Here is a 55,524-nt window from a genome sequence, read left to right as displayed (position 1 = left end):
GTCGGCGGGGCGGCGGCGAATTGCAAAACGCCGCGATCCTTCGCGCCCCCCTCAGTCCTGCCGGACATCCCCCTCAAGGGGGGAGATTGGCAGATTGGTGGCTTCGCCCATTCCTGCGTCGTTGGAGATTGGCGAAAGCCGGCGTGACGTCCGATCTCCCCCCAAGAGGGGGGATGCCCGGCAGGGCAGAGGGGGGCGCTGTCCCGCCGACGGTGAAGGTTGTTGGAGAAGGCCTCTTAAACCACAAAAAAATCTTCAATCCGCTGCCTGGCCTCCAGCAACACCGGCAGAATCTCCCGTTCCATCTCCGCGACCGAAAACCGCGCCGACTGCGTCGAGACGTTGATGGCCGCGACCGTGCGTTCTGCGCGGTCGCGGATCGGCACGGCGATCGAGCGCAGGCCGAGTTCCAGTTCCTCGTCGACGATGGCAAAGCCGTCCGCTTTCGCCTTGCCGATGGCGTTGGCTAACAAACGCCTGTCGGTGATCGTCTTCGGCGTCCGTCTCTCGATCGTCGCCTGGCCGAGGAATGCGTCCAATTCCTGAGGCGTCAGACCGGCAAGCAGGATGCGTCCCATCGAGGTGCAATAGGCCGGCAGCCTGGTGCCGACATCGAGCGACACGCTGAGGATGCGGCGGCCGGGAATACGGGCGACATAGACGACATCGGCACCCGACAGGATCGCCGCCGAACAGGCCTCGTTCAGCTGTGCGGCGACAGCGCGCATGATGGGTGCGGCGAAGGCCCAGAGCGAGGCGCCGCCGAGCCAGGTGCGGGCGATCGTCAGCAAGCGTGGCGACAGCGAGAACACGCGGCCGGCTTGCGTTGCATAGCCGGTGGCGGTGAGCGTCAGCAGAAAGCGGCGGGCGCCGGCGCGGGTCAGGCCCGCTTCCTCGGCCATTTCGGTCAGCGTCATGCCCGAGGGATGCCGAGCCAGGATCTCCATGACGGCAAGGCCGCGCTCGAGCGAGCCGACATGATCACGGGAAGCGGCTTCTTCGTCCATCTCAACTCCGCGGGAACGGCATCGACGCCAGGATTGACTCCTCGCCCTCCCCCAGCGTAGAAAGTATCGCATATAAAACATATGTTCGCAATACGAACTTTTTGAACCCGGAGCCGATGCGATGGTCAAGTTCCTGCCGCTCAAACAGGCCGTTGCGGAGAATTTGAACGATGATGACACGGTCGCCTTCGAGGGTTTCACCCATCTGATCCCGACGGCGGCGGCGCATGAGGCGATCCGTCAGGGTTTTCGCGACCTGACCCTGGTCCGCATGACGCCGGACCTGATCTACGACCAGATGATCGGTATGGGCATGGCGAAGAAAATTGTCTTCTCCTATGTCGGCAATCCCGGCGTCGGCCTGCTGCGGCGCGCCCGCGACGCCATCGAGAACGGTTTCCCCAGATCGATCGAGATCGAGGAGCACAGCCATGCCGGCATGGCCAATGCCTATGAGGCGGGCGCGGCCGGTCTGCCCTGCGCGGTGTTTCGCGGCTATCGCGGTGCTGGCCTCGCGGCGGTCAATCCGAACATCAAGTCTGTCACCTGTCCGTTCACCGGCGAGGTGCTGGCGGCTGTTCCTTCGATCAGGCCTGACGTCACCTTCATCCATGCGCAGAAGGCCGACAGACAAGGCAATGTGCTGGTCGAAGGCATCATCGGCATCCAGAAGGAAGCGGTGCTGGCGGCCAAGCGAGCGGTGGTGACGGTGGAGGAAGTGGTCGATAATTTCGACGATCTGCACCCCAATCTGACCGTGCTGCCGCGCTGGACGATCGCGGCGATATCCGTCGTGCCAGGCGGCTCGCACCCGTCCTACGCACATGGCTATTATGCGCGTGACAATGCGGCCTATCTGGAATGGGACGAGATCGCCGCCGACCGTGACAAATTCCAGGCGTGGATGCAGGCCAATGTCTTGGAGAAGAGCGCCGGCGATTTCGCGGCCCGGGTCGAGCATTTGAGGAAAGCGGCATGAGCGACAATCCATTGGGTTTCACCCCCAACGAGATGATGACGATCGCTGCCAGCAGGGCGCTCAGGAATGACGATGTCTGCTTCGTCGGCATCGGCGCACCGTCCGCGGCCTGCAATGTGGCGCGGCTGACGCATGCGCCTGACATCACGCTGATCTACGAGAGCGGCACGATCGGCACCGCGCCCGACGTGCTGCCGCTGTCGATCGGCGATGGCGAATTGTGCGAGACCGCCGTCACCACCGTCGCGGTGCCGGAGATGTTCCGCTACTGGCTGCAGGGCGGCCGCATCTCGATCGGTTTTTTGGGGGCGGCGCAGCTCGACAAGTTCGGCAACATCAACACCACGGTCATCGGCGACTATTTCCATCCCAAGACCAGGCTGCCCGGCGGCGGCGGCGCGCCGGAGATCGCGACCTCGTCGAAGCAGATCTACATCACAATGGCGCAGACCAAGCGCGGCATGGTCGAGAAGATCGACTTCTTCACCTCCTTCGGCCATGGCGAGGGTGGCGATCATCGCAAGCGGCTTGGCATCGACACATCAGGTCCGACCTTGCTGATCACCGATCTCGCCATCTGGAAGCCGGATCCGGTGACCAAGGAATTCACCGTCGTGTCGTTGCATCCGGGCGTCACCCGCCAGCAGGTGCAGGAGAGCTGTGGCTGGGTGGTAAAGTTCGCGGAGGCGCTTGACGAAACACCGGCGCCAAGCGAACTCGAATTGAAGACATTGCGCGACCTGCAGGCCCGCACCAAGGCGGCGCATGAGGGAACCGGAAAAGCAAAGGCTGCATGACATGGCCGAGGCCTATATCTGCGACTACATCCGCACGCCGATCGGCCGCTTCGGTGGCTCGCTGTCTTCGGTGCGATCGGACGATCTTGGCGCGATACCGCTGAGGGCGCTGGCCGAGCGCAATCCGGGCATCGACTGGCAGGCGATCGACGATGTCGTCTATGGCTGCGCCAACCAGGCCGGCGAGGACAATCGCAACGTAGCGCGCATGGCGCTGCTGCTGGCCGGGCTGCCAAAGGAGGTCCCGGGCTCGACCGTCAATCGCCTGTGCGGCTCCGGCATGGATGCGCTGACCATTGCCGCCCGAGCCATCAAGGCCGGCGAGGCGGAGCTGATGATCGCGGGCGGCGTCGAATCGATGAGCCGGGCACCCTTCGTCATGCCCAAGGCCGACACGGCGTTCTCGCGCAATGCCGAGATTTACGACACCACCATCGGCTGGCGCTTCGTCAACCCGCTGATGAAGAAGCAGTATGGCGTCGATTCCATGCCGGAAACCGGCGAGAACGTCGCCGAGGATTTTTCGGTGTCGCGGGCCGACCAGGACGCCTTCGCAGTGCGCAGCCAGAACAAGGCCGTCGCCGCACAAGCCAATGGAAGATTGGCGAAGGAGATCACCCCAGTGACCATCCTGCAGCGCAAGGGCGATGCGCTCATTGTCAGCAAGGATGAACACCCCCGCGCAGGCTCAACGGTCGAGGCGCTGGCCAAGCTGCCGACGCCGTTCCGGCAGGGCGGCACGGTGACGGCCGGCAATGCTTCCGGCGTCAATGACGGCGCGGCGGCGCTGATCGTTGCCTCCGAGGCGGCGGTGAAAAAGTATGGGCTGACGCCGATCGCCCGCATCCTCGGCGTGGCTGCCGCCGGCGTGGCGCCGCGCATCATGGGCATCGGCCCGCTGCCGGCGACGCAAAAACTCTGCGCGCGGCTTGGCCTGACGCCAAAACAGTTCGACGTCATCGAGCTCAACGAGGCCTTTGCCTCGCAAGGCATCGCCGTGCTGCGCCAGCTCGGCATTGCCGAGGACGCCGAACACGTCAACCCGAATGGCGGCGCCATCGCGCTCGGCCATCCCCTGGGCATGTCGGGCGCCCGCATATCCGGCACGGCGGCGCTGGAGCTTCGCGAGCGCGGCGGCCGGTATGCGCTTGCCACCATGTGCATCGGCGTCGGCCAGGGCATCGCGATCGCACTGGAACGGGTCTGATCGGCAAGTCTCTCCGGCTGACTTCGAGAATCCGGTGCGGTCAAATTTGACCACGTGGACAAAAGTCCGGACCCGTTCCATAGTTCCTCGTCTGATTTTTAGAACAGCCGGCTCGACACGGCTGTCGAACAGAGGGGAATGCAATGGAAAACCGAAAGAACAGATTTCAATCCGCACGCGAAGGGCTTTCGCGACGCAATGTGCTGGAGTTGGGCGCGCTTGGCCTGGCTGCGGCAGTGCTGCCGGGTGCAGCCTTCGGCAAGGACAAGAAACTGAAGGTGGCGGCGATCTTCGCCACGCCGATCGAGGAGCCATGGGACAACCAGATCCATGTCGCCCTGCAGAAGGCCGAGAAGGAACTCGGCATCGAATACAAATGGTCGGAGAAGGTGCAGACCGCCGATTTCAGCCGCGTCATGCGCGAATACGCGCAAGGCGGCTACCAGCTGGTGCTGGGTGATGCCTTCGCCGCCGAGCGTGAATCGCGCCGCACCGCCAAGCAGTTCCCGAAGACCGCCTGGCTGTTCGGCTCCGGTGCTGGGCCCGCAGAACCGAATTTCGGCGTGTTCGACAACTGGATCCACGAGCCCGCCTATCTCTCCGGCATGATCGCCGGCAAGATGTCGAAGTCGGGCACGATCGGCGCCGTCGCGGCGATGGGCATTCCGGAAGTGAACCGGCTGGTCAACGCCTTCTTCGCCGGCGCCAAGGAGGTCAACCCGAACATCAAGAAGAAGGTCGCCTTCATCGGCTCGTTCTTCGATCCGCCCAAGGCCAAGGAAGCGGCGGTCGCGCAGATCGACGCCGGTGTCGACGTCATCTATGCCGAGCGCTTCGGTGTCATCGAAGCGGCGGTCGACAAGAAGATCCTTGCCATCTCCAACATGTCCGACCAATCGAGTCTCGGCCCGGATACGGTCATCACCGGCCCGGTCTGGGACATGTATCCGACGGTCGAACAGGCGATCAAGCTGGTCAAGGCCGGCGTCTTCACCGCGCAGGACTATGGCGACTTCTCGCGCATGGCCAAGGGCGGCTCGCATCTGGCGCCTTACCACAAGTTCGACAAGACGCTGCCGGCTGATGTGAAGGAGCTGGTCGAAAAGAAGAAAGCCGAGATCCTCGAAGGCAATTTCCGCGTCGACGTGGACGAGAACACGCCGGTTTCGGATTGAGTTCTGGTTTGAGGGGCTGGCGCTAGGCGCCCCCCTCTGTCCTGCCGGACATCTCCCCCTCAAGGAGGGAGATTAGCAGTTTCGGCGACGCGCTGTTCTTTCAAGAAAATTGGCGAAAGCCGATATGACATCCAATCTCCCCCTTGAGGGGGAGATGGCCGGCAGGCCAGAGGGGGGTGCAGCGTATTCCTCTCAATCAAAGCTGAATCGCAAAGCCCGTCCGTTCAGGAGCCCCCTTGTCCGCCCCCCTCATCGAAATGCGCGGCATCACCAAGAGCTTCGGCGCCGTCAAGGCGAACGAGGCCGTTGATCTCAGCGTCGCGCCCGGCGAAATCCTCGGGTTGCTGGGCGAGAACGGCGCCGGCAAGACGACGCTGATGAATGTGCTGTTCGGCGCCTATGCGCCCGACGCCGGCGAGATTCTCATCCAGGGCAGGCCGGTGCGGATCACAAGTTCCGCCGATGCGCTAGCCGCCGGCATCGGCATGGTGCACCAGCATTTTCATCTGGCGCCAAGGCTGACGGTGCTGGAGAACCTGCTGATAGGCATTCCCGGCAAGACAGGGCGGATCGACCGCGCCGGCGGGCTGGCGCGGCTGGCCGAGATCGGCCGCCAGCATGGGCTGACGCTTGATCCCGATCTTCCGGTCTCGGCGCTGTCGGTCGGCGAGCAGCAGCGGCTCGAAATCGTCAAGGCACTGTTTCGCGGCGCCAGGCTCTTGATCCTCGACGAGCCGACGGCGGTGCTGGCGCCGAGCGAGGTCGACGGGCTGTTTTCGGCGTTGCGGTCGATGGCGGCGCAAGGGCTCGGCATCATCTTCATCTCGCACAAGCTCAACGAGGTGCGGGCACTGACGCATCGCTGCACCGTGCTGCGGCATGGGCGCGTCGCCGGCCGCGTCGACGATCCCGCCAACACGACATCGTCCGCAATGGCGCAACTGATGTGCGGCCATGAGATCGTGCCGCCGGCGCGGGGACCATCGACGCCGGGTGCCGCTGTGCTCACCCTCAATGGCATTTCCACCTCGCGTCATTCGGGTACGGCGCTGCGCGACGTGTCGCTTGCCGTGCGTGCAGGCGAAATCCTCGGCATTGCCGGCGTGTCGGGCAATGGCCAGCGCGCGCTGGCGGAGGTCATCTCCGGCGTGCGCGTACCTGACGCCGGCCGGATGACGATCGCCGGCCAGAAAGTCTCACGCTTTTCGCCCCGCGAGGTGCAGGCGCTCGGTCTCGGCCGTATCCCGGAAGACCGTATGACGACGGGGCTGGTTACCAACCTGCCGCTCGCGGATTCGATGGTGTTGCCGCGCATCGGCACCGCCGCGTTCAGCAGCAGAGGCCTGCTCAAGCCGGATGCGATCCGCGCCTTCGCGGAAGAGCAGATCAAGGCCTATGATATCAGGTGCCCTGGGCCGATGACCCGCGCGGGAGCGCTGTCCGGCGGCAATCTGCAGAAGGCCCTTCTGGCGCGCGAACTCGCTTTCGACCCGAAGGTTCTGATCGTCTCGCAACCGACGCGCGGGCTCGATATCGGCGCGGCGCGTTTCATCCACGAAAAGTTCCTCGACATGCGGGCCAAGGGCTGCGGCATCATCGTCATCGGCGAGGATCTGGAAGAGCTGCTGGTGCTCTGCGATCGCATCGCGGTGATGTATGAGGGCCGCATTGTCGGCACGCTCGACAGCGCCGATGCAACGATCGCACAGCTCGGCCTGATGATGACCGGGGCGGAGGGGCACAGCTGATGTTTCGCCTGGAAGTCCGCACCTCTACGCCGGCCTGGTTCAACCTCGCTTTGCCGCTGCTGGCTATCGGCGCGACGCTTGTCCTGTGCAGTGGCCTGATCGCGCTGGCCGGCGCCGGCGTGCTCGATGCGTATGGCGTGATGTTCACGGCCTCGCTGGGCGACAGCTATGCGATCACCGAAACGATGGTGCGCGCCGCGCCGATGATCTTCACCGGACTGGCGGTGGCGGTCGCCTTCCGGGCAAAATTCTGGAACATCGGCGCCGAGGGTCAATTGCTGGCCGGCGCGGTGGCCAGCTGCTTTGTCGGCGCCATCCCGATGCCGGGACCGCTCGCCATGGTGTTGATGGCGGTCGCAGGCGCTGCGGCCGGGGCCGCGGTCGCGCTGGTGCCGGCGACCCTCAGGGTAAAATTCAAGGTCGACGATGTCGTCAGTTCGCTGCTGCTCAACTCGGTCATCTACTACGCGCTGATGGCGCTGATCGAAGGACCGTGGAAGGACTCCTTCAGCGGCTATCCGATCTCGCCGCCGATAGAGGATTCGGCCAATTTCCCTGTGCTGATCGAAGGTACAAGGCTGCATCTCGGCGTTATCGTGGCGCTGCTGGCGGCACCGCTGATCTGGTTCCTGATCGTGCGCACCACGCTCGGCTTCAGGATAAGGGTCACCGGCGAAAACCCGGAAGCGGCCAGATATGGCGGCATCCATGTCGAGCGCGTGCTGATCTCGACAGCGCTGCTGTCCGGCGCGCTGGCCGGACTGGCCGGCGTCGGCGAGGTCGGCGGCGTGCATTTCCAGGTGATGAGCGACATCTCGCCGGGCTACGGCTATTCCGGCATCGTCGTTGCCATGCTGGCGCGGCTCAACCCGCTTGGCGTCGTGCCGGCGGCGATCTTCCTTGCCGCCGTGATGACCGGCGCCGAGGCGATGTCGCGGGCGACCGGCGTGCCGGCCTTCCTCAGCGATGTCATCCAGGGCACTGCACTGCTCGCCATGCTGGTGGCGCTGCTGTTCACCGCCTATCGCATCCGCCGCGTCGGGGTTGCCCGATGAGCGCGGTGTTCGAACAGATCTTGCAGGTCGGTTTTCTGGCCGCGATCATTCGTATCGCCACGCCGCTGGCTTTTGCAACGCTGGGCGAAATGTTCTCGGAACGGGCCGGCGTGCTCAATCTCGGCATCGAAGGCATCATGCTTTTGTCGGCGATGACAGGCTTCACCGCTGCCAGCCTCAGCGGCAGCCTGTGGCTCGGCGTGCTGGCGGCGGTGCTGACCGGCATGCTGATGGGTGCGCTGCATGCGTTGTTCACGGTGGTGCTCGGCCTCAGCCAGCATGTCTGCGGCATCGGCGTGACGCTGTTCTCGTCGGGCCTTGCCTATTTCCTCTACCGGCTGATCTTCGGCCAGCAGTCTGTGCCGCCCAACATCAATGGTTTTCAGACGCTGCCGATCCCGATCCTGTCCGACATTCCGGTGCTCGGGCCGGCGGTGTTCAACCAGTTCGCGCTGGTCTACATGGCGATCCTGGCCATTCCCTTGGCCGCTTTCATACTCTACCGCACGCCATGGGGCCTGTCGGTGCGCATGGTCGGTGAAAATCCGCGTGCCGCGGATTCGGCCGGTGTCAGTGTCATCGCCACACGCTTCCAGGCGGTTGTCCTCGGCGGCGCGCTGATGGGGCTGGCCGGCGCCTTCCTGTCGATGGCGCAGTTCAACGCCTTCACCTTCGGCGTCGTCTCCGGGCGCGGCTGGGTGGCCATCGCGCTGGTCGTCTTCGGCCGCTGGGATCCATGGCGCTCGGCGGGTGCGGCACTTCTGTTCGCCTTCGTCGATGCCTTGCAGCTGCGCATGCAGGCGAGCGGGCTCGGACACATCCCCTACGAGGCGTTCCTGATGCTGCCGTTCATCTTCACCATCGTCGCCATGGCTGTGATGTCGCGCAACGCGGTGGCGCCGTCGGCGCTGCTCAAGCCATTTCGCAGGGAGGAGCGTTAGCAAGCAGGGCTTGGTGCCATTTCCTCTCCCTCCGGAGGGGGGAGAGGTGGCGCTGCGAAGCCGCGACGGAGTGGGGGAACCACCCGGCAACCGTCGCGACGGACATAGGAAGGCCACTAGGCGCAAGAATCTTCCTGCACCGCGCCCAAGGGTCGCCCCCACTCCGTCGACCCCCACTCCGTCGAGCTGCGCTCGACACCTCTCACCCGATCGACGGGGGAGAGGAAGGGCGCCAGGCGTCGCCTCACATCGCGGTAAAACCGTTGTCGACGAACAGATGCGTGCCGTTGACGAAGCTCGACTCGTCGCTGGCCAGGTAAAGCGCCGCCCTCGCCACCTCTTCCGGCTCGCCGATGCGGCCCTGCTGCGCGGCCAGCGCTGCGTCCGAGACATCGACGCCGAGCCTGCCGAGGTCGGCAACCTCGCGCAGGCCGTGCGGCGTGCGGATGAAGCCCGGGCAGACGGCGTTGCAGCGGATGTTGCGGTCGCGGAACTCGACGGCGATGGCGCGGGCGAACATGTGGCAAGCGCCCTTGGTGGTGTCGTAGAGCACTTCGTTGGGAGTAGCCGCCACCGCCGAGATCGACGAGGTGCAGACGATCGAGCCGCCGCCCGCCGCAATCATGCCGGGCAAAACGGCGCGCGTCATCAGGAACATCGAGCGCACATTGACGGCATGCAGCCAATCCCATTCCTGCACCGTGGTCTCCAGGAAGGGCTTTATCACGATGGTGCCGGCGTGGTTGAACAGCACGGTGATGGGCCCGAGTTTTTCGATAGCACCCTTCACGGCGGCTTCGACCTGTGCCTCGTCGGAGACGTCGGCGACAAAATGCTCGGCGACATGGCCGCGTGCCCTGATTGTCGCTGCGGTTGCGGCGGCCGCCTCGCCGTTGCGGTCGATGATCGCCACCTTGGCGCCTTCGGCGGCGAACAACTCCGAGGCTGCTCCACCCATTCCCGTCGCGCCGCCCGAAATGATGGCGACCTTGCCGGCCAGTCTTGTGCCCATTTTTTTTGCCCCTTATGTGACGATTTCGCTTTGCTGGTTGGGTGATGCTACCGCGCCGGCGCCGGGCGGCCAATCCACGAATTGAGTGCCGCGAGGGCAAGGCCATAGGTCCATTCGGACGCAGACCCGAAAACGGACGCGCCATACGGATCGGCCGCCCGAGTGCCCCTGTAAGCAAGTGGCTACCAACTTCCCGTCACCTAAGAGAAAATTATTCTAGATTTGACCGAAAAATAGCAATCGACAAAGTCTACAAGTTTTATAGATTAACCGACGAGACGGAGGTCGATATGTCCTATATCCAGAACGCCCAGACGGATCGCAGTGGTCAGCGGGCGGCCAATGCCCAGACCTTCCGCCCGGCCTATGCCGGGGCTTTCGCCTATCTCGTCTTTGCCCTTGCGTTCGTGTTCACCGGGGCCGTTGTTCTGGGTCTTATTCCCTGAGTCGTCAGATCGACCGGGGTTAGCTGCCCCACCACTTACAGGCAATTGGAGTTGAATGAACCGAATCCTCGGCGTGCTTTCGCGCGCCCGACACCACGGAGGACATGGCAATGCCGATCGAGTTCACGCATATTCCCGGCAAGACCGCCGATGCCGCAGTTCCCTTTTTCTACGACTTTGCCGAGACCGCGACCAAGCTCGGGCTGATCGAGGACGGCGGCTTCCGCAAGATCGTCGTCGACGATTCGGCCGGACTGCTGACCAACATGGATCTTGCGGCCCAGGTGCTCGATCGCACCTCGTCGCTGGAAGTCGTGCTCACCCATTGGGCGGGCGTGGTCGAACCGACCGTGGCGGCCCGCCAACTGGCGTCGATCGACAGGCAAAGCGGCGGACGCCTGGCGCTGAGAATGATCAGCGAGCCGCTGAGCGATGCCGACGCCGAAACACGGCCGGTCGGGCACACCGTCATCTGGCAGCGAATAGACGAATATCTGGTGCTGCTGAAGCGGCTGTGGTCGAACGACCGGCCCTTCGACCACGAAGGAACGTTCTACAGCATCAAGGGCGCCTACGTGCCGCGCAAGGGACCGCATGGCGCCGACCTGGTCATCCGCATGGGCGGGCAGTCCGGAACGGCGCTCAAGGTGGCCGGCCGGCATGCCGATGTCTTTGAACTGGCGCCGGGCTCGATCGACGAGATCCGGCAATTGATGGAGCGGGTGCGTCGCTCCGCCGCCGAACATGGCCGGGCCGGCAAGCTGCGCTTCGCGCTTCCGGTCGGGATTCACCAGGGTGCTTCCGCCTCCGGCCACAAGGCGGTCGATGTTGCCGGGCCGCCAGCCCAGGCCGCCCTGTCGCTGCTTGCCTATGCAGCCCTCGGGATCGATGAATTCATGATTGTCGGCGTCGACACGCCACGCGAGATCGCAACGCTCGGCCGGGAAACGATCGCCCTGCTGCGCAATTCGCTGGCGCTTCGCGAACACGAGGCATTCCAGCCTGGAGCATATGCGTCTCGTGCAGGATTGGAGACGCGCGCAACGGGCTGAAGTCCTTCAGCCTTTTGTTGCCTCGGACCTGTCGCCAAGCCGCGACAGGCCTTCAATGACAGCGCCCGAATCCGCCAGCGCGCCGAAGACGCCATCTTCGACCGTCACCATATGAAGCGCGGCCTCGTGGGCTTGTTTGTCGCCGCTGGCGCAGGCGTCGGAAATCGTCAGGCATTGAAAGTTGCGGTCGCAGGCTTCGCGCAGCGTGGTGTGGACGCAGACATCCGTCGTGCATCCGGAAAACATGAGATGCGTGATGCCTTGCGCGCGGAGCACAAGCTCGAAATCCGTATAAATGAAGGCGCTGTTGCAGGTCTTGTCGACGATGATGTCGTGCGGTGCCACGTCGATCTCCGGAACGATCTGGAACCCCGTGCCCGAGCGCAGCAGGATATCGGTGCCGTCGAGACCGGAGCGCTTGCGGCGCCATTTTTCGTAAGGCGTCATATCGGCCATGTCGGCCCTATAGCCCTGCCTGGTATGGATGACCCTGACGCCGGCCTTGCGCGCGGCCGCGATCAGCCGGCTCACCGTCGGCAGGATCGCCCTCAGAGGCGACGGGTCATAGCCCTGCCTGGCGAAGTAGCCCGTCGTCGACAGGAAATCCTGCTGCAGGTCGATGACGATCAGCGCGGTGTTTTCGGCCACCAGCCTGCCGTCAAAGGGAAAGTCGAAGGGCGTTGCCTTGATCATCCGGGCGCTCCCTGCTTTGGCGGCTACCATAGTGGATCAACGCGATGACACCAGATGCTGGGCGTCGTGCAGGCGTCGATAGATTCCGCCGGCACGGATCAGTTCGCTGTGCGACCCCTGCTCGACGACGCCCGACTCCGAGACGACGACGATGCGGTCGGCGCCGCGGATCGTTGCCAGCCGGTGTGCGATGACCAGCGTGGTTCGGCCTTCGGCAAGTTCGGCCAACGACTTCTGGATTTCGCGCTCGGTCTCGGTGTCGAGCGCCGACGTCGCCTCGTCGAGGATCAGGATCGGCGGGTTCTTCAAGAACATGCGGGCGATCGCCAGCCGCTGCTTCTGGCCGCCGGACAGTTTTACGCCGCGCTCGCCGATGATCGTGTCATAACCGGCCGGCAGGCCTGATATCATGCCGTCGAGCTGCGTCCGCCGCGCGGCATCGGCGATGGCGTCGTCGGAGGCGCCGAGACGGCCATAGGCGATGTTTTCGCGGATTGAGCCGCCGAACAGGAAGACATCCTGCTGGACGATGCCGATCTGGCCGCGCAGCGAAGCGAGCGTCATGTCCCTGATATCGATGCCGTCGATGCTGATCCGCCCGGCGCTGACTTCGTAGAACCGCGGCAGCAGCGAGCATATGGTGGTCTTGCCGGCACCTGACGGCCCGACGAAGGCGATGGTTTCGCCGGCGCGGATGGTGAGATCGATATCCCTGAGCACCGGCTTGCCGTCGCCGTAGCCGAAGCTCACACCGCGATATTCGATGGAGCCCTTGAGGCCGCTGGCGGTAACGGCACCGGGCCGGTCGGCGATGTCGGGTTCGGTGTCGAGCAACTCTGTGTAGCGGCGGAAGCCGGCAATGCCTTTTGGATAGGTCTCGATCACCGAATTGATCTTCTCGATCGGCCGCACGAAGACGCCGACCAAAAGCAGGAAGCCGACGAAGCCGCCATTGCTCAGGCCTCCCGTGATGACGAGGTAGCTGCCGGCAATCATGACCACGAGCTGGATCAGCCTTATGCCCATGTAGTTCAGCGAATTGCTGGCCGACATGATGCGGTAGGCGTCGAGCTTGGTCTGGCGGTAGCGCTGGTTGTCATGCGCGAACAGCGTGCGCTCATGCTCCTCGTTGGCGAAGGCCTGGACGACGCGCATGCCGCCGACATTCTCCTCGATGCGGACGTTGAAATCGCCGACACGCCGGTAGAGCGCCTGCCAGTTGCGCTCCATGCGGTCGCCGTAGCGCATCGTCACCCAGGCGATCAGAGGCACGATCACCGCCGTGATCAGCGCCAGATGCATGTTGACCGTGAACATCAGCACGAAGGCGCCGGCGAACGTCATGATGGCGATGAACAGGTCCTCGGGGCCATGATGCGCGATCTCGCCGATCTCCTCGAGATCCTTGGTGACGCGACCGACGAGATGGCCGGTCTTGTGGTTGTCGTAGAAGCGGAACGACAGTTTCTGCAGATGATCGAAGCTCTTGCGCCGCATCTCGGTCTCGATGTTGATGCCAAGCATGTGGCCCCAATAGGTGACGACCGCCATCAGCACCGTGTTGAGCAGATAGATTACCAGCAGCCCGGCCGAGGCGATGATGATCAGCGTCCAGTCCTGCCGTGGCAGGAGCTGGTCGACGAAGGTGCGGACCGCCATGGGAAAGCCGAGTTCGAGCAGGCCGGCCAGCACCGCGCAGGAGAAGTCGAGCGCGAACAGCCCCTTCCAGGGCAGGAAACGTCTGATCATCGAGGTGAACCGCAAGCTGTCTTGATGGACGCGGCGAGGGCACCGGCCGCCATCGATGGGCGCTGCTTACAATCGGCAGGGCAGGGCCGGCAATATGCCAGGGCCGACTCATTGCCTGCCTTTCCACATCAGCGCCATGAAATAGGGGCCGCCGACGAAGGCGGCGATGAGCCCGGCCGGCACCTGCCAGGGAAAGATCAGCGTCCGGCCTACCCAGTCGGCGGCAACGAGGATCAGCCCGCCTGTCATGGCCGAGGCCAGAAGCTGCGGCACGGCACGGCGGAAGCCGAGCATGCGCGCGAGATGCGGCGCCATCAGGCCGACGAAGCTCAGCGGGCCGATGACCAATGTCGCGGTTGCGGTGGCCAGCGCGGTAAGTGCCAGCAGAATGGCGCGAACCCGTCCAAGCCGCAGGCCAAGGCCACGCGCGGCAGTTTCGCCGAGCGGCACTATATCGAGCCAGCGCGCCGTCAGCGGCGCCAGCGCGAGGACGGCGACCGCGACCGCAGCGGCAGTGAAGGCATCATTGGGCGTTGCGCGATAGGTCGATCCCGATAGCCAGGCGAGCAGGAAGCCCGTGCGCGGATCGCCGCTGGCCAGAAGCAGCGCGGCGAAGGCCGACGCGACCGTCGCCACGGCGACGCCGGCAAGCAGCAGCCGCGCCGGCGACAGTGCATTGCGCCGCCCGACCAGCACGACGATCGTCAGCGCCAGCAAGGCGCCCGCGAGTGCGGCGCCGAGCATTGCCGCGCGGTCGAAGCCGTCGCTGAGCAACAGCAGCGCCAGCACGCCGAAAGAGGCGCCGCCGGAAATGCCGAGCACTTCGGGTGCTGCCATCGGGTTGCCGGTCATGCGCTGCATCAGCGTGCCGGCGACCGCGAGCAGGACGCCCGCCGACAGGGCGACGACGACGCGAGGCGCGCGCAGGGCAAGCAGCTCGGTCAAATCCTCGGATGCGATCCAGTGCCAACCGCCTGCGCCACGGCCAAAGCCCATTGCGACGACAACCGCGAGGATGAGCGCCAGCAGGCCGGCGATCAACGGCAGGCCGTTTGTCGGCAGGCGTACGGACGACATCATATCGGCCTGCCTTTCGGGGGTGGTTCGCATTCGCGGCAACAGGAACAGCAGCAGCGGCGCGCCGAGCAAAGCGGTCGCGGTGCCGGCGGGGATTTCGCCGGCGAACGGCAGATGCTGCACCAGACGGTCGGTGAACCAGAGCAGGGCGCCGCCGACCAGCGGCGACCAGACCAGGCGGCGGCCAAGCGTGCGCGCTCCGGCCAGCCGCGCCAGCGCCGGGGCAGCGAGCGCCACGAACCCGATGACGCCGACCTCGGCGACGACCAACGCGCCAAGCGAGACGGCGACAGCCATGCCGGCAAGGCGGATGACGGCCGGGCGGGTGCCGAGCGATGCCGCGCCGTCGTCGCTGAGATCGAGCAGGCGTAGCGGCCGCCAGAGCAGGAACGCGGCGCAGATGCCGGCCAGCAGCCACGGCGCCAGAGCAACGACGGCCGCATCGCCATTCTGCACCAGCGAGCCGCTCTGCCAGATGAACAGCTCCTCGGTGTATTCGCGGTTGAGCGCCATCAGCAGCGCGCCGGCCGAACCGAAACTGAGGCTGACGACGAGGCCGGCGATGATGATCGACACTGGCGAAAAGCTGCGCCCGCGCGCCAGTGCGAAAACGGCTGATGTGGCGAGAGCGCCGCCAGCCAGCGCCACCCCTTCACGGCCGCCTTCCAGCAGCCATGGTGCGTAGAGGGTGGCGGCCGCCAAAGCGAGGCTTGCTCCGGCATTGGTGCCGATCGTGGTCGGCTCGGCCAGCGGGTTGCGCAGCACATGCTGCATGACGACACCGGCGAGACCGAGCGCCGCGCCGGCCAGCACGCTGACGGCGACACGTGGCAGGAAAGCATAGCGATACAGCAACTGCACTGGATCGGATGTGTCGGGGGCGGTGAGCGCCTGCCACCACAGGTGCGCCGGCAGAAGGTGGATGAGATCGATGACGCTCAGCACCAGCGCCAGACCCGCGGGCACGGCCACCAGCAGGATGAGCGCGCCGATGCCGTCGCGCTGTCGCGGCAGGGACATTGCCTGAGCGATCATGCCGCTGCCACGAATTCGGCGAAACGCCCGACAGCAGTGAGACCGCCGAACGGCCAGACCGGCGGAATGGTCCGCACCTGGCCGTTCCGGACGCAGGGCAGATTGGCCCAGAGCGAGTTGCGGGCGATCCTGATCCTGACGTGCGGCGGGATCGGATCGAGCGAGATCAGTCGCGCCTCGCCGACGGCGACCAGTTCCTCGATGCCGACCGTCGAAAAACCCCATTCATTGGTGGCGCCGGTCCAGGCATTGACGAGGCCGAGCCGGTCGAGGACGTCCTGCAGCAGGCTGCCGGCGCCGTAGACGCGGACATGGCGATCGTCGAACATGCTGACGACGCAGACCGGTTTTTGCACCGCCCGCTCCAGCCTGGCACGCGCTTGGGCGATCGAGGCTTCGGTGCGCCCGACAAGGTTTTCTGCTTCCGTCCCACGGCCAAGCATGTTGCCAAGCTGCAGCGTCACCTGCTGCGCCTGCGCGTAAGGTGGAGCCTTGCCGCTGTAGAACGGCACATTGAAGGTCGGCGCCAATCTGGTGAAGCTGTTCTCGTCCAAGCCATAGCCATAGGCGCCGACGATCAGGTCGGGCCGCAATTCCCGAAGCAGTTCGAGATTGGGCTCGCTGCGCGACCCCAGGTCGATGGTGGCCTGCGGCAGCGCCGGGCCCTGGACCCAGTCGCCATAACCCCTGGTGTCGCCGACGGCGAGCGGCGACACGCCGAGCGAGACCACCATTTCGGCCGATGTCCATTCCAGGCAGACGACGCGGGCAGGTGCCGCGCGTGCCGTGCCGCCCGGCAAAGCGAGACCGGTCGCGGCGAGGCCGGCAAGATACTGGCGCCGTGTCAGCGCCGCCATTTTGGGCCGGCCCGCCACATTGCTTCTACCATGTGTATTTCACCGAACCGTTGATCCTGCGGCCCTCGCCGTAGAAGCAGCCGAAGCCCGAGGAGAAGCAGGAGGCGACGTAGCGTTTGTCGAACAGATTGCTGGCATTGAGGCTGAGCGTGGCGTTCTGCCAGGCGTAATGCACCGCCGCGTCGGCGAGCACGACCGACGGAACCTTGAAGCTGTTGGCGTCGTCGCCATAGGTCGAGCCGACATAGCGGACACCGGCGCCCAGGCCGAGACCTTCGAGCTTGCCGCTCATGAAGGTGTAATTGGCCCAAAGCGATGCGGAATGGGCCGGCACGCCGAAGGGCGTGTTGCCCTCGTTGCTGACCCAGACGCCGTTGACGTCTTCGACAGCGGTCGCCCTGGTGATCTTCGTGTCGAGATAGGTGTAGGCCGCTCTCAGGTCGAAGCCGGAATCGAGGCTGGCAACGGCCTCGAATTCCACGCCGCGCGAACGGATCTCACCGGTCTGGAACAGATCGTTGGGCGAGCCCTCATTACCGGAACGCACGACATTCTGTCGGGTCAGGTCGAAAACCGATGCCGTAATGAAGGAATTCCAGCCAGTCGGCTGGTATTTCAGCCCGATCTCGTACTGCCTGCCGGTCTCGGGCACGAACAGATTGCCGTCGCTGTCGGCGCCGGCCACCGGCTGGAACGATTCGGAATAGCTGACATAGGGTGCCAGGCCGTTGTCTGCGAGATAGACCAGGCCGGCGCGGCTGGTGAAGGCGTTGTCCTTCTGCTCGGGAATGTAGCCGCCGGCCAGATTGTCGTAGACCTTGGCGTCCGACCAATCCTGGCGGCCGCCAAGGGTCAGCCGCCAGTTGCCGAACTTGACCTGGTCCTGGGCATAGAGACCGACCTGCTGCTGGGTGGTGTCGGTATCGGTGTAGGGCGTCAGATCGGTGATCGGGTACCCGTAAACCGGATCGAAGATGTTGAAACCGTCCTCGACGGTCCCTTCCGAGGCATAGTCGCGGTAAGTGTAGCGTTTGTAGTCGAGGCCGACGAGCAGCGTGTGGGCAAGCGGCCCGGTGTCGAAATCGGCTTGTGCCTGGTTGTCGATGGTGACGCCGCTGAGTTTGGTGCCGCCGGCATCTGCGTAACGGTAGTAGTCGCCGCTTGAAGGTTCCAGGCCGTTCGAGTCCGTCAGTCCGCCACCAAAGACGCCCTCCTCGGTGTGAGTGAGGTGGACGTAGCGGGCATGCTGTCGCACCTGCCAGGTTTCGTTGAAACGGTGATCGAATTCGTAGCCGATCGAGGCCTGGTCGTTGTTGTAGGAGTCGAAGCCGGGTTCGCCGACGAACATGCTGTTCGGCAGGTACTTGCCGTCCTTGCCCGGTACGACCGTGCCGTAAGCAGGCAGGTACTGCATCGCCCATCCCGAGCGGTCGCGCTGATAGTTGGCGAGGATGGTCAGGCTGGTGTCGGCATCGGGCTGCCAGGTGATCGCCGGGGCGATGAAGATGCGGTCGTCCTTGACGAAATCGGTCTGCGTGTCGCCCATGTGAGCGGCACCGGTGAGGCGAAACAGCAGCGACTTGTCGGCGTTCACGGCACCGCTGAAATCGAACTTGCCTTCATAGCGATTGAAGCTGCCGCCACCGAGTTCGATCTCGCGCAGGTTTTCCTCGGTCGGCCGCTTGCTGACATAGTTGATGATGCCGCCGGGGCTAGCCTGGCCGTAGAGCACCGACGCTGGTCCGCGCAGCACCTCGTAGCGTTCCGCGCCATAGGAATCGAGTGCGGTGAACAGGGTGAAATTGCTCTCCTTGAGCTGTAGCCCGTCCCTGTAGAAGACGCCGTTGGCGTTCGAAATGCCGCGCAACTGCAGGCCGAGGCCGCGATTGTCGGTGCCGTAGAGATCGCCGGTGGCGCCGGGCGTGTAGCGCAGAACGCCGCCGAGGTTGTCGATCGCCTGTGCTTCCATCTGGTCCTTGGTGATCACCGATATCGACTGGGGCGTCTCGATCAGCGGCGTGTCGGTCTTGGTGCCGGTGGAGCCCTTGGTGGCCACGTAGCCCTTGACCGGCCCGAAGGCGCTTTCGACACGTTCCTGGACGTTGATCGGGTCCAGGGTGGTGGTGACCGTCTCCTGGGCCAGGGCATGGCCGCAGCCAAGCAGGGCCGGCACCGACACCGCTGCGATCAGCAGGCGCTTTCGCGCCATCCGGTCCTGCCAAATCAGTCCACGTCCCGAGATCATCCTGCGCCCCCTTTTCCAAATTTCATGTCGATATTGCCGGTCGCGACGATTTGTTGATCGTTGCAGTCATCTTCAATGTTGACTAGTAAGGTCATGTTTCATAGTCAACCGGGCATGAGCCGTCGAAAGCCGGAATCTGGAAATGCGGGCGGCCGCACTGGAGAAAAGCCATGAGCATGGCTGGAATTGATGCCCAGACTGCCTTCCATATCGACGCGGTGCGCTTTGCCGTCGGCGAGCGGACGCTGCTCGGTCCGGTCTCGCTCGAACTGGAGCGCTCGCGCGTCTACGGGCTGATCGGCCACAATGGTTCGGGCAAGTCGACGCTGATCAAGCTCATGGCGCGCCAGCAGCCGGCGAGTTCAGGCGCCATCACTTTCGCCAAGCGTCCGCTGCCGCAATGGGGCGCCCGCGAATTTGCCCGCGCGCTTGCCTATCTGCCGCAGACGACACCGGCGGCGACCGGCCTGACCGTGCGCGAACTGGCGACGTTGGGACGCTATCCCTGGCACGGCGCGCTTGGCCGTTTCCGCGCGCAGGACAGGCAGCATGTCGAGGAGGCGCTGGCCCTGACCGACATGGAAGGTTTTGCCGACCGGCTGGTGGACGAATTGTCGGGCGGCGAGCGCCAGCGCGCCTGGCTCGCCATGCTGGTGGCGCAGAACGCCGGCGTCATGCTGCTCGACGAGCCGATCTCGGCACTCGACATCGCCCATCAGGTCGAGGTGCTCGGGCTGGTCAAGGAGCTCAGCCGCAAACGCGACCTGTGCGTCGTCGTCGTGCTGCACGATCCCAACATGGCGGCGCGCTACTGCGACGAGCTGATCGCGCTCAAGGACGGCAAGCTGCTGACGCGCGGCACACCAGGCGAGATCATGCGCAGCGATGTGCTGAAAGGCATTTTCGGCGTGGAGATGGGCGTGTTCGCGCACCCCGTCACCGGCCAGCCTGTCGGCTATGTGCAGTGACGAGATCTGGTGCGGCGGCGGGAAATAGAAGGCGGCTGGCCGCTGTGAGAACAAGGAAGAAGCTGTTGTCGAGAACTGGTTTGTTGGCGGCGTTGGTCGCATCCGTCATCCTGTCGGCCGGCAGCGCGATGGCCCAGGAGCAACCGGCCGGTGCCGCGCCGGCGATTGATGCCCCCACCCCGGCTGCTCCCACGGCCCCAGCGCCGATTGCGCCGGCGCCCGCCGCACCGGCAGTCGCTCCGCCGGCCAGGATGGCGCCTTCGCAGCCGGGCACCCAGCCGAACACGGCCGCGCCAGCCGAGGCCGGACCTTCGACGGCGATGGAATTGACCTTGCCGCATGACCTGTCGCCATGGGGCATGTTCATGGCGGCCGATATCGTCGTCAAGGCGGTGATGATCGGGCTGGCCTTTGCCTCCCTCGTCACCTGGACGATATGGCTGGCCAAGTCGCTGGAGCTTTTCGGCGGCAAGCTGCGCATCCGTCGCGCCGTGCGGGCGATCGGCAAGGCCGCCACGCTGAAGCAGGCCAGCAGTACCCTCGACCGCAGCGGCGGCCCGGGCGCGCTGCTGGTGCGGGCGGCCGAGGAGGAGACCGCACTCTCAGCCGGCGCCCTCGATCATGTCTCAGGCGATGGCCTCAAGGAACGGGTTACGTCGCGCCTGTCGCGCATCGAGGCGGCGGCGGCGCGGCGCATGTCACGCGGCACCGGCGTGCTGGCGACGATCGGCTCGACCGCGCCCTTCGTCGGCCTGTTCGGCACGGTCTGGGGCATCATGAACGCCTTCATCGGCATCTCGCAGGCGCAGACCACCAATCTCGCCGTGGTCGCGCCGGGCATCGCCGAAGCGCTGCTGGCCACCGCGATGGGCCTGGTCGCGGCCATACCGGCCGTCGTCATCTACAACGTCTTCGCCCGCTCGATAGCCGGCTATCGGCAGATCCTCGCCGATGCCTCGGCAGGGGTCGAACGACTGGTCAGCCGCGACCTCGACTTCCGCACCGTCGCGCCGGCCGCGCCACTGGCAGCGGAGTAGCGCCATGGGAAGCAGAATCCGACAGACCATGGATGACGATCTCGAGGAAAGCCACGAGATCAACGTCACCCCGTTCATCGATGTCATCCTGGTGCTGTTGATCATCTTCATGGTCGCGGCACCGCTGGCCACGGTGGATGTCAATGTCGACCTGCCGGGTTCGACCGCAACGCCCGCGCCGAGGCCCGAGACACCGCTGTTCCTGACGCTGAAGGACGATCTGACGCTGGCGATCGGCAATGACGGCGTGCCACGCCCGGCTTTCGCCGCGACGCTGGACGCCAAGACCAAGGGTGACAAGCAGACGCGCATCTTCCTGCGCGCCGACAAGGCGGTCGCCTATGGCGACCTGATGGAGGCGATGAACCTGTTGCGCGGCGCCGGCTATCTGAAGATCGCGCTGGTCGGCCTGGAGACGGCTCCCGCGTCCAATGCCCCCGCGCCCACAGCCACCGGTGCGGCGGCGCCATGACGCAAGCGGTCGCCGTGCCCTCGGTCCAGATGTCGCGCTTCGGCTGGCGCGACCTTGGCTTGTGGGCCGGTGCTGCCGCGCTGGTCCTCGGAGCCCATGTCGCGGTCGCCTATGCAGTGCAGAATCTCACCATGGTCACCGAAGCGGACGGCGGTCCGCCACCGGCCCAGGTGATCGAGATGGCGCCGATGGTGGTGATGCCGGCCGTACAAGAACAGGTCGCCGCGCTGGACGCGGTGACGCCAGATCAGACCGAACCGACACCGACGACCGAGCCGACACCTGAAGAACCGGTCGAAAAGGCGGAGCCGGTTGTCGAGCCGCCGGAAGCGGTCGCGCCCGACGAGGCCGAACCCAACCGGACCGAAACGGCTGAACAGGCCGATCAGCCGCCGCCGGATGAGGTCATCCCGGATGTTGTCGAGGCTGTCACGCCAGACGTCGTCATTCCCTTGCCGCAGCCGAAACCGGTCGAAATTGTCAAAGACAAGAAACCGGTCGAGGCCAAGGCGAAAAAACCTGTCGAGAAGCCCAAGCCGCGGCTTAAGAAGGAGAAGGCGGCTCCGCCGAAGACGGCAACCGTCGCCAGCGCCGACGCACGGCCCGCGGCCAGGACCGCCGCGCCGAAGGCAGCGGAATCGACGTCGCGCTCCGGCGACTCCAGCAAATGGGACTCCCGTCTGGGTGCCTGGATCAAGCGGCACACGCGCTATCCCAGTTCTGCCAAGGCCCGAGGCGCGGAAGGCAGGCCGTATGTCGCCTTCACGGTCGACTCGTCCGGCCGGGTCCTGTCTGCCAGGCTCTCTCGTTCCTCAGGGGATGCGGATCTGGACCGTGCGGCGCTCGCCGTGCTGCAAGGCGCCACGGTGCCGGCACCGCCGCCGGAACTCGGTTCGCGTCTGAGCCGTACAGCGCCGTTCGTGTTCAGCCTGCGCAACTAGGATCGAATTTGATCGAAGCGGCCTGTCAGTAGGCCAGCGACAGGCTCAGGGCCTCGACCTGTTCGAGATAGAAACGGCATTTCGTGCGCAACAGCCCGAGGCCCGGGGCATCGGCGCCGTTGATTTCGATGGTCTGCATCATGAAGTCGAAATGGGCGTGGAAGGCGTCCACTGTACCCCAGAGACTGTCGGCCTGGCAGCTGTCGGCAATCGCCATCGAGACGAGTTGGCGGGCCTCGATTCGCGCGGCGTCAGGCGATGGCGGCCGCCTGATGATCAAGACGTCGAGCCGGCTGAAAATGCTTTCCCTGGCATCGACGCTTCTGATGTTGGCTATCATGTTCATGTGCAGGTCCCCCTTGGCATTCCAGACGCGCAATAGGTTCCGGTCTGAAATTGAAAAACTGGTGAGCAGAGCATTTTCAGCGGCGCCAATGAGCGCGTGGCGTTTTGGCGGGCGACATGCATCAAGCTAGCGCGACCGGATGCCGGTCCTGCGGGCAGGATGCAATCAGGGCCGGGATTGCGGTTGCATCGGAGGGGTGGCCCCTGATGATGTTGGCGACCTCGGCATCTGCCTGCTCGAACCAGTAGACCATGTCGGCGCGGCGCAGGTCCGTCGCGGCTTTCTTCAGGAGCGGCAGCAGGCTTTGCAATGCGCACAGCGTCTCCCAGCGGTTTGGCCGCGAGGTCGAGCCGGCCACCGCGCATGCTGACGATTGCATCTCGTTAGGCTCTCCGTGGCTGGGCGGCGCGATTGTCTTTTGCCTGCGCCTTGGGGTGCAGCGGGTTGCCGCTGAGCTGCGCGTGTCTGGCTGGCCGTGCGCCGCGAAGAACGTCGAAGGCCTCTGCATAGGCCATGCCCAGCAGGTAGGAGATCATCGGAAAACGGCTTGCTTCGGCCATTTGCACGAGCTCATTGGTCATCGACGAAATATATTGAAGACTATCGATTTCCGACTGGCGTAAGGATTGATTTGGCACGTGCTGCTCCTGTCTCTGGTTATACCCTGGGAACGCGTTACTGGCCGAATACACATTGTTGGTCGACTAATTGATGGATTGGCCCGCGGTGGAGGGATCTCTTTCCGGGGTCGAGAGGGTCAAGGCATAGATCGGTGCGTCGGTGAGGCTGTCGAGACCAAGCAGCCGCTTGATCGCGGAATGACTGAGCGCGGCTGTCGGGCATGCCGACAGGCCATGATTGGTCGCCGCCAGCATGATGTTCTGGCCGATATGGCCGGCCTCGATCAGCACGACACGATAGGCGTTGGCGTCCTCATATTTCCACATCGTGCGGTCGAGCCTGGCGCAAAGCAGGATCAGGCACGGCATGGCGTCAGCCCACTCCTGTCCGCCGACCAGTTCGGAGATCTTCGGCAGATGGTTCGCGGAAATCCTGCCAAGGTCGTGATCGGCGGCGGAATAGTGATAGACACCGGGTTCGAGGCCATCGACGCCGAGCGCGACCACATAGGCCTCATAGGGATTTCGCGCGCCGCCGGAAGGGGTCATGCCAAGCGGCAGGGTGCCGACGCAATTGGCGGTCTCACCGATGATGCCGAGCCCGGCGAACAGGCAATCGGAAAGCTGTTTGGCCGTGATGGTGGGCTGAGCCGCCGTGCGGTTGGTGCGGCGCCGCGCCATCAAGCCAAGAAGTTCGTTGTCTTCCAGTGCATTCGGCAGCTGGATGGCGCCGGCGGAATTCTTGAGCAGGAGGTCCGGCTGCGGCGTATAGCCGGCGCGTTCCATCTGCCGCTCTTCCGCTTGCTCGATGGTCATGTATTCGCTGTCCTGGACGCAGAAATGCATCAGCGCCGTCGGAAGCCCCCAACTCCATTGTCCCGAAAACTGTTCCTCCTGCTCGGCGAGAGGCGATCCGGCGGTGACCAGGGCGGAAAAATCGAGCAACTGGGGAACGACAGCTTTCAGCTCGGACTTCGACCAGCCATGGGCGCGGGCAATGTCCGCCGTCGATGCCCATTTGTCCCACGATGCGAGAAGGCCGACCATATCAGGGCTGCATTCAAATACGCTTCTGGTCAGGAAGTTGCATGCCGTGACCTTGTTCGGGCCAGGGTAGAAAACAAGCGTTTTCGAAGAGCGCATTTTCATGAAGCTGGATGCCATCTGCGGAGCCGAGGCGCCGACAAGCGAACCGCTCGTCGGCGCAGAACGGCTTCAGCGCTTGTTGTAGTGCATGCCCTGCGAAAAGAAGACGGTCTGCGTGCCGGCGGCAATCGTCAGCTTCGGAGTATTGGTCACTTTCTTGGCCATTTTTATCCCTTTCCTGACCCCAATCTGGGATCCGTTGAAGGACCCCCGGAACGGGATCCGCGCGAAGAAAGGTAAGGTCGGAAGAGTTAATGGTTTGTTAAAATTATAGTAAAACCACGAGTCGAAGGCGGATGCGTGGATTATCTTTCTTGGTACCAAAGTGTAAAATATCGATTTTATTCAGATACAGAGTAGACAATCGTTGGCGTACGCTTTATCGGCGTACGCTTATTCTTAATTGGCGTAAGACACGGCGATCCGAGGGATTAGCCTAACCCGTCCCGGGTGAGGCTGACAACCAGTTGGTCGACGCCCGGATCGTCGAGACTGATGACATGCGCCATGCTGATGGCATCCCTTGCGTGGATGTTGGCAATGTCGCGCCGCATGATGACGGACACGAATGCCGGGCCGGCCTCCGTCAGAAGCATGGCCTTGCCCATCAGCACCGGTTCGGAGATGGGAGCCCATTGCACGGAGATCAGCGACGGCTCTCCGGTCTGGCGGCGATTGATGCCGCTGAAATAAATCCAGTTCAGCCGCGAGATCGCCACGCCATAGTGATTGCCGCGCGCTCGTGCCCAGGTCGATCCCCGGCGCTCCGACCACCCGGTGACCCGTCGAAAGGTGACCAGTTCGGCTTCGCGCCGCACGAAGGTCACCGAGCGCACCAGGAGGTCGAGGCGGCCCGGGATCGAGAAATAGGTGAAATAGGTGCCGCCCGCGATCGAAGGGCTGGGAGGGCGGATCATCTGGTTGAACAGGCTCTCGGACACCGGCGGCAGGCCGCGCATCACTGGCTCGGGTGTGCCGGGATCCTGGTACAGTTCCGCCTCGTCGATCCGAAAGTAATCGCATATCAGCTTGGCTGTGGCCTTGTTGGGAACGGTCTGCCCTTGCAGGTAGCGTTCGAACTGGGTGCGATTGATGTGCAGCTCACGGCATACCGCGCTTACGGAGGCATGGTCCTTGCACAGCCGTCTAAGGTTTGCAGCGAGATTCTCGCGAATTGACACGTCTTTGCTTCCGCAGGCGGATTTTTCATTTCGACTCGAAATCCATATAGCGTCTCCGGTCGCCCCCGCCGAAACGCCTTGGCCACAACGCACAGAAAAAACTGATTTGGTAACGTCAATTTAGTGGGGCGGTTTGCAAAAAAAACGGAAACAATCGACGAGCGCTTCCGCCATAAGTCCAATTGACAAAAGTCTTGCCGGAGATTGCGAAAACAGGCGGCGCGGCGCGCGGCCTTTTAGGCACGCCGGCGCGGCAAATGCCAACCGTGGAGGCAAGCCCGGACGAGCGTCGCGGACTGCAGATGGCGCGGAGAGCGAGGAATTAATCCGCTGGTGGAGCTGAGGAGGATCGAACTCCTGACCTCGTCATTGCGAACGACGCGCTCTCCCAGCTGAGCTACAGCCCCGTCCAGCGGATGGGCGCATTTATCGGGCGCCGCGGTTTCCTGTCAAGGCGGAGGTTTGCCGAAATCCAGTGGCCTGGCAGCCGTACCGGCGCACCGTGGCAGGCGGCCCTTGCCGGTTTCGCGTGCAATGGCTACATGTCGGCAACAATTGGAGACCGGCATGCTCGCCCTCATTCAGACAATCGTCATGGCGCTCGACCTCTACTGGTGGATCATTATCGCATCGGCGATCTTTTCCTGGCTTTACGCCTTCAACGTCGTCAACTCGCGCAATCAGTTCGTCGGTTCCATCGGCAACATGCTCTATCGGCTGACCGAACCGGCGTTGCGGCCGATCCGCCGTTTCATGCCGGACCTTGGCGGCATCGACATCTCGCCGATCATCCTGCTTCTGATCCTGTTCTTCCTGCGGCAGTTCATATTGACCAGTGTGGCGCCTCTGGTCCTGTGAGGCCGATGATCGTATGAGCGCGCCGTTTCGCCTGCGCGATGATGGCGTCGAGCTGTTTGTCCGGCTGACGCCGAAGGCTGCGCTGGACAGGCTCGAAGGCATCGAGACCACGGCGGACGAGCGAAGCCATCTGAAAGCGCGCGTCCGCGCCGTGCCGGAAAACGGCGCCGCCAATCATGCGCTCGAAAAGCTGATTGCCAAGGCGATTGGCGTGCCGGGGTCCGCCGTCTCGGTTGTCGCCGGCGGCACGGCGCGGCTGAAGACCGTGCGCATTGAAGGCGATCCGGAGACGTTGGCGAAAAGCATCGAGGCGCTCGGGCATCAGGCCTGATGTCCTTGCCGGAGGGTCAATCCCCCAGCGGCAAACGCGGATCGTCAACTTTCAACGTGTTGACGCTCTGCTTGATGCGGCGCAGATTTTCCAGAACCCTTGGTCCGCGCGTCTCGGCGACCGAGGTGACGATCATGTCGACGATCGACAGCAGCGCATAGCGCGACGATGTCGGCTTATAGATATTGCCGTCTTCCAGCGACTGGAAATGGATGACCGTGTCGGCGACCTTGGCGAGCGCGGAGTCCGGCGGGGTGATGGCGATCGTCGTGGCGCCATATTGCTGGGCGACCTGCACCGCATCGATGACCGATCGTGCATAGCCGGAGACGGAGAAGGCGATCAGCGTGGTGTCGGGGGTGGCGACGGCGGCGTACATGCGTTGCAACTGTCCGTCGATTTGCGCCAGCACCGACACGCCGAGCCTGAACAGCCGGTTCTGCATTTCGGTCGCCATCATCGACGAAATGCCACCGGAGCCGATGCACAGCACATTGCCGGAAACCGCGATGCGTGCGGCGACGGCGACCAGCGTCGTCATGTCGAGGTTTTCGCTGGCGCGCTGGATGGCCGATATCGCCGCTTCGGTGATGGCGGAAGCGATGCGCTGTTCGCGGGCATCGCGGCTCAACGGCTCCGGCGACAGATACTGGCCGCCGATGGCGATGGCTTGCGCCAGATAGAATTTGAAGTCGCGCAGGCCCTCGCAGCCGAGGTTACGGCAGAACCGCGTCACCGTCGGCTCGCTGACACCGACGCGCGCGGCAATTTCCGAAATCGCCGCCTTGGAAACGAAGTCGAGGTCTGCCAGCACGAAGCCGGCCAGCTTGCGATCCGACTTCGTTCCGTCCTGCGACATCAGCTGCAGGCGCGTGATGATGTCGGCCGGCGTCTTCATGCTGATATTTTCATAGAGGCAGGCCCGTCGCCTTGTCGAACAGATGGATGTTGCCGGGATCGACCGAGACCGGCAGCAGGTCTCCCGGCCTGACCGGCACCCTGTCACGGAACACGGCGCGTACCGTATCAGCACCGATAGCGCCATAGACATGTGTTTCGGAGCCGGTGGGCTCGACGACATCCACCCTGATCGCCATCGCGTCGACAGCCTCGCCGATGACAAAATGCTCGGGCCGGATGCCGGCCTCCACCGCGCTGTCCGCCGGCACCTGTTTGCCGGCAAGCGCCAGCCGCCCGCCACCGGCCGATTCGAACCAGGTTTTCTCAAGCGTCGTCTTGAGCGAACCAGAGACGAAACTCATCGACGGCGAGCCGAGGAAGGAGGCGACGAACTTGTTGGCCGGCCTGTCATAGAGCTCCAGCGGCGCCCCGACCTGCTGGATCCTGCCGCGATCCATCACGACGATGCGGTCGGCCATGGTCATAGCCTCGATCTGGTCGTGGGTGACGTAGACGATCGTCGACTTCAGCCGCTGGTGCAGCGCCTTGATCTCGACGCGCATCTGCACGCGCAATTGTGCGTCGAGATTGGACAGCGGTTCGTCAAACAGGAACACAGACGGTTCGCGCACGATGGCGCGGCCCATGGCGACGCGCTGGCGCTGGCCGCCCGACAGCTGGCGGGGATAGCGGTCGAGATAGGAGAAGAGATTGAGGACCCCGGACGCCTTCTTGACCTTCTCATCGATTACCGTGCGCGTCTCGCCGCGTATCTTCGGGCCGAAACCGATATTGTCTGATGCCTTCAGATGCGGAAACAGCGCATAGGACTGGAACACCATGGCGATGTTGCGCTGCTGCGGCGGCAGCGCGTTGGCGCGCACGCCGCCGATCAACAGATCGCCGGAAGTGATCGTCTCCAGGCCGGCGAGCATGCGCAGCAAGGTCGACTTGCCGCAGCCGGACGGCCCGACCAGGACGACGAACTCGCCGCTCTTGATATCGAGGCTGATGTTCTCGAGGATCTTGTGCTGCCCGAAGGATTTCGACAGGTCGCGGAACTCGACGTCGGTCATGCTCACGCTCTCAATATGTCGTCGATGAAGGGCAGGCAACCGGCGGTCAGTCCCGCGTCCACGGGCATCACCACGCCTGTTACTCCCGATGCGCGATCGGACGCAAGGAAAGCGACGGCTTCCGCCACTTCCGCAGCGTTGACGATGCGACCGAGCGGATAGAGCCGCTGCAATTTGCCGAGGATTTCGGGATCCTTGGCAAGGCGGTGGTCCCAGGCGGCGGTGCGGATCGATCCGGGGCAGACGACATTGGCGCGCAGGCCGCTGCGGCCGAGCTCGACGGCGATCGCCTTGGCATAGGCGTTGATGCCGGCCTTGGCCGCGGCATAGGCGGGATTGCCGAAATGCGCGATGGCGTTGACCGAGGAGATGAAGACGACGCTGCCGGAGCCACGGCTGGCCATCGCCTTGACCAGCGGATCGGCGAAATTCATCACGCCGGTCAGGTTGAGGTCGAGTTCCTGCTCAATCCTGTCGGGGTTGAGCGCGGGGAGCGTCTCGGCGCGCGTCCAGCCGGCATTGTTGATGAGAATGTCGGGCACACCGTCCCGGTCGAGGATGGCGGCGATCGCCGTGGCTATCGACGCCTTGTCGAGAAGATCGAAGACGTGGCGGGCGGCAAAATACGGGCTCTTCAACGCCTCGCTCGACTGGTCGCAGCCTACGACCCTGGCGCCCCTTTGCGCCATCAGCGCCACGATGGCCGTGCCGAGGCCGCCGCCCGCACCCGTCACAACGACAGTCTTGCCCTCGAATTCGGCCCTGCCTTCGAGTTCCGTTTGCGAAACCACCGTGCGTCATCCTCCGGGATCTTCGACAGGTCGGATCAGGCCTAGTCCACAAAATGTAATTAAGCAACAGAATAATCTGCTTGCAAGCCTTCCAATCCCCGATAATGTAGGAAAGTCACATAAATCTTCTGCTTGGGTAACGAAGAGGCGCGCAGGCGCAAAAATCAAAATGGGAGAGTTCAAATGAGTCTTGCAAAATGGACTGTCGGCCTGATGGCCGGAATGAGCATGCTGGCAATTGCGGCGCAGGCGGATGCGGGCGAGGTGCGGGTCACCGTGGCCGAGTACAGCGCCAAGACTGGCCCTTATTTCGACAGCGTCAAGAAGGAATTCGAGGCGGCGAACCCCGGCATCACGGTCAAGTTCGAAGTGGTGCCGTGGGATGTGCTGCTGCAGAAGCTGACCACCGACATCACCGCCGGCACCAATGCCGATCTGTCGATCATCGGCACGCGCTGGCTGATCGACTTCGTCCAGCAGGATGTCGCCGAACCGCTCGACGGCTACATCAAGCCCGACTTCAAGGACCGCTTCATCGACACCTTCCTGTCGCCCTCGATCATGGATGGCAAGACCTACGGCCTGCCGATCGCTGCCTCGGCGCGCGCCATGTATTACAACAAGGAGCTGTTCGAGAAGGCCGGCATCGCCAAGCCACCGGCAAACTGGACCGAGCTGCAGGAAGATGCGCGCAAGATCAAGGCTCTGGGGTCGGGCACGTTCGGCTTCGGCCTGCAGGGCAAGGAGATCGAGACCGACGTCTATTACTACTATGCGATGTGGTCCTACGGCACGGAAATCCTCAACAAGGACGGCACTTCGGGCCTGAGCACGCCCGGCGCGCTTGAAGCCGCCAAACTCTACAAGTCGATGATCGACGAAGGCCTGACCGAACCCGGCGTCACCTCCAACAACCGCGAGGACGTGCAGAACCTGTTCAAGCAGGGCAAGGTCGGCATGATGATCACCGCACCCTTCCTGTCCAACCAGATCAAGGACGAGGCGCCGAACCTGAAATACGGCGTTGCGGCCATTCCCGCCGGACCGACCGGCGCGCGCGGCACCTATGGCGTCACCGATTCCATCATCATGTTCAAGAACTCCAAGAACAAGGACGAGGCCTGGAAGCTGCTCGATTTCCTGTTCACCACGGAGCAGCGTGCCAAGTTCACACAGGGCGAAGGCTTCCTGCCGGTGAACAAGGAAGAGGCCAAGATGGACTACTACGTCAACAATGCCGATCTGGCCGCGTTCACCGCTCTGCTGCCCGACGCCCGCTTCGCGCCGGTCATCCCGGGCTGGGAAGAGGTCGCCCAGATCACGTCGGACGCCATGCAGAAGATCTATCTCGGCGGCGACCCCGAGGCAGGCCTGAAGGACGCGGCGGCCAAGGCCAATGCGGTGCTGAAGAAGTAGGGGCAGTGCTGAAGGAATAGGGCGTATCTCCCTGCGCCCGTGGCGCGCCCCAGATTCAGGCGGGGCGCGCCACATCTTGCAGCCTCGAGCAGAAAGATAGTTCGTCGATGTCAACGCCGCCCAGCCAGGCTCCTTTCCTCTCCCACCGGAGGGGGGAGAGGTGGCTCGGCGAAGCCGAGACGGAGTGGGGGAACCACCTGGCAGCCACCGCGAACGGATATAGGAAGAGCACCAGGCGCAAGCCTCGCCTTGCGCCCAAGGGGTCGACCCCCACTCCGTCGAGCTTCGCTCGACACCTCTCCCCCGATCGACGGGCGAGAGGAAAGGGGCCCTTCCGCAACTGCTGCGGAGAACGGACGAGCAGGTGAGGGCAGCGCCGACGGTTGCAAGGAATCCTGAAGCGGTGCCCTGAGAAGAATGAGGCCGGACCAAGTCAATCTGTTAAGCCAGCGAAATCCAATCTCCCCGCAACGCGGTACAAAGCCAGCCGATGCAAAATCGTTTCTTGCCCTATCTCCTGACCTTGCCCAGCCTGTTTCTGGCGGCGGTGGTCATCTTCTGGCCGGTCTGGGACCTGATCCAGATCTCGACGCATGACGTCAGCCGCTTCGGCCAGCTTCGTGACTTCAACGACTTCGCCAATTTCGCGGCACTCGCTGCCGATCCCGATTTCACGGCCGCGCTTTGGCGCACCGGCCAATGGACGGTGATGGTGGTCGGCGGCGCGCTTCTCTTGTCGATCCCGGTGGCGATGATCCTCAACACCGATTTCTATGGCCGCGGCATTGCCCGCGTCATCATCATGCTGCCCTGGGCGGTGTCGCTGACCATGACTGCGGTGGTCTGGCGCTGGGCGCTGAGCGGCGAAAGTGGCATGCTCAATTCGGCGCTGATCGGCCTCGGCCTCATCGATCACAACATCCAGTGGCTGGCGAGTGCCGAAACCGCCTTTCCGATGCAAGTGCTGATCGGCATCCTGGTGACGGTGCCGTTCACGACGACGATCTTCCTCGGCGGGCTGTCGTCGATCCCGGACGATCTCTACGAGGCGGCGGCGCTTGAAGGGGCGACGCCGCTGCAGCAGTTCCGCGAAATTACCTTTCCGCTCCTGAAACCGTTCATCAACATCGCCATCGTGCTCAACACCATCTACGTCTTCAATTCCTTCCCGATCATCTGGGTGATGACGCAGGGCGGGCCGGCCAACTCGACCGATATCCTGGTCACCCATCTCTACAAGCTGGCCTTCCGCATCGGCAAGCTGGGCGAAGCATCGGCGGTGTCGCTGGTGATGTTCGCCATCTTGCTGGTCTTCACCATGATCTATGTGCGGCTGGCGATGCGGGAGCAACGCGCATGACGAGCAAGCTCAAGCGTTCGATCATCGCCTGGCTGCTGCTGGCGCCGCTGATCGTGGTGACGCTCTTTCCCTTCGCGGTGATGTTCCTGACCGCAGTCAAGCCGAGACAGGAAGTGCTGTCGCCGACCTGGTGGCCGAGCGAATTCCGCTGGTCGAATTTTTCCGACATGTGGGTGGCGACCGGCTTCGGCCAGGCGTTGCTCAATTCGCTCTACGTGTCTGTGATCGCCACCGTCGGCGCCATCCTGATCTCGGTTCCGGCGGCCTATGCGATGTCGCGCTTCCGCTTTGCCGGCTACGGCGCCTTGCGACAGTTCCTGCTGATTTCGCAGATGATCTCGCCGATCGTGCTGGTGCTCGGCCTGTTCCGGCTGATGGCCGCCTGGGGCCTGGTCGAGAGCACGACGGCGCTCGGCTTCATCTACATGGCCTTCAACGTCGCCTTCACGGTGTGGATGCTGCAGAGCTATTTCGACACCATCCCCCGCGATCTCGAGGAAGCCGCCTGGATGGAGGGCGCCGGCCGCTGGCTGACCTTGCGCAAGGTGTTCCTGCCGCTCTGCCTGCCGGCGATCGCGGTGACGGCGATCTTCACCTTCATCAACGCCTGGAACGAGTTCGTCGTGGCGCTCACCATGCTGCGCAGCCAGGAAAGCTACACACTGCCGATCCAGGTGTTTTCGCTGGTCGCCGGCCGCTACACCATCGAATGGCATCACGTCATGGCCGCGACGCTGCTGGCGACCTTGCCGGTGGCCATCCTGTTCATCTGGCTGCAGCGCTACCTCGTCAGAGGCCTGGCGCTCGGGGCGGTCAAATAGCGCCTATTCACGGACGGAGCTTTCATGCGCATTTTCACCGCCTCGCTGGCGACGGAAACCAACACCTTCTCGCCGGTGCCGACCGATAGGGCTTCGTTCGAGATGGCCTTCTATGCCGGGCCCGGCAAGCATCCGGAAACGCCGACGCTGTGCTCCTCGCCGATGGTGGCGCTACGCCGGCGTGCGGTAGCCGAAGGCCTCGACGTCATCGAAGGCACCGCCACCTGGGCGGAGCCGGGCGGGCTGGTGCAGCGGCAGACCTATGAGGCTCTGCGCGACGAGATTCTGGGCCAGCTCAAGGCGGCGCTGCCGGTCGATGCTGTCATCCTCGGCCTGCATGGCGCCATGGTGGCGCAAGGCTATGACGATTGCGAAGGCGATCTGCTCGAACGGGTTCGCGCAATGGTCGGGCCGGAGGTGGTGATCGCCGTGGAACTCGATCCGCACAGCCATCTGACACCGAAGCGCGTCGCGGCCTCCGACATTCTCGCCTATTTCCTCGAATTTCCGCACACCGATTTCTACGAGCGCGGCGAACATGTCGTCGAGCTTGGCCTGGCAGCAGTGCGTGGTGAGATCAACCCTGTCATTTCGACCTTCGACTGCCGCATGATCCAGGTGCTGCCGACCAGCCGCGAGCCGATGCGGTCCTTCGTCGATCGCATCAAGGCGCTGCACGGCAAGGACGGCGTGCTGTCGGTCTCCGTCATCCACGGCTTCATGGCGGCCGATGTGCCCGAGATGGGCACGCGCATCCTGGTCGTCACCGACAATGACAAGGCCCAGGGCGACGCGCTGGCGGAACGGCTCGGGCGGGAACTCTACGCGCTGCGCGAAAAGACCGCGATGACGATGCTGAGTGCTGCCGACGGCATCGATCGGGCGCTGGCCGTGCGCACAGAAAATCCGGGCAAGCCGGTGGTCATCGCCGATATCTGGGACAATCCCGGCGGCGGTGTGCCCGGCGACGGCACCTTCGTGCTGCGCCAGATGCTGGCGCGTGGCCTGGACAGGTTCGCCGTCGCGACCATCTGGGATCCGATCGCGGTCACCTTCTGCCTGGCGGCGGGCGAGGGCGCAGTCATCGACCTGCGCTTCGGCGGCAAGGCCGGGCCGCAAGCCGGCGAGCCGATCGATGCGCGCGTGCGCGTGCTGAAGGCGGTTGCGGAGGGCTGGCAGAGTTTCGGGCCAAGCCGGGTGACGCTTGGGCCGACGGCGCTGGTCCGCCTCGAAGGCACCGAGGTCGACATCATCCTCAACACCAACCGCACGCAGACCTTCGAGCCGGATATCTTTTCCAACATCGGCGTCGATCCGCTAGCCAAGGACATGCTGCTGATCAAGTCGACCAATCATTTCTACGCCGGCTTCGAGCCGATCGCCGCCGAGATCATCTATGTCTCGGCGCCGAGTTCGTATCCCAGCAATCCGGCGGTGACCGATTACAAGAAGCTGACAAGGCCGGTGTGGCCGAGGGTGACGGATCCTTGGAAAGTGTAGGGTTCTCCCTTCTCTCCTTGTGGGAGGAGGTGGCCTCGCGAAGCGAGGTCGGATGAGGGGTGTTCCAGCGGAGTGAGGCGTTGGCATTTCCTGGAACACCCCTCATCCGTCTCGGCGCTACGCGCCGATCCACCTTCCCCCACAAGGGGGGGAAGGGAAAGCCAATCACGCCAGCCCGCGCTTGGCCATCATCGCTTCCGGCGACGGCATCTTGCCGCGAAATGCGGTGTAGAGTTCTTCCGGATCCTTCGAGCCGCCGGCGGCGTAGATGTTCTTGCGCAGCCGCTCGGCGAGCGCCGGGTTGAAGGGGTCGCCGGTTTCCTCGAAGGCGGCAAAAGCATCGGCATCGAGCACTTCCGACCACATGTAGGAATAGTAGCCGGCCGAATAGCCTTCGCCGGAAAAGACGTGGCCGAAATGCGGCGTGCGGTGACGCATGGCTATGGTGTCCGGCATATGCAGTTCTGCAAGCGTTTCGGCTTCGAAACGAAGCGGCGCTTCAGGCGCATCCGCCCGCGCGTGATAGGCCATGTCCATCAAGGCGGAGGCGGTGAATTCGACCGTGGCGAAGCCGGCGCCGAAGGTGCGCGCGGCCAGCATCTTGTCGAGCAGCGCCTTGGGCATCGGCTTGCCGGTCTTGACGTGCAGCGCGTGCTTCTCCAGCACTGCCGGCACGGTCAGCCAGTGCTCGTAGAGCTGCGAGGGCAATTCGACGAAATCACGGCTGACCGAAGTGCCCGAAACCGAGGGCCAGGTGACGTCGGTCAGCATGCCGTGCAGCGCATGGCCGAACTCGTGGAACAGCGTCTTCGCCTCGTCGACCGACAGCAGAGCCGGCTCGCCCACCGGCGGCTTGGCGAAGTTCATGATGTTGTAGATGACCGGGCTTGCACCGTGGCCGAGCCTATAGCCGGATTGCAACGCGCTCATCCAGGCGCCGGATCGCTTTGACGGCCGGGCGAAATAGTCGGCCAGGAACAGGCCGCGCTCGCTGCCGTCGGCATTCTTCACCACGAAGACGCGGGCGTCCGGATGCCAGGCCGCGATGCCCTTTTTCTCTTCGAAGGTGATGCCGAACAGCCGTGTCGCCACGTCGAAGCAAGCGTCGATGATCCGGTCGAGCTGCAGATAAGGTTTCAGTTCCGCCTCGTCGAAGGCGAATTTCTCCGCGCGCAGCTTCTCCTGGTAGAAGCGCCAGTCCCAGGCAGCGAATTTTTCGTTGCTGCCGGCTGCGGTGGCCAGGCGCTGCAATTCGATCTGGTCGCTTGCTGCCTTCTCAAGCCCCTTCTCCCACACCGGATCGAGCAGCGCGTGCACGGCCTTCGGCGTCTTGGCCATGGTGTCGTCGAGCTTCAGCGCGGCGAAAGAGGCGTAGCCGAGCAGCTTTGCCTTTTCGGCCCGCAGGCGCAGCATGTCGCGCACCACGTTCGTGTTGTCGGTGGCGCCGCCATTCTGCCCGCGCATGGTGAAGGCGCGGAAGGCGATCTCGCGCAGATCGCGGCGTTCGGAGAAGGTCGAGAACGGCTCATAGATCGAGCGCGACAGAGTGACGGCATAGCGGCCCTTCTGGCCACGCATTTCGGCGGCCTCGGCCATGGAGCTTTTCACGAAGTCCGGCAGGCCGGCAAGGTCGGCTTCATCGAGGAACAGCGCCCAGTCGCGCTCGTCGGCCAGAACATTCTGGCCGAAAGCTGTGCCGAGCGAGGACAATTCCTCGCTGATGCTTGCCAGCCGCTTCTTGCCGTCGGCGTCGAGCTTGGCGCCGGAACGGACGAAGCCCTTCCAGGTCTTTTCCAGCACCCGCAAGGTCTCGGCGTCGAGCTTCAGGCTCTCACGGCGCTGGTAGAGATCGTCGATGCGGGCAAACAGCCGCTCATTCATTGAAATCGCCGAGAAATGCCTGGACATTTTCGGCGAGATGTCGCGCTCCAGCGCCTGGATCGTCTCATTGGTGTAGGCGCCGGCGCGGCACCAGAAGATCGACGAGACACGATCGAGCGCTTCGCCGCCGAGTTCCAGCGCGGCAAGCGTGTTCTCGACGGTCGGCGCATCCTTGTTGCCGGCGATCGCCTCGATCTCGGCCTCGTGCGCCTTCAGCGCCGCGTCGAAGACCGGGGAGAAGTCGCCGTCGCCAATGCGCGTGAAATCGGGCAGGCCGAGCGGCCCCTGCCACGCGGTCAGCGGATGGGCGGCGAGGTCGACGGCTTTCGTGGAAGGCATGGACAGTCTTTCGTTGGTGGGGCAGGCAGGCGGGTCGTACCCGATGTAGGGCGCGGCCGGCGGACCCGCAATATGCGGATTTGGCCGATATCGCCCTCAAAAGCCGTCGCAGTTTTCGGCGATCGCCGCTTGTGAACTGGCGGTGATGCGGTTGTCGGTGACCGCGAAAGTTTCCTGCATCAGCATGTCGTTGTTGGGGAAATCGTAGCAGGCGACCACCGTGGTGACGCCGCCTTCGCTTTTCTCGATCCGGTGCCGGATCGCAGCACCGGCAACGGCACCTTTCCATTCGTCGATCGAAGCGATGAATTCCTGCTTGCTTTGCACGATGCCGAGGTCGTCCAGCTTGATGCGGACATCGTCGGCGAGCAGGTCGGACAGTTCCGTGCGGTCGGCGACCAGCAGCGCCGAATACCAGCGGCTGATGAGGGCACGATCATCGGCGCGGGCGGCAATAATCGCCAGCAGCAGTGCGGCCGCCGCAAAAGCGACCGACCTGATGTTCACCAGCTTGCGCGCCGCCGCGTTCATCCCAGTTCCGGCCGTTCGAAATCGCCAGTCTCCTTGTTCATCGTCCAGAGTTCGCCGGTCGAGATATCGAACCAGGCCCCATGCAGCGACAGCCGTCCCTTGCCTTCGAGAATCGAGACGCAGGGAAAGGTTCTGAGGTTGGCGATGGAATAGCGGATCGAGATGCGCTCCAGCGCGGTCTGGCGCTCCGAGGCGGTCATGAAGGTGCTGGAGGAGACGGTTTCGGCCGCCGGCGCGATCAGGCTCATCCACTTGCCGATGAAGTCGCCCGGCGACAGCGGCGCGGAATTGCTGTCGAGCGCCGCCCGGATGCCGCCGCAGCGGCCATGGCCCATGACGACGATGTTCTTGACCTTGAGGCTCTGTACGGCGAATTCAAGCGCCGCCGAGGTCGAATGGAACTCGCCGTCGGGTGCATAGGGCGGCACCAGATTGCCGACATTGCGCAGCACGAAGAGTTCGCCCGGCCCAGCGTCGAAGATCGCCTCGGGCGCCGAACGCGAATCGCAGCAGGCGACGATCATCGTCTCCGGCGCCTGGCCTTCGCGAGCGAGATCGCGATAGCGCCCGCTCTCGGTGAGATAGCGGCCATTCATGAAATTGCGATAGCCGGCGAGAAGATGTTCAGGGAGATGGGACATGGGCGGCGTCTGGAGCCTTTCCGAGTTGGATGCGGCAGCTCGTTGCGGTCTAGAGAGGCTCTAGCGGCAAAAGCCGGTCGCGAGCAATGCAGAATTATGAGGGCTGGCTAGAAATGCCATGCATCCAGCGCAACCGTGGCCAACAGCGTCACGCCCAGATGGCGACGGGAATGCCAAAGCTATCGCGGCCCGGCGGGTCGGGAAACGGCCGCGCCTCGCCGCTGGCGATGCGACCGGCGATCAGCGTCATCGCGGCTGCGTCGAGGAAGTCATCAGCGGCGGCACCGCGGGGCGGCGGCTGGTCGAGAAAGCCCTTATCATAGCCGAGCCGGCAGAGCAGCGCCTTGCGTTCCGCCATGCCGGCCGGATTGATGCTGCCCTTGATCTTCTTCGGCAGTTGCATGGCTTGATCGCCGTTCAAGCGGCAGAAAGCGACTTCCGGATGGGATTCGAACACGCGGCCGCGCAAATCGGGCCGCGCGATCAGCAGGGCGTCGATCTCGCGGATCTTGGCAAAAATGCCGAACGCCTGGATCGAGACGCCGCGCGGCGGATCGGATGTGGTCAGGGCCACCGCGCTTGCCCTGATGTGCGCGGCATACCAGGCTTCGATGGTGGTGAAGCCGTTGGTGTCGGCATAGAGCGCGGCACGGGACGGGATCGAGAAGACACTGGACTGGCGTGCCCCGAGCAGCGGCCGCACCAGGGCTTCGGGGCCGCGCCCGCCCTTGCCCGAAAAGCCGGGCAGGCCGATCGGCATGTCGACGGCGATGACAGCGTCTTCGGGAAGGGATGCGAGCAGGGCAGTGAAGGTTGCAAAGACACCGACCGACGGTGCCATGCCAAAAGTTCGTCGGACGGCGATCCAGCCGGCCTTGCAGCCATCGACGCCGACAAGTACGGCCTCAGTCGATGTCACGCCCGGCGGCCCCGCCCTGGATGTGTGAGGTGGCGAAGCTGGACCATCGCCATCGGATGCGACAGGCTCTGCGCATCGGTTTCTAGCTGCAGTTCGTCGCCGCCGCGCTTGGCGGTGCGTGCCAGGATCTCGTAGACCGCCGCCGTCGTCGATTGCAGCGCCTTGATCGGTGGCTGGCCGGACAGGATACGTGCCAGGTAGACGGCCGCCGTCAGATCGCCCAGGCCATTCGGCGGCTTGTCGATCAGGCGGTGTTCGGCGAGCAGCGCCTGGCTGCTATCGAGCAGGAGGTTGCCGGTGCCGCCCGTCATCATCGACGGCGCCGAGGTGACCAGCATGGTCGATGGCCCGGCATGCAGCGCCGCCGCGATCACCGATTTCATGTCTGGCAACGCGGCGCCGGCCATCCATTCCAGTTCGTAGCGGTTAGGGGTGGCTATGTCGGCGATCGGCATCAGCCGGTCGCGCATGGCGATGGCGGTTGGCTCGGGCACATAGAGGCCGCCCGAATCACCCATCACCGGATCGCATATATAGACGGCGCCGGGCGTCCTTGCCTTGACCGCGGCGACCAGCGAGGCGACGGCCTCGGCCTGGCCCGCCTGGCCGAGATAGCCGGACAGCACGGCGCCGACCTCACCCAGCCATGGCGCCCGCTCGAGATCGGCCATCAGAGCCTTGAACTCGTCGAGCGGCGGCACGATGCGCGTCGCGCGCCCATGGCCGGGATGCCAGGGCAAGATGACGGTCGGCACCGCCCAGACCGGGAAACCCAGGGTCTCCAGCGCAAAGACGGCGGCACGGTTGCCGACCGAGCCACGCGCGACATGGCTGGAAATGACGATGACCGCACGCGGCGCGTCGGTTTGTTCGGCGCTCATTGTCGTTTGATTCCTAACTGCCCCGGATGACGTAAAGCACGAGCCAGACCATCAGGCCCAGCGCCAGCAGCAGGCCCAGCGTGCGGCCAAAGCGGGTGCCCCAGACTTCGATCGGATCGGCACGATCGGCATCGGCCGCGGTGACGTGATCGTGCATGCCTTTCGCTGCCCGCGCTACAAACGAGTTGCCGGCCGGATCCGTCTCGCGCGCAATGCGCTCGAGGATACGGCGCGATTCCTTGTCGCTGTCCTGGCGTTCCGCCATGATGATGTCCCGTTTTGCCGGACCTTATCGCGTTCGCACGGCCAATCACAGAGCCTTGCAGCGGCACCGGGCGTGCCAGGCGAGGGGCTGCCGGCGCGGGCGGTTTTCTTGCGCGCTGATTGTGGTAATGCTTCGCGTGCAACTTCTACCGAGGGACCCCATCATGTTTGCCCAGCGCCTTGCCTTGCCGTCCACGTTCCGCACGCTGCCCGCCTTCCTGATGATGGCGATCGTGCTGCCGCTGCTTGCAGGCTGCGGCTATAACACCATCCCGACGGCGGAAGAAAATGCCAGGGCGGCATGGAGCGAGGTGCTGAACCAGTATCAGCGCCGCGCCGACCTCATCCCCAACCTGGTCGAGACGGTCAAGGGCTATGCCTCGCATGAAAAGGATACGCTCGACGCGGTGGTCGAGGCGCGCGCCAAGGCAACGCAGATCACGGTAACACCGGAAACGCTGAAGGATCCCGAAGCCCTCAAGAAGTTTCAGGATGCCCAGGCGGGGCTGACCAGCGCGCTGTCGCGGCTGATCGCGGTCTCGGAGGCCTATCCCGACCTTAAGGCCAATCAGAACTTCCTGGCGCTGCAGGCGCAGCTCGAAGGCACCGAGAACCGCATCGCAGTGTCGCGGCGCGATTACATCCAGGCGGTCAGGGACTACAATCTGACGCTGAGGACGTTCCCCTCGGTGCTGTGGGCGACCTTCTGGTTCCGCGGCAACGAGCCCTTCGCCAATTTCACCGTCGCCGAAGACAAGATGCAGCCGCCGAAGGTCGATTTCGGCACGAAGCAGGGCGGGTGAACGGCGGGGCCAAACGTCGTGATCTTGCTGGCCGGTGAGAGGCGGCGCGTCATTGGTCTTGTCGCAGTCGTCCTCCTCGTCCTTGTGCTGCCGTTCTCGGCCCTCGCGGCCGATCTCCCGGCGCTGACCGGCCGTGTCGTCGACGATGCCGGCATCATCGACGCCGCGACCAGGGCGGCGCTGACCCAAAAACTCGCCGATTTCGAGACAAAAGGCTCCGACCAGATCGTCGTCGCGACGATTCCCAGCCTCGATGGCGAGGAGATCGAGCCTTACGCCAACCGGCTGTTCCGCTTCTGGAAGCTCGGCCAGGCGAAGGAAAACAATGGCGTCCTGCTGCTGGTGGCCCCGAACGACCGCAAGATGCGCATCGAGGTCGGCTATGGGCTGGAAGGCACGTTGACCGACCTGCACACCAAGCTGATCATCGAAAATGACATGGTGCCGGCCTTCCGCGCCGGGGACTTCTCGGGCGGTATCAGCAAGGCCGTCGACGACATGGTCATGGTGCTGGAAGGCAATCCGGAGGAGCTGGAGGCGCGCGGCGAGCGCAACCAGCAAGCGCCTTTCGATTCCGACGACCTGTTCTTCGCCGTCTTCATCAGCATCTGGGCGATCATCTTCTTCGGCAGCATTGCGGCTTCCGTGCTGCCGCCGATCTTCGGCCAGAAGCTTGGCCCCGGCCGCTACCGCTGGCTTGGCATGACCTTCGAGCCAAGCCGGCGATCCTCCAGTGGCGGCTGGTCGTCGGGGAGTTCCGGCGGCGGCTGGTCTTCGGGGTCAAGCGGCGGTGGAGGCTTTTCCGGCGGCGGCGGTTCGTCCGGCGGCGGCGGCTCGTCGGGAAGCTGGTGATGGCATGATGGTATCCAGCATCAGCCTGTCGAAACGCGACCGCCTCGCCTCGGCCGTCCTGATTGCTGCGGTCGTGCTGTTCTCCTGCGTCATGGCCTACGCGACCGACCTGCCGGCGCTGACCGGCCGTGTCGTCGACAATGCCGGCATCATCGATGCCGCGACCAAGACGGCGCTGACCCAAAAACTCGCCGACTTCGAGACGAAAGGCTCCGACCAGATCGTCGTCGCGACGATTCCCAGCCTCAATGGCGAGGAGATCGAGCCTTACGCCAACCGGCTGTTCCGCTTCTGGAAGCTCGGCCAGGCGAAGGAAAACAATGGCGTCCTGCTGCTGGTTGCCCCGAACGACCGCAAGATGCGCATCGAGGTCGGCTATGGGCTGGAAGGCACGCTGACCGACCTGCACACCAAGCTGATCATCGAAAATGACATGGTGCCGGCCTTCCGCGCCGGGGACTTCTCCGGCGGCATCAGCAAGGCCGTCGACGACATGGTCATGGTGCTGGAAGGCAATCCGGAGGAGCTGGAGGCGCGGGGCAAGCGCAATCCCGCCGATGACGGCACGTCCATCGATCCGATCTTTGCCGTGTTCCTGATCCTGTGGGCGACGATGTTCTTCGGCGGGATGGCGATGGCGTTCCTGCCGCCGATGTTCGGCACGAAACTGTCGCCGGGCGTGTACAAATGGCTGGGCATGACGTTTCGTTATGGCCGCGGGCCGAGCGGGTACTCGGGCACTGGCTGGACAACCGGTTCGTCGTCGGGCGGCGGCTGGTCTTCGGGTTCGGGCAGTGGCTGGTCCTCGGGGTCAAGCGGCGGTGGCGGATTTTCCGGTGGCGGCGGCTCGTCCGGTGGTGGCGGTTCTTCAGGAAGCTGGTGAGACAGATCATGGCAACACGACCAATCAGCCCGCAGGATCATGAGCGCATCGCAACCGCGATCCGCGCCGCCGAGGAGAAAACCGACGGCGAAATCTACTGTGTCGTGGCGCATGCCAGCGACGGCTATTTCTTCCCGGCCGCCTTCATGGCGACCGTGTGCATGCTGATCGTCAGCCTGGCGGTCGGCTACGGTCTGGAGGCCTGGTGGCTGTCGATCCGGCTGCCGCATTTCGTCCTCGCCCAGCTCCTGGCGCTTGCCTGCCTGCTGGCCTTGTTGTGGGCGCTGCCTGGTATGCGCATCCACCTGGTGCCGAGGCGGCTGCGCTACCAGGTGGCGCACGCCAACGCGATCAAGCAGTTCCTCGCCCGCAACGTCCACCGCACCACGGCGCGCACCGGCGTGCTGGTCTTCGTCTCGATCGCCGAGCGCTATGCCGAGGTGGTTGCCGATTCGGGTATCGACGCCAAGGTCGGCCAGCATGTCTGGGATGGCGTCGTGCGCGACCTTACCGTGCATGCCGGCGACGACCGGCTTGCCGACGGCTTCGTCAAGGCGATCGAGTTGGTGGGTGCGGTGCTGGCCGAGCATTTCCCGGTCACTGCGGGCGACAGCAACGAGCTTGACGACCATCTCGTCGAGATTTGAGCCTTTCCACAGAAGTCTTGAAGGCCCCTCACCAGCGCGGTGATCGCCTGTGAGAAAGCAGCCGGCTGGCCGCCCGGACCCTTGCAATCGGGCGATGCGGGTTTATGGTTAACAAATCATGAATACGCTGACGATCGACATCCGGAAAGCCGACCCGCGCGATGCCAGTGCCATCGCCGAGGTGCATCTGGAAGCCTGGCGCGGCGCCTATTCCGGCATCATTCCGCACCGGACCCTGACATCGATGATCAACCGTCGAGGCGCCGACTGGTGGGCGAATGCGATTCGCCGCGCCGCCACCGTTCTGGTCGTCGAAATCGGCGGCAAGATCGCCGGCTATGCGACGATCGGCAAGAACCGCGCCCGTGAACTGCGCCAGCAGGGCGAAATCTACGAATTGTACCTGCGCCCGGAATATCAGGGCATCGGGCTCGGCAGCCGCCTGTTTTCGGCGGCCAAAGCGCGGCTGGCCGATCACGGGCTGAAAGGCATGGTCGTGTGGGCGCTGGAGGACAACCAGAACGCGCTTGCCTTCTATGCCGGCGCCGGTGGCCGCGATGTCGCCGAGGGCGTCGAGATCTTCGAGCAGAAGGCGCTGAAGAAGGTCGCTTTCGTCTGGGAATGACAACCCGGCCTTTCGGCAATTGGGCGTTCCATTCGCACCCAGCACCATTCGCCGCATTGCACCATGACGCGCCGCCCGCTATCGATCGTCCATCGAGAGAGGGATTTAAGCCATGCGCATTGAAGCCATAGCCAGCGGAAAGAATCCGCCTGAGGACGTCAACGTCATCATCGAGGTGCCGATCGGCGGCGAGCCGATCAAGTACGAGATGGACAAGGAGGCCGGCACGCTGTTCGTCGACCGCTTCCTGCACACCTCGATGCGCTACCCCGGCAATTACGGCTTCGTGCCGCACACGCTGTCGGGCGACGGCGATCCGATCGACGTGCTGGTCTGCAACACGCGCGCGCTGGTGCCGGGCTGCGTCATCAACGTGCGGCCGATCGGGGTGCTGATCATGGAAGACAATGCCGGCCAGGATGAGAAGATCATCGCCGTGCCGTCGCCAAAACTGACGCTGCGTTACGAGAACGTCACCGAATACACTCAGCTGCCCGACATTACGCGCCAGCAGGTGCAGCACTTCTTCGAGCACTACAAGGATCTCGAGCCCGGCAAATGGGTCAAGATCGAAGGCTGGCACGATTCCAAATACGCCAAGAAGATGATCGTCGACGCGATCGAGCGGGCCAAGGCGAGCAAGTAGCCCGACCGGTCAGTTGTCGACCCGGCCGAAAGCCGGCACTTTGCCGATGACGGTGTGTCTGTCCTTGCCGCAGGCGAAGGTGCGCGCCTTGTCGTCGGCAAGCTTGCGCGCCTGGTCGTTGGCGGCGGGATTGCCGGTGGCCAGCACCAGGCCGACGGTGCAGCCGTCGCGGGCGTCCATCTGGCCGACCTTGGCGACGAGCAGCACCTCGGTCGGCTTTTTCTCGTCCTCGGGATTGCTGATCGAGCGGCGATGGATGACGGCATAGGGCACTGCCGTGTCGCCCTTGGTTTCGATGCGCCATTCGACTTTGGCTCCGGACGAATTGAGGTCGGAAAAGCTTTCCCAGACCGTCGTCATGTCGCCGCCGGGCGGAAAACCGTAGAACAGCGATTCACGGGCGTCGTCATAGGCGATCAGTACGGGATAGCCGCGATAGCCTGAACAGGCGAGTTCGGCCCAGTCGCCGTCGCCTTCTTCTGCCTGCGCGTAGGTCACGCAGTCCGTTTTCGAATCCAGATCGGTGTAGGCGCTGGAAATGCCGTCGGCTTGCGCCGCCTGACCGAGACTGACCAGAACAAGCGGGATCAGAATGGCACGCATGGCGGTCAATCTCCGTTGCAAGCCATTGCAGCGTAGCGCCAAACGCTATTTCTTCAAGCTGGCTTCGATCAGCAGGTCGGCATTGCGGGCAACCGCTTGCGCCGGACCGCCGAGGCCAAACAACTGGCCGCTGATATAGGCGCCCTCGATCAGCAGCAGCAGGCCGTCGCCGAGCGTGTCTGGGTCTTGCGCGCCCATCGCAGCCGCCATGACGCGCAGCCGGCGGCGCAGTTCCTGCTTGTTGGCCTCGCTGACCACGCGAGCCGGGTGGCTGTGGTCGGGATATTCGACCGCCGCATTGGTCATGCCGCAGCCGCGATAGTCCGCCACCTGCGTGCGCTTGCCGATGCGGGTCAGGAAAGCCTTGATCTGAGCGCGCGGGTCGCCGGGATGAGCGGCGACCGCCTCGTCGAAGCGCTCCCAGTATTCACGGTCATATTGCTTGAGATAGGAAGCGGCCAGTTCGTCCTTGGACGGAAAGCTGCGGTAGAGGCTGGGCTTGGTGACGCCGGCACGCTTGACGATCTCGTCGACGCCGATCGCCCTGATGCCGCGCCGGTAGAACAGGTCATAGGCCACATCGAGGATCTTCTTGGCGGCTTTCGGCGGAGCGGATGCATGACCGTCGCTGATGGTCAGTTCAATATTTTTGTCGGTTGGCATCGTGTGACTCGATTGACAATGTTACCGATCGGTACGTATACATGTTCCCACCCTGCAACGTACCGGTCAGTAACATGATAACTCAATCTCGCCCCTTTGGCCAGCGCTACGCTTTCGTCGTGGTCGGCGTCATCTTCCTCAGCCTGCTGGTCGCGGCTGGCCTGCGCTCCGCACCCTCGGTCATGATGCTGCCACTCGAGAACAGTTTCGGCTGGCGCCGCGACGTCATCTCCCTGGCCGCCGGTGTCGGCATTCTGCTTTACGGTTTGACGGGGCCATTTGCCGCAGCCCTGATGGAGCGCATCGGGCTGCGCCGCACGCTGCTCGCCTCGCTGGTGGTGATGTCGGGCTCGACCATGCTCAGCCTGCTGATGACCAAGCCGTGGCATCTGTTCATCACCTGGGGCGTGTTCTCGGGCATTGGTTCCGGTGCCGTCGCCAGCGTGCTCGGCGCGACCATCGTCAATCGCTGGTTCAAGACCAATCGCGGCCTTGTCATGGGATTGATGTCGGCCTCCAGTGCCTCGGGCATGCTGGTGTTCCTGCCGCTGATCGCCGCTCTGGCACAGTCGGGCGGCTGGCAGCCGGTTGTCATTGCGGTCGCGATCGCGACCGCTGCCCTGATACCGCTGGTCTGGCTGCTGGTGCCGGAGCGGCCGGCATCGATCGGCATGGTGCGCTATGGCGCCGAGGCTGACGATGTGCCGCCGACCCCGCCTGCGTCACAGGGCAACTTTCTGGCGCATACGTTCTCGACGCTGCGCCGTGCTGCCGGCACGCGGGTGTTCTGGTATCTGTTCGCCACCTTCTTCGTCTGCGGCTTCACCACCAACGGGCTGATCGGCACGCATCTGATCGCGTTTTGCGGCGACATGGGCATTGGTGAGGTGCAGGCCGCCGGCCTGCTGTCGATGATGGGCATTTTCGATCTGATCGGCACGACATTGTCGGGCTGGCTCACCGACCGTTTCGACCCGCGCAAGCTGCTCGGCGTCTATTACGGCATCCGCGGCCTGTCGCTGATCTACCTGCCCTATTCCGGCTTCTCAGCGACCAGCCTGATCATCTTCGCCGTGCTCTACGGTCTCGACTGGATCGCCACCGTGCCGCCGACTCTGAGGCTCGCCAATGAGGCGTTCGGCGATCGCAGTGGGCCGATCGTGTTCGGCTGGATCGTCGCCGGCCACCAGATCGGTGCGGCGACCGCCGCCGCCTTTGGTGGCACCATGCGCGAGTTGCAGGGCAATTACGAACTGGCCTTCCTGATCGCCGGCATGACGGCAATAGCCGCTGCCTGTATCTCGCTGCTGATCAACACCAGCAAGCCGGCATTCGAGCCGGAGCCGCAGGCGGCGTAGGGAGAGACGCTACCGGCCAAGCTGCCATCTCCCCCACACGGAGGAAGATCGGCAGCTTCGCCGTCCGCGCAAACGCCCACCCGCCTGTTGATCGTCAGAAAAACTTCATGATCCCGAGATGTCCCTGAAACATTGACGCTGGATTTTGGTGGCACCGTTCAAGCCATCCAGGAGACAGCCGTGAACAAGCTTTCGATGACTCGCCGCGCTTTCGTCACCTCCGCCAGCGCCGTTGGCCTGGCCGGCGTCTCGAGCCTGGCGCTGCCCTACTATTCGCGCGCCAGTCAGCGGCCGGCCTTCACCCATGGCGTCCAGTCCGGCGATGTCGACGCAACCAGCGGCATGGTGTGGACGCGCACCGATCGCCCGTCGCGCGTCATGTTCGAAGTGTCGTCGACGGAGAATTTCGCCAATGCGACACGCCTGGCGCCGCTCGATACGTCGCCGGCCAGCGACTACACCGTCAAGCGGCTGCTCACCGACCTCGCTTCGGACCAGGATATCTTCTATCGCATGACGGCAGCCGATCTCGCCGACATCAACGCCGTTTCCGAGCCGATCACCGGGCGCTTCAGGACGGCGCCGGCCTCGAAGCGCGACATCCGCTTTGCCTGGTCGGGCGACACCGCCGGCCAGGGCTGGGGCATCGATGAGACCGGCATGAAGACCTACGCCACGATCGGCAAGCACACGCCCGACTTCTTCCTGCATTCGGGCGACACCATCTATGCCGACGGCGCCATGAAGGACGAGGTCGACCTGCCCGGCGGCGGCAAGTGGAAGAACGTCGTGCTGATCGACGGCAAGCGCAAGGTTGCCGAGACGCTGGACGAATACCGGGACCAGTGGAAGTACAACATGATGGACAGGAACGTGCTCGGCCTCAGCGCCATCTGCCCGACTTTCTACCAGTGGGACGACCATGAAGTCCTGAACAACTGGTCGGATTCGAAGGATCTCAGCGCCGACAGCCGCTATACGGAAAAATCCATCCACGTGCTGGCGGCCCGTGCGGCGCGGGCTTTCCACGAGATGACGACGATCCGCTACGAACCTTCCGAGCCCGGCCGCGTGTATCGCAAGATCGCCTACGGGCCGCTGCTCGACGTGTTCTTCCTCGACATGCGTTCCTATCGCGGCTCCAATGGTCCCGACATGCAGGATGAGATGACGCCGCAATCGCGCATGCTCGGCGAACAGCAGACGAAATGGCTGAAGCGCGAACTGGCGAATTCGAAGGCGACCTGGAAAATCATCGCCGCCGACATGCCGCTCGGCCTCGTCGTCTGGGACGACGGCACCAAGAAGGTTGGTGCCGAAGCAGTCAGCAATGGCGACAATGGCTTGCCAAAAGGGCGTGAGCTCGAGATCGCCGACCTGCTGCGCTTCATCAAGAATGCCGGCATCAGCAACACCGTCTGGCTCACCGCCGACGTGCATTACACGGCCGCGCATTATTACAACCCAGACAAGGCGCAGTTCCAGGATTTCAATCCGTTCTGGGAATTCGTTTCGGGTCCGATCCATGCCGGAACGTTCGGGCCGAACGATTTCGACATGACGTTCGGTCCGGAGCTGAAGTTCATCAAGGCGCCGACCGCCGAACAGGGACAGAACCTGCCGCCCTCGGCAGGTCTGCAATTCTTCGGGCTGGTCGATATTTCAGGCGCCAGCGAGCAGATGACGGTGCGGCTGATGGATCGTGACGACAACGAACTCTACAAGGTGACGCTCGACCCGGTGCGGTCGGCATAAGCGCGCGCTGATGGAAAGGTGTCGCGCGTCTAGGGCGCGCGATGTCTTAGTCCGGGTAGCAGACCATAGGGATATTCGGCCAGACGGCGCTGTCGCAGTTGGCGGCGTCCTGCCGCTGCTTGAAGGCGGCGCTAACCGGGCCGGTCACCACCGGGTCGACGCCGTCGGGCGCGTCGGCGAAAATCTGCTCGGCCGACTGTGCCTCTGACGGCAAGGCAGGCCGTGATTCCTTCGTCGTCGCGGCCGACTGCGCGGCGTTGGCCGCCAGCAGGACGGCGAAGGCAACAGAGGCGATGAGCGGCCAGAATCGGTTGAGTTTATCGGTCATGACGTTCGAACTGCCCGGGCCCCGAGGGGTTCCCGCCTTGGTTAACAAAATCATCTCACACGCAGATGCTTAAGATTTGATGAGTATTTGGTGACGCGCCTCCTCTTTCGCAACTGCGAAAAACCCTGTATGAGCCGCGCAACCGAAAGAGGCAGCGCCTTTTGGCCTGCTGCCTGCAACGCTTCCGAGACCAGAACATGAAAATCCGTAATATCGCGATCATCGCGCACGTCGACCATGGAAAGACCACCCTGGTCGACCAGCTTTTGAAGCAGTCCGGCTCCTTCCGAGACAATCAGCGCGTGGCCGAGCGCGCCATGGATTCCAACGACCTCGAAAAGGAGCGCGGCATCACCATCCTGGCCAAAGCGACCTCGGTCGACTGGAAGGATACCCGCATCAACATCGTCGACACCCCCGGCCACGCCGATTTCGGTGGCGAGGTCGAACGCATCCTGTCGATGGTGGACTCAGCCATCGTGCTGGTCGATGCCGCCGAAGGGCCGATGCCGCAGACCAAATTCGTCGTCGGCAAGGCGCTCAAGGTCGGCCTGAAGCCGATCGTCGTCATCAACAAGATCGATCGCCCGGACGCCCGTCATGTCGAGGTGGTCAACGAGGTGTTCGACCTTTTCGCAGCGCTCGACGCCACCGACGAGCAGCTCGACTTCCCGATTCTGTACGGCTCAGGCCGCGATGGCTGGGTTTCGGAAAATCCGGAAGGACCGAAGGACCAGCAGTTGGCGCCGCTGTTCGACCTCGTCATCAAGCATGTGCCGGAGCCGACCGTTCATCCCGGTCCGTTCCGCATGATCGGCACCATCCTGGAAGCCAATCCGTTTCTCGGCCGCATCATCACCGGCCGCATCGAGAGCGGCACGCTGAAGGCCAACCAGCCGGTCAAGGTGCTGCACCATGACGGTACCCAGATCGAAACCGGCCGTATTTCCAAGATCCTGGCCTTCCGCGGCCTTGAGCGCCAGCCGATCGAAGAAGCGCAGGCGGGCGACATCGTCGCCATTGCCGGCTTGTCGAAGGGCACCGTCGCCGACACGTTCTGCGACCCGAGCGTGAGCGAACCGCTGCATGCGCAGCCGATCGATCCGCCGACCGTGACCATGTCGTTCCTGGTCAACGACAGTCCGCTGGCCGGCACCGAAGGCGACAAGGTGACCAGCCGCGTCATCCGCGACCGCCTGCTGCGCGAAGCCGAAGGCAATGTCGCGCTGAAGATCGAGGAATCGCCTGACAAGGATTCGTTCTTCGTCTCCGGCCGCGGCGAATTGCAGCTGGCCGTGCTGATCGAGACGATGCGGCGCGAAGGCTTTGAAATCGCCGTGTCGCGTCCGCGCGTCGTCATGCAGAAGGGCGAGAATGGCGAATTGCTGGAGCCGGTCGAAGAAGTCGTCATCGACGTCGACGAGGAGCATGCCGGCGTCGTCGTGCAGAAGATGTCCGAGCGCAAGGCCGAGATGGTCGAACTGCGCCCATCCGGCGGCAATCGTCAGCGCATTGTCTTCCATGCGCCGACCCGTGGCCTGATCGGCTACCAGTCGGAGCTTTTGACCGACACGCGCGGCACCGCCGTGATGAACCGGCTTTTCCATGCCTATGAGCTCTACAAGGGCGAGCTGCCAGGCCGCACCAATGGCGTGCTGATTTCCAACGAACAGGGCGAATCGGTCGCCTACGCCATGTGGAACCTGGAAGATCGCGGCCCGATGGTCATCGATCCGGGCGTCAAGGTGTATCAGGGCATGATCATCGGCATCCATAGCCGCGACAATGACCTTGAAGTGAACGTGCTCAAGGGCAAGAAGCTGACCAACATCCGTGCCGCCGGCAAGGACGAGGCGGTCAAGCTGACCCCGCCGATCCGCATGACGCTGGAACGCGCGCTGGCCTGGATCCAGGACGACGAGCTGGTCGAAGTGACGCCGAAGACCATTCGACTGCGCAAGCTCTATCTCGATCCGAACGAGCGCAAGCGGTTCGAGAAGTCGTCCAAGGTGGTCGGCGCGGCGTAAGCTCTCTGTTTTCCGATAATCGAGAGGGGCGGAGCAACCAGTGTTCCGCCCCTTTTTCGTTCATCCACCGGCAGCCGCGATGATGGCCTGCCGATCGGCCTCGCCGGCCAGATCGATGCAGATCGTGTTTCCCGCACGGGCCGGCTTGCGCAGGGCCTTTGCTCCATCCGGGTCAACGATGAGCAGCCGCTTCTCCTCCAGCGCCTGAAGCCGTGATCGCGAGATGCAGAGTTCGCTTGCGAGCAGCCGGTCGAGCCGCAGCGATGTCGGCATTTCGAGCCCGAGCTGGAGTTCCAACACGGTCGCGGCTTCCCTGGTGTCGCCGAGCCTGCGCTTGTGAACGCTGACATCGGAGAACTCCTCGACGCGCCCGATCCGGTTGCGCAACGCCACCGCATCGAAGGCATGACGGTGAGCGAGTGCAGGATCGTTGCTTTCGAGCGCCGCCAGCAGCGCCGGGTCGATGTCGCGGCGGTTGCAGCGTTCGAAAATGCCGAAATTCCAGGAATTGTCGCAGTCGATGCAGCGATAGATCAGCCACACGTCGATGCGTTTGCCATTGGCGTTGACGCGGAACTTTCCGCTGCTGCAATAGGCCCTCACGGTGCCGCAGCGGTTGCAATTGATGAGCGGTCGAGGTGCGGTCTTGGGCGCGATTGCCCAGTGGATACGCAGAAGTCCAGACATGCCGATAAGCCCTTCCCGTCGGGAAGTTCATCAGGCCGGCGATGTCGAGATGCCCATGCGGGCGCGGCGTGGCGGTCGCTTGCTATGATCGGAAATCGGATGTCACGGGCGGCAGCGCGCAACAACGGTTCAGCAGTGCCAAACCGGTCTCGAACCGCCGCCCAGAAGAACACATGAAAATGAAAACAGATACCGCAAATGCGGTGTCATGCAGTGTGTCGGGGGAGTTGGCGAGACCGGCGGTTACGTAGGCAAAGTGAAGCTCAAAATTGTTTCGCGATGGCCTTTCTAGCCGCGACATGCCGGACCGACAAGGGTCTTTTGTCGGTGCTACCGCAGCCGAGCCACTTGCGTTAATATCCGAAATCGAAGGTTTTCAACCAGAGACCCGGTTATGCACCCCACCTCGCTCCTGATTTTCGCCGCCGCTCTGTTCGTTGCCGCGGGCTCGCCTGGGCCATCGATCGCGGCGCTTGTCGCCCGCGTCATCTCGAAAGGGTTTCGCGACGTGTTCCCGTTTCTGCTCGCCATGTGGATCGGCGAGGGCATCTGGCTATCGCTGGCGGTGTTCGGGCTGGCTGTCGTGGCGCAGACCTTCCATTTCGCCTTCGTCGTGGTGAAATGGGTCGGCGTTGCCTATCTCGCTTACCTCGCCTGGAAGATGTGGACCGCGCCTGTCGATGCAAAAGAGGGCGAGATGCCGCGCGAGGATTCGGCGATAAAACTGTTCTTCGCCGGCATGGCGGTGACGCTCGGCAATCCCAAGATCATGATGTTCTACCTGGCGCTGCTGCCGACCATCATCGACCTCGCTTCGGTCAGCATCGTCGGCTGGGTCGAGCTGACGGCGACCATGGCCGTGGTGCTGGTCGCCATCGATCTCGCCTGGGTGCTCGCCACATCACAGGCGCGCAAGCTTTTGAAGAGCAAGCGCGCCATGAAGATCGCCAATCGCATCAGCGCCACGACGATGGCCGGTGCGGCGGCCGCCATAGCGACGCGGTCCTGAGCCGGCGCGTCACATCACTTCAATGATCGGCGCGATCTCGACGCTGAAGGCCGGGTTCATCAGGATCGGGCAGTCCTTGGCCTTGGCGACGGCATCGTCGATGTCTTTCGCTTCGACGATCGTGTAGCCGGCGGCCGGATTGCTGCCGCCATTGTTCTCGACCTTGCCGCCGGGCAGCACCATCTTCGACATGCCGACCGGATTGCCGCCGTCGACCACGGCCGAGCCGAGCTTGCCGTACCAGCCGTTCCAGGCGTCCATTGCGGCCTTCCGCTCGGCCTCGTCGGTCGGCATCTTGCCCGAGCCATGATAGACGTAGAGATATTTCGCCATGTTCTCCTCCCTTGGTGAGCGGCATCGAACCGGCATGCGGTCATGCCGCCTGCCGATCATCGGACCAAACCGGCAAACAAGCAACGAGAATGCGACACTGCTAATATAACGCCCCGGTCTCGCCCCTGCCGCAATCCGTCACCTTGCCATGGCGTGGTATTCGTCGTTCGGCCGCATATCGATTGCCGCAGCCACTCGGTTCGACATGTTGAAGAAGGCAGCGGTCGAGGCGATGTCCCAGATGTCGCGATCGGTGAAGCCGGCCTGACGCAGCGCGCCCCGGTCGGCCTCGACGATCTTGGCCGGCTCTTGCGTCAGCTTGACGGCGAATTCGAGCATTGCCGTCTGCCTGGGCGAAAGATCGGCGGCGCGGAAATTCATCACCATCATTTCGCCGAGCGCCGGATCGCCGGAGAGCTGGCGCACCGCCGCGCCGTGCGCGGTCAGGCAATAGTAGCAATGATTGATCGAGGAGACGGCGACCGCGATCATTTCGCGCTCCAGCTTCGACAGGCCGGACTCACCCAGCATCAAATCGTTGTACATGTCGGTGAAGGCGCGCAGCTTCTTGTCGTCGAAGGCATAGGCCCTGAGCACGTTGGGGACGAGGCCGAGCTTCTCCTCGCATTTGGCGAAATAGGTTTTTGTCGCCTCGCTCAGCTCTCCCTGGCCAAGATCAAGCGCGCTGATTTTGCCGGTCATGGGTCATTTCTCCTCGTTGCGCGGCATCTTGTCGCCAAATTCCGATAATTCTTGGCAAGCCGTCAAACCTTTGTCGCCAAACAGCGGTCATCTGCTACCATAGTCGTAAAAGCATTCGACGGGAGGGACGTGCGTCATGGCCAGCGTGAAATCCGCGAGCAAGCCGAAGAAAAAAGCCACGGCAGCGCTTAAAGCGGAGGAAAGGCCAGCCAGGCTTGCAGACTATCTGCTCGCCCGCGCGCCAGCTGAAGACATTGCTCCCTACGATGTGGCCGACCTGGAGCGGGCTGCCGATCTCGCCGGCCAGGCAGTCGCCACTCACAGGAAAGGCGAGTGCGTCGTCGCCGTCGATGCCGATTCGGGCGTTGTGCGAGACGGCCGCCCGATGACGGTTGTCACGGTCGTCAACGACAACATGCCGTTCCTGTTCGATTCCATCCTCGGCGAGATCACCGAGACATCGGGCGAACCGACCCTGGTCACCCATCCGGTTATCGTGGTGCGCCACGGCAAGGGCGGCGTGGAAGAAATCCTCGGCGACGGCAATTTCGCCAAGGACGATGGCAGCCACGACCGGCTGAGCGTCATCCATGTCCACATCCCGCGGCTGACATCCGAGCAGGCGAGCGGATTGAGCGAGCGGCTGCGCAAGATCCTTGGCCAGGTTCATGCCGCCGTTCACGACTGGAGGCCAATGCTGGCCCGCCTCGATCAGGCGATCTCGGAATTCCGCTATACGGCCGTGCCGCTCGACAAGAAGAGCGTTGCCGAGGCTCTCGCCTTCCTGGAGTGGCTGCGCGACGACAATTTCACCTTCCTTGGCATGCGCGAGTTCAAATACACCGGCGGCGAGGAAAGCGGCACGCTGGAGCGCGCTGAAAAGCCTGGCCTTGGCATCCTGTCCGATCCCGACGTGCTGGTGCTCAGGCGCGGCACCGAAGCGGTAACGACGACGCCGGAGATCCGCGCCTTCCTGCATGGGCCGGAGCCGCTGATCGTCACCAAGGCCAATGCCAAGTCGTCCGTGCACCGCCGCATCTATCTCGATTACATCGGCATCAAGACCTACACCGCCAAGGGTACGCTCGCGGGCGAATTGCGCATCGTCGGCCTGTTCACCTCGACCGCCTACACGCGCTCGGTGATGAAGATCCCGTATCTGAGGTCAAAAGCCGAAACCATCATCGCCAAGTCCGGCTTCGACCGGCACGATCATTCCGGCAAAGCGCTGATCAACGTGCTGGAAAGCTATCCGCGCGACGAGCTGTTCCAGGTGCCGGTGCCGATCCTGCGCAAACATGCCGCCGC

The 55,524-nt window shown here is 63.8% G+C and carries 57 protein-coding genes and 1 tRNA gene (1 of these 58 cut by a window edge); 30 read left to right on the top strand and 28 right to left on the bottom strand.

Going from position 1 to position 55,524, the window contains the following annotated elements; genetic code table 11:
• Positions 1 to 236: 236 nt before the first annotated feature.
• The gene (locus P3C39_RS09710; protein ID WP_127366787.1) at positions 237 to 1,007 is read right to left on the bottom strand and encodes an IclR family transcriptional regulator C-terminal domain-containing protein; all 771 of its coding nucleotides are present in this window, start codon (positions 1,005 to 1,007) and stop codon (positions 237 to 239) included.
• Positions 1,008 to 1,128: 121 nt separating this feature from the next.
• Here P3C39_RS09710 and P3C39_RS09705 point away from each other — a divergent pair, with 121 nt between their 5' ends.
• The 7 genes from P3C39_RS09705 (at position 1,129) to P3C39_RS09675 (ending at position 8,909) form a co-directional block, all read left to right on the top strand.
• The gene (locus tag P3C39_RS09705) at positions 1,129 to 1,986 is read left to right on the top strand and encodes a CoA transferase subunit A (protein WP_063173322.1); all 858 of its coding nucleotides are present in this window, start codon (positions 1,129 to 1,131) and stop codon (positions 1,984 to 1,986) included.
• Positions 1,983 to 2,783, top strand: coding sequence for a CoA-transferase subunit beta (locus P3C39_RS09700; RefSeq protein WP_275953466.1), 801 nt, complete (start codon positions 1,983 to 1,985; stop codon positions 2,781 to 2,783). Before P3C39_RS09705 ends, P3C39_RS09700 begins: the two co-directional genes overlap by 4 nt.
• A 1-nt stretch (position 2,784) precedes the next feature.
• Positions 2,785 to 3,990: a 3-oxoadipyl-CoA thiolase gene (gene pcaF / locus P3C39_RS09695; protein ID WP_275953467.1), complete on the top strand. Its 1,206-nt coding sequence runs from the start codon at positions 2,785 to 2,787 to the stop codon at positions 3,988 to 3,990.
• Positions 3,991 to 4,133: 143 nt separating this feature from the next.
• Complete coding sequence (locus tag P3C39_RS09690) at positions 4,134 to 5,165, top strand: BMP family protein (RefSeq protein WP_275953468.1); 1,032 nt, start codon at positions 4,134 to 4,136, stop codon at positions 5,163 to 5,165.
• Between the two features lie 236 nt (positions 5,166 to 5,401).
• On the top strand, positions 5,402 to 6,913 hold the full coding sequence (locus P3C39_RS09685; RefSeq protein WP_127366317.1) for an ABC transporter ATP-binding protein: 1,512 nt from the start codon (positions 5,402 to 5,404) through the stop codon (positions 6,911 to 6,913).
• Entirely contained in the window at positions 6,913 to 7,968 is a 1,056-nt protein-coding gene (locus tag P3C39_RS09680) for an ABC transporter permease (protein ID WP_063169488.1), read from the top strand. Before P3C39_RS09685 ends, P3C39_RS09680 begins: the two co-directional genes overlap by 1 nt.
• Entirely contained in the window at positions 7,965 to 8,909 is a 945-nt protein-coding gene (locus tag P3C39_RS09675; RefSeq protein WP_275953469.1) for an ABC transporter permease, read from the top strand. The genes P3C39_RS09680 and P3C39_RS09675 overlap by 4 nt, the downstream gene beginning before the upstream one ends.
• A gap of 244 nt (positions 8,910 to 9,153) precedes the next feature.
• Here the strand turns inward: P3C39_RS09675 and P3C39_RS09670 are convergent, their stop codons facing one another.
• Positions 9,154 to 9,921, bottom strand: a complete 768-nt coding sequence (locus P3C39_RS09670) for an SDR family oxidoreductase (protein WP_024504731.1) — start codon at positions 9,919 to 9,921, stop codon at positions 9,154 to 9,156.
• A gap of 290 nt (positions 9,922 to 10,211) precedes the next feature.
• Between P3C39_RS09670 and P3C39_RS09665 the strand changes: the two genes are divergently transcribed.
• Positions 10,212 to 10,367 (top strand): hypothetical protein, encoded by a 156-nt coding sequence (locus P3C39_RS09665; protein ID WP_013528960.1) that lies wholly within the window; start codon positions 10,212 to 10,214, stop codon positions 10,365 to 10,367.
• A 110-nt stretch (positions 10,368 to 10,477) separates the two neighbouring features.
• Complete coding sequence (locus tag P3C39_RS09660; RefSeq protein WP_275953470.1) at positions 10,478 to 11,419, top strand: LLM class flavin-dependent oxidoreductase; 942 nt, start codon at positions 10,478 to 10,480, stop codon at positions 11,417 to 11,419.
• A gap of 6 nt (positions 11,420 to 11,425) precedes the next feature.
• On the opposite strand, the gene P3C39_RS09655 is transcribed toward P3C39_RS09660, so the two are convergent.
• From P3C39_RS09655 to P3C39_RS09635, 5 genes are all read right to left on the bottom strand, one after another.
• Positions 11,426 to 12,112, bottom strand: coding sequence for an isochorismatase family cysteine hydrolase (locus P3C39_RS09655; protein ID WP_275953471.1), 687 nt, complete (start codon positions 12,110 to 12,112; stop codon positions 11,426 to 11,428).
• Positions 12,113 to 12,148: 36 nt separating this feature from the next.
• Entirely contained in the window at positions 12,149 to 13,861 is a 1,713-nt protein-coding gene (locus P3C39_RS09650; protein ID WP_275953472.1) for an ABC transporter ATP-binding protein, read from the bottom strand.
• 108 nt (positions 13,862 to 13,969) lie between these two features.
• Entirely contained in the window at positions 13,970 to 15,973 is a 2,004-nt protein-coding gene (gene fhuB, locus P3C39_RS09645; protein WP_275953473.1) for a Fe(3+)-hydroxamate ABC transporter permease FhuB, read from the bottom strand.
• On the bottom strand, positions 15,970 to 16,830 hold the full coding sequence (locus P3C39_RS09640) for an ABC transporter substrate-binding protein (protein WP_275953474.1): 861 nt from the start codon (positions 16,828 to 16,830) through the stop codon (positions 15,970 to 15,972). The genes fhuB and P3C39_RS09640 overlap by 4 nt, the downstream gene beginning before the upstream one ends.
• Before the next feature lie 25 nt (positions 16,831 to 16,855).
• Positions 16,856 to 19,039, bottom strand: a complete 2,184-nt coding sequence (locus P3C39_RS09635) for a TonB-dependent siderophore receptor (protein ID WP_275953475.1) — start codon at positions 19,037 to 19,039, stop codon at positions 16,856 to 16,858.
• Between the two features lie 212 nt (positions 19,040 to 19,251).
• Here P3C39_RS09635 and P3C39_RS09630 point away from each other — a divergent pair, with 212 nt between their 5' ends.
• The 4 genes from P3C39_RS09630 to P3C39_RS09615 all read left to right on the top strand — a co-directional run bounded on the left by P3C39_RS09630 (position 19,252) and on the right by P3C39_RS09615 (position 22,493).
• Positions 19,252 to 20,043: an ATP-binding cassette domain-containing protein gene (locus P3C39_RS09630; protein WP_164753497.1), complete on the top strand. Its 792-nt coding sequence runs from the start codon at positions 19,252 to 19,254 to the stop codon at positions 20,041 to 20,043.
• A gap of 65 nt (positions 20,044 to 20,108) precedes the next feature.
• Positions 20,109 to 21,080, top strand: coding sequence for a tonB-system energizer ExbB (exbB, locus tag P3C39_RS09625; RefSeq protein WP_275953476.1), 972 nt, complete (start codon positions 20,109 to 20,111; stop codon positions 21,078 to 21,080).
• Positions 21,081 to 21,084: 4 nt separating this feature from the next.
• A complete protein-coding gene (gene exbD, locus P3C39_RS09620) occupies positions 21,085 to 21,552 on the top strand; it encodes a TonB system transport protein ExbD (protein ID WP_013528969.1) in 468 nt (155 codons plus the stop codon).
• Positions 21,549 to 22,493 (top strand): energy transducer TonB, encoded by a 945-nt coding sequence (locus tag P3C39_RS09615; RefSeq protein WP_275953477.1) that lies wholly within the window; start codon positions 21,549 to 21,551, stop codon positions 22,491 to 22,493. The genes exbD and P3C39_RS09615 overlap by 4 nt, the downstream gene beginning before the upstream one ends.
• A gap of 25 nt (positions 22,494 to 22,518) precedes the next feature.
• Here P3C39_RS09615 and P3C39_RS09610 read toward each other — a convergent pair whose 3' ends face one another.
• From P3C39_RS09610 to P3C39_RS09585, 6 genes are all read right to left on the bottom strand, one after another.
• Entirely contained in the window at positions 22,519 to 22,839 is a 321-nt protein-coding gene (locus P3C39_RS09610) for a hypothetical protein (RefSeq protein WP_275953478.1), read from the bottom strand.
• 121 nt (positions 22,840 to 22,960) lie between these two features.
• On the bottom strand, positions 22,961 to 23,218 hold the full coding sequence (locus P3C39_RS09605) for a LuxR family transcriptional regulator (RefSeq protein ID WP_013528972.1): 258 nt from the start codon (positions 23,216 to 23,218) through the stop codon (positions 22,961 to 22,963).
• Positions 23,219 to 23,222: 4 nt separating this feature from the next.
• The gene (locus P3C39_RS09600; protein ID WP_013528973.1) at positions 23,223 to 23,477 is read right to left on the bottom strand and encodes a hypothetical protein; all 255 of its coding nucleotides are present in this window, start codon (positions 23,475 to 23,477) and stop codon (positions 23,223 to 23,225) included.
• Between the two features lie 66 nt (positions 23,478 to 23,543).
• Complete coding sequence (locus P3C39_RS09595) at positions 23,544 to 24,506, bottom strand: SagB/ThcOx family dehydrogenase (protein WP_275953479.1); 963 nt, start codon at positions 24,504 to 24,506, stop codon at positions 23,544 to 23,546.
• 530 nt (positions 24,507 to 25,036) lie between these two features.
• A complete protein-coding gene (locus P3C39_RS09590) occupies positions 25,037 to 25,786 on the bottom strand; it encodes a helix-turn-helix transcriptional regulator (protein ID WP_013528976.1) in 750 nt (249 codons plus the stop codon).
• Between the two features lie 331 nt (positions 25,787 to 26,117).
• A tRNA-Ala gene (locus tag P3C39_RS09585) sits at positions 26,118 to 26,193 on the bottom strand.
• Positions 26,194 to 26,353: 160 nt separating this feature from the next.
• Between P3C39_RS09585 and P3C39_RS09580 the strand changes: the two genes are divergently transcribed.
• Together P3C39_RS09580 and P3C39_RS09575 are read left to right on the top strand one after the other, a co-directional pair.
• Complete coding sequence (locus P3C39_RS09580; protein WP_013528977.1) at positions 26,354 to 26,644, top strand: YggT family protein; 291 nt, start codon at positions 26,354 to 26,356, stop codon at positions 26,642 to 26,644.
• Positions 26,645 to 26,657: 13 nt separating this feature from the next.
• A complete protein-coding gene (locus tag P3C39_RS09575; RefSeq protein WP_013528978.1) occupies positions 26,658 to 26,975 on the top strand; it encodes a DUF167 domain-containing protein in 318 nt (105 codons plus the stop codon).
• A gap of 16 nt (positions 26,976 to 26,991) precedes the next feature.
• On the opposite strand, the gene P3C39_RS09570 is transcribed toward P3C39_RS09575, so the two are convergent.
• Genes P3C39_RS09570 through P3C39_RS09560 form a run of 3 tightly spaced genes read right to left on the bottom strand, consistent with a single transcriptional unit; the run spans position 26,992 to position 29,742 of the window.
• Complete coding sequence (locus P3C39_RS09570; RefSeq protein ID WP_013528979.1) at positions 26,992 to 27,873, bottom strand: MurR/RpiR family transcriptional regulator; 882 nt, start codon at positions 27,871 to 27,873, stop codon at positions 26,992 to 26,994.
• A gap of 10 nt (positions 27,874 to 27,883) precedes the next feature.
• Positions 27,884 to 28,951 carry a sn-glycerol-3-phosphate ABC transporter ATP-binding protein UgpC gene (gene ugpC / locus P3C39_RS09565; protein WP_013528980.1) on the bottom strand — a complete coding sequence of 356 codons (1,068 nt, stop codon included), beginning with the start codon at positions 28,949 to 28,951 and terminating at the stop codon, positions 27,884 to 27,886.
• Between the two features lie 2 nt (positions 28,952 to 28,953).
• The gene (locus P3C39_RS09560; protein WP_275953480.1) at positions 28,954 to 29,742 is read right to left on the bottom strand and encodes an SDR family oxidoreductase; all 789 of its coding nucleotides are present in this window, start codon (positions 29,740 to 29,742) and stop codon (positions 28,954 to 28,956) included.
• 183 nt (positions 29,743 to 29,925) lie between these two features.
• Here P3C39_RS09560 and P3C39_RS09555 point away from each other — a divergent pair, with 183 nt between their 5' ends.
• From P3C39_RS09555 to P3C39_RS09540, 4 genes are all read left to right on the top strand, one after another.
• Positions 29,926 to 31,158, top strand: coding sequence for a sugar ABC transporter substrate-binding protein (locus P3C39_RS09555; RefSeq protein WP_013528982.1), 1,233 nt, complete (start codon positions 29,926 to 29,928; stop codon positions 31,156 to 31,158).
• Positions 31,159 to 31,648: 490 nt separating this feature from the next.
• Positions 31,649 to 32,518: a sugar ABC transporter permease gene (locus P3C39_RS09550; protein WP_024504714.1), complete on the top strand. Its 870-nt coding sequence runs from the start codon at positions 31,649 to 31,651 to the stop codon at positions 32,516 to 32,518.
• Entirely contained in the window at positions 32,515 to 33,339 is an 825-nt protein-coding gene (locus tag P3C39_RS09545; protein WP_013528984.1) for a carbohydrate ABC transporter permease, read from the top strand. Before P3C39_RS09550 ends, P3C39_RS09545 begins: the two co-directional genes overlap by 4 nt.
• Before the next feature lie 24 nt (positions 33,340 to 33,363).
• Complete coding sequence (locus tag P3C39_RS09540) at positions 33,364 to 34,839, top strand: M81 family metallopeptidase (protein WP_275953481.1); 1,476 nt, start codon at positions 33,364 to 33,366, stop codon at positions 34,837 to 34,839.
• A gap of 165 nt (positions 34,840 to 35,004) precedes the next feature.
• On the opposite strand, the gene P3C39_RS09535 is transcribed toward P3C39_RS09540, so the two are convergent.
• The 6 genes from P3C39_RS09535 to P3C39_RS09510 form a co-directional block, all read right to left on the bottom strand.
• Positions 35,005 to 37,059, bottom strand: coding sequence for a M3 family metallopeptidase (locus P3C39_RS09535; protein WP_275953482.1), 2,055 nt, complete (start codon positions 37,057 to 37,059; stop codon positions 35,005 to 35,007).
• A gap of 96 nt (positions 37,060 to 37,155) precedes the next feature.
• Positions 37,156 to 37,590 (bottom strand): hypothetical protein, encoded by a 435-nt coding sequence (locus P3C39_RS09530; RefSeq protein WP_024504711.1) that lies wholly within the window; start codon positions 37,588 to 37,590, stop codon positions 37,156 to 37,158.
• Positions 37,587 to 38,231, bottom strand: coding sequence for a carbonic anhydrase (locus P3C39_RS09525; RefSeq protein WP_027037320.1), 645 nt, complete (start codon positions 38,229 to 38,231; stop codon positions 37,587 to 37,589). Before P3C39_RS09525 ends, P3C39_RS09530 begins: the two co-directional genes overlap by 4 nt.
• 148 nt (positions 38,232 to 38,379) lie before the next feature.
• On the bottom strand, positions 38,380 to 39,150 hold the full coding sequence (locus P3C39_RS09520) for a DUF429 domain-containing protein (protein WP_013528989.1): 771 nt from the start codon (positions 39,148 to 39,150) through the stop codon (positions 38,380 to 38,382).
• Complete coding sequence (pdxY, locus tag P3C39_RS09515) at positions 39,147 to 40,031, bottom strand: pyridoxal kinase PdxY (protein ID WP_275953483.1); 885 nt, start codon at positions 40,029 to 40,031, stop codon at positions 39,147 to 39,149. The genes P3C39_RS09520 and pdxY overlap by 4 nt, the downstream gene beginning before the upstream one ends.
• 13 nt (positions 40,032 to 40,044) lie before the next feature.
• Entirely contained in the window at positions 40,045 to 40,296 is a 252-nt protein-coding gene (locus P3C39_RS09510) for a hypothetical protein (protein WP_013528991.1), read from the bottom strand.
• A gap of 163 nt (positions 40,297 to 40,459) precedes the next feature.
• On the opposite strand from P3C39_RS09510, the gene P3C39_RS09505 reads away from it, so the two are divergent.
• The 6 genes from P3C39_RS09505 to ppa all read left to right on the top strand — a co-directional run bounded on the left by P3C39_RS09505 (position 40,460) and on the right by ppa (position 44,751).
• Positions 40,460 to 41,098 (top strand): LemA family protein, encoded by a 639-nt coding sequence (locus P3C39_RS09505; RefSeq protein ID WP_024504707.1) that lies wholly within the window; start codon positions 40,460 to 40,462, stop codon positions 41,096 to 41,098.
• 51 nt (positions 41,099 to 41,149) lie between these two features.
• Positions 41,150 to 41,950, top strand: coding sequence for a YgcG family protein (locus tag P3C39_RS09500; RefSeq protein WP_275953531.1), 801 nt, complete (start codon positions 41,150 to 41,152; stop codon positions 41,948 to 41,950).
• A 4-nt stretch (positions 41,951 to 41,954) separates the two neighbouring features.
• Positions 41,955 to 42,833 carry a YgcG family protein gene (locus P3C39_RS09495; RefSeq protein WP_275953484.1) on the top strand — a complete coding sequence of 293 codons (879 nt, stop codon included), beginning with the start codon at positions 41,955 to 41,957 and terminating at the stop codon, positions 42,831 to 42,833.
• A gap of 8 nt (positions 42,834 to 42,841) precedes the next feature.
• On the top strand, positions 42,842 to 43,480 hold the full coding sequence (locus P3C39_RS09490; protein WP_275953485.1) for a TPM domain-containing protein: 639 nt from the start codon (positions 42,842 to 42,844) through the stop codon (positions 43,478 to 43,480).
• A gap of 118 nt (positions 43,481 to 43,598) precedes the next feature.
• Positions 43,599 to 44,105, top strand: a complete 507-nt coding sequence (locus tag P3C39_RS09485; RefSeq protein WP_013528996.1) for a GNAT family N-acetyltransferase — start codon at positions 43,599 to 43,601, stop codon at positions 44,103 to 44,105.
• A 112-nt stretch (positions 44,106 to 44,217) separates the two neighbouring features.
• Entirely contained in the window at positions 44,218 to 44,751 is a 534-nt protein-coding gene (gene ppa / locus P3C39_RS09480) for an inorganic diphosphatase (protein WP_013528997.1), read from the top strand.
• Positions 44,752 to 44,760: 9 nt separating this feature from the next.
• Here the strand turns inward: ppa and P3C39_RS09475 are convergent, their stop codons facing one another.
• Together P3C39_RS09475 and P3C39_RS09470 are read right to left on the bottom strand one after the other, a co-directional pair.
• Entirely contained in the window at positions 44,761 to 45,354 is a 594-nt protein-coding gene (locus P3C39_RS09475) for a hypothetical protein (RefSeq protein WP_275953487.1), read from the bottom strand.
• 45 nt (positions 45,355 to 45,399) lie between these two features.
• On the bottom strand, positions 45,400 to 46,017 hold the full coding sequence (locus P3C39_RS09470; protein WP_275953489.1) for a TetR/AcrR family transcriptional regulator: 618 nt from the start codon (positions 46,015 to 46,017) through the stop codon (positions 45,400 to 45,402).
• Between the two features lie 74 nt (positions 46,018 to 46,091).
• Here P3C39_RS09470 and P3C39_RS09465 point away from each other — a divergent pair, with 74 nt between their 5' ends.
• Positions 46,092 to 47,375: an MFS transporter gene (locus tag P3C39_RS09465; protein ID WP_275953490.1), complete on the top strand. Its 1,284-nt coding sequence runs from the start codon at positions 46,092 to 46,094 to the stop codon at positions 47,373 to 47,375.
• A 180-nt stretch (positions 47,376 to 47,555) separates the two neighbouring features.
• Positions 47,556 to 49,130 carry an alkaline phosphatase gene (locus P3C39_RS09460; protein WP_275953491.1) on the top strand — a complete coding sequence of 525 codons (1,575 nt, stop codon included), beginning with the start codon at positions 47,556 to 47,558 and terminating at the stop codon, positions 49,128 to 49,130.
• 46 nt (positions 49,131 to 49,176) lie between these two features.
• Here the strand turns inward: P3C39_RS09460 and P3C39_RS09455 are convergent, their stop codons facing one another.
• The gene (locus P3C39_RS09455; RefSeq protein WP_224618852.1) at positions 49,177 to 49,458 is read right to left on the bottom strand and encodes a hypothetical protein; all 282 of its coding nucleotides are present in this window, start codon (positions 49,456 to 49,458) and stop codon (positions 49,177 to 49,179) included.
• A 197-nt stretch (positions 49,459 to 49,655) separates the two neighbouring features.
• On the opposite strand from P3C39_RS09455, the gene typA reads away from it, so the two are divergent.
• On the top strand, positions 49,656 to 51,485 hold the full coding sequence (typA, locus tag P3C39_RS09450; protein ID WP_275953494.1) for a translational GTPase TypA: 1,830 nt from the start codon (positions 49,656 to 49,658) through the stop codon (positions 51,483 to 51,485).
• 60 nt (positions 51,486 to 51,545) lie between these two features.
• Here typA and P3C39_RS09445 read toward each other — a convergent pair whose 3' ends face one another.
• The gene (locus tag P3C39_RS09445; protein WP_275953495.1) at positions 51,546 to 52,172 is read right to left on the bottom strand and encodes a DUF1062 domain-containing protein; all 627 of its coding nucleotides are present in this window, start codon (positions 52,170 to 52,172) and stop codon (positions 51,546 to 51,548) included.
• A 394-nt stretch (positions 52,173 to 52,566) separates the two neighbouring features.
• Between P3C39_RS09445 and P3C39_RS09440 the strand changes: the two genes are divergently transcribed.
• The gene (locus P3C39_RS09440) at positions 52,567 to 53,181 is read left to right on the top strand and encodes a LysE family translocator (protein WP_275953496.1); all 615 of its coding nucleotides are present in this window, start codon (positions 52,567 to 52,569) and stop codon (positions 53,179 to 53,181) included.
• Positions 53,182 to 53,190: 9 nt separating this feature from the next.
• Here P3C39_RS09440 and P3C39_RS09435 read toward each other — a convergent pair whose 3' ends face one another.
• Positions 53,191 to 53,514 (bottom strand): hypothetical protein, encoded by a 324-nt coding sequence (locus tag P3C39_RS09435; protein WP_013529006.1) that lies wholly within the window; start codon positions 53,512 to 53,514, stop codon positions 53,191 to 53,193.
• A 138-nt stretch (positions 53,515 to 53,652) separates the two neighbouring features.
• Complete coding sequence (locus P3C39_RS09430) at positions 53,653 to 54,216, bottom strand: peroxidase-related enzyme (protein ID WP_063169467.1); 564 nt, start codon at positions 54,214 to 54,216, stop codon at positions 53,653 to 53,655.
• A gap of 136 nt (positions 54,217 to 54,352) precedes the next feature.
• On the opposite strand from P3C39_RS09430, the gene P3C39_RS09425 reads away from it, so the two are divergent.
• A protein-coding gene (locus P3C39_RS09425; protein WP_275953497.1) for an NAD-glutamate dehydrogenase crosses the window boundary here: on the top strand, positions 54,353 to 55,524 show its 5' end (the start). 3,643 nt of this gene lie beyond the right edge of the window; only the first 1,172 of its 4,815 coding nucleotides appear in the window; it begins with the start codon at positions 54,353 to 54,355; its stop codon lies off the right edge, out of view.

Source organism: Mesorhizobium sp. XAP4 (assembly GCF_029269325.1).
Classification (GTDB): domain Bacteria; phylum Pseudomonadota; class Alphaproteobacteria; order Rhizobiales; family Rhizobiaceae; genus Mesorhizobium; species Mesorhizobium ciceri.
The sequence above is the reverse complement of the archived record's forward strand: the minus strand, read 5'-3'. Positions and strand labels throughout refer to the sequence as shown.

Coding starts and splice junctions, on each gene's coding strand:
- P3C39_RS09710 (WP_127366787.1), bottom strand. CDS start 1,007: ATGGACGAAGAAGCCGCTTCCCGTGATCATGTCGGCTCGCTCGAGCGC.
- P3C39_RS09705 (WP_063173322.1), top strand. CDS start 1,129: ATGGTCAAGTTCCTGCCGCTCAAACAGGCCGTTGCGGAGAATTTGAAC.
- P3C39_RS09700 (WP_275953466.1), top strand. CDS start 1,983: ATGAGCGACAATCCATTGGGTTTCACCCCCAACGAGATGATGACGATC.
- pcaF (WP_275953467.1), top strand. CDS start 2,785: ATGGCCGAGGCCTATATCTGCGACTACATCCGCACGCCGATCGGCCGC.
- P3C39_RS09690 (WP_275953468.1), top strand. CDS start 4,134: ATGGAAAACCGAAAGAACAGATTTCAATCCGCACGCGAAGGGCTTTCG.
- P3C39_RS09680 (WP_063169488.1), top strand. CDS start 6,913: ATGTTTCGCCTGGAAGTCCGCACCTCTACGCCGGCCTGGTTCAACCTC.
- P3C39_RS09675 (WP_275953469.1), top strand. CDS start 7,965: ATGAGCGCGGTGTTCGAACAGATCTTGCAGGTCGGTTTTCTGGCCGCG.
- P3C39_RS09670 (WP_024504731.1), bottom strand. CDS start 9,921: ATGGGCACAAGACTGGCCGGCAAGGTCGCCATCATTTCGGGCGGCGCG.
- P3C39_RS09665 (WP_013528960.1), top strand. CDS start 10,212: ATGTCCTATATCCAGAACGCCCAGACGGATCGCAGTGGTCAGCGGGCG.
- P3C39_RS09660 (WP_275953470.1), top strand. CDS start 10,478: ATGCCGATCGAGTTCACGCATATTCCCGGCAAGACCGCCGATGCCGCA.
- P3C39_RS09655 (WP_275953471.1), bottom strand. CDS start 12,112: ATGATCAAGGCAACGCCCTTCGACTTTCCCTTTGACGGCAGGCTGGTG.
- P3C39_RS09650 (WP_275953472.1), bottom strand. CDS start 13,861: ATGATCAGACGTTTCCTGCCCTGGAAGGGGCTGTTCGCGCTCGACTTC.
- fhuB (WP_275953473.1), bottom strand. CDS start 15,973: ATGATCGCTCAGGCAATGTCCCTGCCGCGACAGCGCGACGGCATCGGC.
- P3C39_RS09640 (WP_275953474.1), bottom strand. CDS start 16,830: ATGGCGGCGCTGACACGGCGCCAGTATCTTGCCGGCCTCGCCGCGACC.
- P3C39_RS09635 (WP_275953475.1), bottom strand. CDS start 19,039: ATGGCGCGAAAGCGCCTGCTGATCGCAGCGGTGTCGGTGCCGGCCCTG.
- P3C39_RS09630 (WP_164753497.1), top strand. CDS start 19,252: ATGGCTGGAATTGATGCCCAGACTGCCTTCCATATCGACGCGGTGCGC.
- exbD (WP_013528969.1), top strand. CDS start 21,085: ATGGGAAGCAGAATCCGACAGACCATGGATGACGATCTCGAGGAAAGC.
- P3C39_RS09615 (WP_275953477.1), top strand. CDS start 21,549: ATGACGCAAGCGGTCGCCGTGCCCTCGGTCCAGATGTCGCGCTTCGGC.
- P3C39_RS09610 (WP_275953478.1), bottom strand. CDS start 22,839: ATGAACATGATAGCCAACATCAGAAGCGTCGATGCCAGGGAAAGCATT.
- P3C39_RS09605 (WP_013528972.1), bottom strand. CDS start 23,218: ATGCAATCGTCAGCATGCGCGGTGGCCGGCTCGACCTCGCGGCCAAAC.
- P3C39_RS09595 (WP_275953479.1), bottom strand. CDS start 24,506: ATGGTCGGCCTTCTCGCATCGTGGGACAAATGGGCATCGACGGCGGAC.
- P3C39_RS09580 (WP_013528977.1), top strand. CDS start 26,354: ATGCTCGCCCTCATTCAGACAATCGTCATGGCGCTCGACCTCTACTGG.
- P3C39_RS09575 (WP_013528978.1), top strand. CDS start 26,658: ATGAGCGCGCCGTTTCGCCTGCGCGATGATGGCGTCGAGCTGTTTGTC.
- P3C39_RS09570 (WP_013528979.1), bottom strand. CDS start 27,873: ATGAAGACGCCGGCCGACATCATCACGCGCCTGCAGCTGATGTCGCAG.
- ugpC (WP_013528980.1), bottom strand. CDS start 28,951: ATGACCGACGTCGAGTTCCGCGACCTGTCGAAATCCTTCGGGCAGCAC.
- P3C39_RS09555 (WP_013528982.1), top strand. CDS start 29,926: ATGAGTCTTGCAAAATGGACTGTCGGCCTGATGGCCGGAATGAGCATG.
- P3C39_RS09550 (WP_024504714.1), top strand. CDS start 31,649: ATGCAAAATCGTTTCTTGCCCTATCTCCTGACCTTGCCCAGCCTGTTT.
- P3C39_RS09545 (WP_013528984.1), top strand. CDS start 32,515: ATGACGAGCAAGCTCAAGCGTTCGATCATCGCCTGGCTGCTGCTGGCG.
- P3C39_RS09540 (WP_275953481.1), top strand. CDS start 33,364: ATGCGCATTTTCACCGCCTCGCTGGCGACGGAAACCAACACCTTCTCG.
- P3C39_RS09535 (WP_275953482.1), bottom strand. CDS start 37,059: ATGCCTTCCACGAAAGCCGTCGACCTCGCCGCCCATCCGCTGACCGCG.
- P3C39_RS09530 (WP_024504711.1), bottom strand. CDS start 37,590: ATGAACGCGGCGGCGCGCAAGCTGGTGAACATCAGGTCGGTCGCTTTT.
- P3C39_RS09525 (WP_027037320.1), bottom strand. CDS start 38,231: ATGTCCCATCTCCCTGAACATCTTCTCGCCGGCTATCGCAATTTCATG.
- pdxY (WP_275953483.1), bottom strand. CDS start 40,031: ATGAGCGCCGAACAAACCGACGCGCCGCGTGCGGTCATCGTCATTTCC.
- P3C39_RS09510 (WP_013528991.1), bottom strand. CDS start 40,296: ATGGCGGAACGCCAGGACAGCGACAAGGAATCGCGCCGTATCCTCGAG.
- P3C39_RS09505 (WP_024504707.1), top strand. CDS start 40,460: ATGTTTGCCCAGCGCCTTGCCTTGCCGTCCACGTTCCGCACGCTGCCC.
- P3C39_RS09495 (WP_275953484.1), top strand. CDS start 41,955: ATGATGGTATCCAGCATCAGCCTGTCGAAACGCGACCGCCTCGCCTCG.
- P3C39_RS09490 (WP_275953485.1), top strand. CDS start 42,842: ATGGCAACACGACCAATCAGCCCGCAGGATCATGAGCGCATCGCAACC.
- P3C39_RS09485 (WP_013528996.1), top strand. CDS start 43,599: ATGAATACGCTGACGATCGACATCCGGAAAGCCGACCCGCGCGATGCC.
- ppa (WP_013528997.1), top strand. CDS start 44,218: ATGCGCATTGAAGCCATAGCCAGCGGAAAGAATCCGCCTGAGGACGTC.
- P3C39_RS09475 (WP_275953487.1), bottom strand. CDS start 45,354: ATGCGTGCCATTCTGATCCCGCTTGTTCTGGTCAGTCTCGGTCAGGCG.
- P3C39_RS09470 (WP_275953489.1), bottom strand. CDS start 46,017: ATGCCAACCGACAAAAATATTGAACTGACCATCAGCGACGGTCATGCA.
- P3C39_RS09465 (WP_275953490.1), top strand. CDS start 46,092: ATGATAACTCAATCTCGCCCCTTTGGCCAGCGCTACGCTTTCGTCGTG.
- P3C39_RS09455 (WP_224618852.1), bottom strand. CDS start 49,458: ATGACCGATAAACTCAACCGATTCTGGCCGCTCATCGCCTCTGTTGCC.
- typA (WP_275953494.1), top strand. CDS start 49,656: ATGAAAATCCGTAATATCGCGATCATCGCGCACGTCGACCATGGAAAG.
- P3C39_RS09445 (WP_275953495.1), bottom strand. CDS start 52,172: ATGTCTGGACTTCTGCGTATCCACTGGGCAATCGCGCCCAAGACCGCA.
- P3C39_RS09440 (WP_275953496.1), top strand. CDS start 52,567: ATGCACCCCACCTCGCTCCTGATTTTCGCCGCCGCTCTGTTCGTTGCC.
- P3C39_RS09435 (WP_013529006.1), bottom strand. CDS start 53,514: ATGGCGAAATATCTCTACGTCTATCATGGCTCGGGCAAGATGCCGACC.
- P3C39_RS09430 (WP_063169467.1), bottom strand. CDS start 54,216: ATGACCGGCAAAATCAGCGCGCTTGATCTTGGCCAGGGAGAGCTGAGC.